Origin of the sequence: Providencia sp. PROV269 (genome assembly GCF_028477785.1) — a bacterium.
Lineage (GTDB): Bacteria > Pseudomonadota > Gammaproteobacteria > Enterobacterales > Enterobacteriaceae > Providencia > Providencia rettgeri.
This window is the reverse complement of record NZ_JAMPLV010000002.1, coordinates 518426-576096: the sequence shown is the minus strand read 5'-3', so window position 1 is coordinate 576096 and position 57671 is coordinate 518426. Positions and strand designations below refer to the sequence as shown.

Below are 57671 nucleotides of genomic sequence, written 5' to 3'. Positions count from 1 at the left end.
TTTTTCTTACATGAACTTGCCAATACTGCCGGTAAAATTTCTCTTGAATACTATCGAGCAAATGAACTTAGTGTTATTGAAAACAAACTCAAAGCCAACTATCGCTTCGATCCAGTCACTCAAGCGGATAAGCTCGCAGAAAAAGCCATGCGAGAACTGATATCTAAACATTATCCAACGCATTCTATCATGGGTGAAGAATATGGAATAACGGGTACAGGTCCCATTCAATGGGCACTTGACCCCATCGATGGAACCCGCCCTTTCCTTTGTGGACTCCCTTTATGGGCAAACCTGATAGGCCTAACTGAGCATGGCAAAGCGGTCATGGGGATGATGAGCCAACCCTATATTGGTGAACGCTTTTGGGCAGACCAACACGGAAGCTGGACCAGTAGCTCTCACGGACAATATCGCTTATCTACTCGCAAACACGTCAAACTCGAACAAGCCATCTTGCATACCACATCACCTGAACCTATTGCCGCACGATCAGACATTCATTTTATGGCGCTTGAGAAACAAGTATTAATGACTCGCTATGGGGGAGAATGCTATGCAATGGCAATGCTAGCAGCGGGTAGAATCGATATTTGTGTCGAATTCGCACTGGAACCTTATGATATTGTTCCATTAATCCCTATTATAGAACGTGCTGGTGGCATAGTTACTACATTGGATGGCAGCCGAGCTGAAGCAGGTGGTGCCGTTGTAGCAACGGGTTGCCCATATCTTCATGAACAAATTCTGACTATCTTAAATACAGGTAGTTAATTTTATCTTTTTAAGAAGCCCTATAAAATGCAATCTACTCAACAAGTTAATAGCCATGTTTCCTTAATACCCGCTAAAAGGGAGCAAATTTCTACTCGAATTATTTTTTTTATTGCTGGTTTTGTTACCGCGGCCTGGGCAGCCATTGTTCCTTATGTCAAACTTAACACAGGAGCAAATGATGCCACCCTTGGCATGCTATTATTATGTTTCGGTGGAGGGGCACTTATTGCTATGCCGGTGACCGGAGCATTAGCGGCCAAGTATGGCTGCCGCCGCTTAATGGTTTTTTCCACTATCGCCTTTTGTTTGTTGTTCCCCATTTTATCTTCTTTATCGCAAGTTAACTTTATCATCGTTGCCTTATTATTTTTTGGAATTTTCATTGGCTTAACAGATTGCGCGATGAACATTCAAGCTGTTATTGTTGAAAAGTCATCCGACAAGCCAATTATGTCTGGTTTTCACGGTTTTTATAGTGTCGGGGGTATAGCAGGTGCAGGTATCATGAGTTTGATCTTGCTACTTGGCGTTTCCGCGACAATGGCATCAATGATTATTTCAATTGTTGCGGTGGTTCTATTAGCGGCTTGCTATAACGGTTTAATCCCCTACGCTAACGCCCCAACTGGCCCCCTTATCGCTATCCCGAAAGGCATTGTTTTAGTTATTGGGATTGTCTGTTTTGCCGTTTTTCTTGCTGAAGGCGCAGTTCTTGACTGGGGAGCTGTATTTCTAATTGAACACCATGGATTAAAAGAAACTTTAGGCGGTTTAGGTTTTGCGGCTTTCGCCACAACCATGACTATTGGCCGATTACTGGGCGACAAAATTGTTATGCGAGTTGGTTCTGCTCGTATCGTATTTTTAGGTGCTTTGCTCGCTTGCCTTGGTTTTGTTATTGCTGTTTTATCTCCTCATCTCATATTTGCCATCATAGGTTTTGCATTAGTCGGTGCGGGTTCATCTAATATAGTACCGGTGATGTTTTCTGCTGTAGGGAAGCAAAAAACGATGCCAGAGGCTCTTGCCGTACCTGCAATTTCAACTTTAGGCTATTTAGGTATTTTGGCTGGACCTGCAGCTATTGGTTTTGTTGCTTTTCAATTGTCCTTGGCAACTGCATTATTATTAATTTCTGCATTATTAGTTATTATTGCTTTTGTAACTCGTTTTATCCGTGTGTAATTTTTTGAATCTCTTAAGGCTACTGCATTGTAGCCTTACACTCCGTTTTCTCTCATCAATTGTTCATATCTGATAAAAATGGGAACAATCGTGCTCTATTTATAGATTTCATATATATAATTATTCATTAAACTATTAAAATTCCATCTGATTTTTCTGCTAGTGACTTCCATATATACTGAGGCTAAATGAACCCTACTCATAAAAAAAAAAGATTATCATTATTGGTGTTGGCGCGGCTGCGCTTATGTAATCGCTTAATGTTGAATTACCTGTTAGCTCCTCTCCCTCTATCATTGCGCACATCAATGATTCTATCGAACAAACATTGGTTCAACATATCATTTCAACACCACAAATGGAGCTACAACCAGCAGGTTCAGGTAAAATACTCTGTGCTGAAGATTATATTAGCGAAAAGCCCGAGCACAGTGCAGTGGCTATCGCACAAAACGCCCTTACAACGATTAAAAATTCATTTATAGGTAGTAACACGTTAAATCTTGAAAACGCTTTCATAGGAATGCGACCTATGCCTAAAGATGAGATGCCAATTGTCGGAAAAGTTGCTGATTTTGAAGGTTTATATATTATCAGTATGCACGCTGCGATTACGCTAGCGCCTTTGATATGCCAATTGGCTCAAGATGAAATCTTGCATGGAATAGAACAAGCCGCATTAGGCCCATATCGATTAACTCGTTTTGTATCAGGTAACTGACAAATGAATATTCCGTTGTACTATTTAAGACATTATCAATCGATTGAAAAAACATTTTGGACATCTATTTGTGAACATAGTATCCAGATTGCACAACACACAATTTGCTATTTAACGCCCCTTAATTCGCCGGCGTTTAACTTCATTTATTTGCAGCCTGACTCGACCAGTCACGCCTTTATGCAGGCTCACAACCTGTTTGTTTCACAGAAGAAAAACCATACTTTAGTGATCCCCGAAGAGATGCTCCAACAGGTGGTAACTGAGGCTGAGTCACTAGGTTACAAACGTGACAGCGTCACTACCGCAATGGCGTTGACCTTAGCAAAACAAAATGAGGTTGAACTGCCTGATAACCAAGTCGATATCGTCTTAGCGAATCACGATTTGTCTTTGTGGGCTAAGCCACTTGTTTCCGCATTTTATCTATCTGAAGAGCACGACCAGGTTATTAAAGAATATGTGCGTTATCATGAGGATGCTTTGCAACAAGGCGCACCACAATTTCACCTTGTGTTGCTCGTCAACGGAGAGCCAGCGACCTCAATGACCGTAACAATTGAAGAAACGTTAGCCCGTTTTGATGATATTGGTACTGAGCCAAGCCATCAAGGTAATGGCTATGCATCACAACTCATTGATTATGCTTTAGCATTTTGCCGCCAGCAAGGTGTAGAGCACTGTTTCCTTGATGCTTCAGAAGCAGGATTTGACCTGTATAAAAAATTTGGTTTTGTGCCATTATTTCGCTACATCAATTATGTCTGGTGCAAATAATTTAAAGCAATAGTGTTATTTGTAGAGGCATCTAATCTGGGATCATTGTTCATACAATGGTTCCAAATTCAGTCATTTCCAGATCAACCCTAGTGACAAAATTGTCTGATGTTTACATATGAAAATTAATATTATTGGCACTAGTGGCAGCGGTAAAAGTACCCTTTGCCAGCAACTTTCTTTGTTATTAAATGTCCCTTCTATTGAGTTAGATAGCTTATATTGGCTAGCAAATTGGCAAGGTTCTTCGGATGATGAGCTTAACCAGAAACTCGCCGCTACATTAGATAAAGCGGTATCTGGATGGATTCTTGATGGCAACTATACACGGACTCAACCCATTAAATGGAAAGAAGTCGACATGGTGGTTTGGTTGGATTACTCCTTGCCTCGAACCCTTTATCAGTCGATTACGCGCACATTAGCGCGCATTCGTTCTGGACAAGAGCTGTGGGAAAATACAGGCAATAAAGAACGTTGGAAAAATGCCTTTTTCAGTCGCGATTCGATAATTTTGTGGCTGCTAAAGACTTACTATCCAAATAAGAAAAGAAACCTAAGTCATATGGTAAATTTCAATTTACGCCATATTCAGTTTGTTCGGCTCACCTCACCAAAAGAAACAAACTTATTTTTACAACAGATGAAGGCTCAAGTTCAGAGTAAATAAACATCTCGGTAGTCATAAAAACTACCGAGATAGTATTATCTCAGCGATTAAAGCTCATTACATGCCGTTTTCAACATCGCCGTTTGTTGAAATTTTTCAATTCCTAACTCAATTAAGCGGCTAATTAATTGCTGATAGGTCATACCGCCTTGCTGCCATAGTTTAGGGTACATACTGATATTCGTAAAACCAGGCAATGTGTTGATTTCATTGATAACAACGTCATTATTTTCTGTTAAGAAAACATCCACACGGGACATTCCATAGCAATTTAATGCGCGGTATGCGGATAAGGCAATCTCACGAATTTTATCACTCACCGCCTCATCTAATTGTGCAGGAGCAACGACAGATGCGCCATTCTCATCAATATATTTGGTATGGTATGCATAAAAACTATCGTGCAACACGATTTCACCACAAGGACTGGCAAGAGGCGCTTCATTACCTAATACTGCGCACTCAATTTCACGCCCTTTTACTGCGCTTTCAATAAGGACTTTCGTATCAAATAAAAAGGCAAAATCCAGTGCCGAGTCAAATTCTGATTCAGTGCTGACTTTGCTGATCCCAACAGATGAACCTTGATTTGCCGGCTTAATAAATAACGGTAAACCTAATTGTGCCACAGTGGCTTCATATTTCGTTGTTGCGCGTTCATTTTTAAACACCGTAATAAACGGGGCGATATTTAAGCCTGCGTCTCTAAGTAATCTTTTGGTAACGTCTTTATCCATACAGGCCGACGAACCTAAAACCCCCGGCCCGACAAACGGTAAATTCGCCATACGCAATAAGCCTTGCAGTGAACCGTCTTCACCTAAGTTACCGTGAACAATAGGGAAAATAACATCAATTTGCGGCAATGGCTTCGTATCTTCAAGCGAAATAAATTGTTCTCGCGTTTTTCCCGGAACAAGTGCAATGCTACGTTTTGGTGTATTCAAGGCAATACGAGACGGGTCATCACCATGCAATAAATAATCAGATTCGTTATATTCATGCCATTGCCCTTCTTTATTGATTCCCAAAAGGCATACATCAAATTTATTGCGATCTAATCCATTGATAATATTTTTAGCGGACTGTAGCGAAACTTCATGTTCTGTTGATCGACCACCAAAAATAACACCTACTCGTATCTTGCTCATTATTTGCTCCGACATAAAACACCAAACCTAGCAGAGAAATATAGCACGCAAAGAAATGGTTATGACATAAATTATTTATTTTTCATTAGGGTTCGCTGGCTTTATAATCAAACCTTCTTTTTTTGATAGGTAATTATCTTCCGTCAATCAGGGTTTCAATACTGATATTCACCTGCTCTATTAGCCACTGGGTAAAAATAGCTGCTGCACTGCCCTTTTCAATAGGTTTCGATGACAATAAATAATACGCAGAACTATCTTCAATGAAACCATATGGTGCGGCTAATTGCTTTGATTGTACTTCATCCGCAACCATCAAAAATGATGCAAGCGCTGCTCCTTGCCCCGCCAATGCAGCTTGAATGCACAAGTAAAAGTGCTCATATGTAATAGTTTTACTATTTGGAAGAGTAACTTTTTTTATATTCTGCCAAGTTGTCCATGCATTGGGTCTAGATGTCGTCGACAGTTGTGGTATATGAGCAAAGTTTTTCTTAAGATCAAGTCCAGGCCGAACCACAACCCCCATGCGTTCTGAACAAACTTTTACTGCAAAAAGATTGTCATTCCATTTAAAATCATTACGCCTCAATGCTAAATCAACGTTCGCTTTTGTAAAATCAATAACACCACCTGCGGCAACTAGATGTACCGTAATATGATGATATTGTTGATAAAAATGCGTAAGTCGAGGAATTAACCACTTCATTGCAATTGTTGGTTCACAAGACAAGCTAACAACATTAGGAAACGTGCTACTTTTTATCTTTTCAACACCGTCTTTAAGCTGTTCAAATATCGAACTAGTTGTTTGTAACAATATTTGCCCGTTAGCCGTTAAAAAAACAGCTCGGTTCCTTCGTTCGAATAACTCAACACCAAGATATTCTTCTAATAAACGAATTTGTCGGCTAATCGCACTATGAGTCACATTTAGCTCTTTTGCTGCCTTCACAAAACTGCCTGCTTTCGCAGCAGTATCAAAAAAACGTAATGATGTTAACGGTGGTAGTTTCATATATATAGGTAACAAAAACTGACAGATTTGCGTCAGGATAAATCGCTTTTTAGTTTTATTCAATCCATTGATAATAAAAACAATAAATAAACAAATTATTTCAAAGTAAATACATTTTTAGTCTGTTTCTATTACCTTTCAGGAAATTAATATGAATGAAGTTATTGCAGTTGCGACCATCACCATTTTAGCCGTAATTAGTCCAGGGCCTGACTTCGCTATGGTAACTCGCAATAGTTATACCTATGGCATTAAAACAGGCTTATTGTGTGCGCTAGGTATCGCTATTGGGGTACAGGTTCATGTGTTCTATACCGTTTTTGGTATCACGCTGGTCATCATGAATTCACCAACATTATTCTTAATAGTTAAACTTATTGGTGTAATTTACTTGGTGTATATCGGATTTAAATCATTAACAAATAAAGTAAAAATATCCTCAAATAACGCAGTATCAAGGCCATTATCTGCCTTAAACGCTTTTAAAAATGGTTTTTTGACGAATGCTTTAAACCCAAAAACCATGTTTTTTGTAGTTTCTGTGTACAGCCAAGTTATCAGTACACAGAACTCAATTTGGTTAAATTTAAGTTATGGCCTATTTATTTCTTTCGCTCATTGGCTTTGGTTTAGTCTAATTGCTATTTTCTTTGCGACACCCGTAGTACGAAACAAAATTCTTAACTACCAATTTATTATGGATAGAACAATTGGTGCACTACTCATTCTATTGGGACTATCTTTATTATTCTTTAATATAAATTAATCTTGTACTTACATTCCTACCCATGTCCACATTCATGATAACTATTTACCCTGCAACCGATAATATTCATTGACCACTTTCGCCAACTCAATCACGTCGGCTGGAATATTGAGTTTGGCGAGCGCCTCAAATGGCACCCATTCAAATGGTGCAAAAGGCGGTTGTGATGAAGGCAATAACTCACATAAATAAATCATATCAATATGCCAATGGTTACCTTTCTTTTTATCGACAATAAACTCTTTCAAGATAGCGATAGGCAACGGCAGTACTTGTGTATGGGATGAATCATGGATTTGTGATGCAAACGGGAAACCACAACTGACTACTTGGCACTCTAACCCAGTTTCCTCAAGAACTTCTCGAAAAACAGCATGCTGAGGTTCTTCATTCGCTTCGATGTGGCCACCTGGCGGTAACCAAAAACCAAGCTTTTGATGCTCGTGTAATAAAAATTCACCATACTCATTACGGATCATTGCTGTTGCCGTAAAATGTTTAACTTCCCCGTTCATCCTGTCACTGCCCTTTTTCTATTTTACTATTTCTACATTGTATTTTTATTTCGAGCCTAACACCTTGCGGCCTTCCAGTCATAAGGCATTAACTCTGCTAATGTCACCCGCGTGTTTTCATTGACTGCAACGACTGTTGACTGGTTTTTATCCGACAGCTGGCTTAGCAATTCCCGGCAGCGCCCACATGGCGGAACAATACAGCCTGAAGCATCAACAGCGACAATAGCTTTAATGACTGATTTACCATTTTTAAGCATATCCGCAACTGCAGCATGTTCCGCACAAAAGCCAAGTGAACAGGCAGAATCAATACTGATACCACTATAAATCTCGCCATCTTCTGTTTCTAATGCAGAAGCTACATAACCACTTTCTACATAACCATTAAAGGTTGCAGGTTTAGCATATTTCTTTGCTACTTCAATTAAGTGTTTTAACATTACTTCTCCGTTAACTATTCTATTGATATGTTCGTATTAGACGTTAACTAGATATAATAATATCAATTTTTTTGTGCTTTATTCTAAGTCCACCATATAAAGAATGACTGATTTTATTGTTTTCAACGCGCTTTCAAGCTCCTCATCAGAAACGGTACTAATGGCGACACGAATAGCTTGAGGAACGGCGACTGCTGTCGAGTAAGAGCTAGCACTACTCACAGCAATATGATGTTTAGCCAATTCGCTAATCACCGGCTCTGAACGGACGCCTTCAGGCAACGGTAGCCAAAGAAAATAACTGTTAGGATGGGCTATATAAGGGAGATCCGTGAAAATTCGCTCAGCGATTTTTTGTCTATTTCTCGCATCTTGCCTTTTGTTTCGCTCAATTTTGGCAACTTCCCCTTTTATTATCCAATCGCAAATAATTGCCGTGGTTAATGCTGGCGTATTCCACGTCGTTATACGTATCACTTTTTCGATGTTGGATATGTATTGTTGTGGCGCTAAAACGATACCAACACGCAAGCCTGTAGCAATATTTTTTGAAAATCCCGCGATATAAAACGTTCTTTCTGGTGCCAACACAGCTAATGGAATTGCCAGTGGTCGTTGCAAAAACGCATACGCGCCATCTTCAATCAGTAATAAATCATATTTTTTTGCTATTGTTACCAAAGCCTTACGTGCTGATAAAGGCATAACCCATCCCAAAGGGTTATGCACTGTAGGCATTGTATAATAACCACGAATTTTTCTTTGCAAGCACAGTTGCTCTAAAGCAGCTAAGTCAGGCCCCCCCTCTAATACCGGTATTGAAATTAATTCAATATGATATGTTTTAGCTAATGCTTTAAAGCCTGGGTAAGTAAGCGCATCGACAGCTATCGAATCTCCAGGGCTAAACATCCCTAAGATAATAGTCGCTAGGCCATGCTGTGCACCGCTTACAAAAGAAATAGTATCAGGTGACACGTTGGAAAAACCTTGTTGTGCTAGGTAATTAGCCGCAACAATTCGCTCATGATGACGGCCTGTATGTTGCTGATAATATAAGATCCCCTCCAAATCACCACCGATAGAAAGTTCCCTTAATGAGTCTCGTAATAACTTTGTTTGCTCTTTTGCAATTGGATAACTAAAATTTAAATCTAGCATTTCGGGTGTTACATCTTGTTCAATGCTCAATGCGGGTAGCAGATGAATATCCCTGACAAAAGTTCCTCTACCCGTTTCGCCACTCACTAAGCCTTTTTCAATAAGCTCACGATACACTCGTGACGCTGTCACCAATGAAATACCTTCCTGCTTAGCAAATGCTCGATGGGTCATCAATCGAGTTCCTGGCTTCAACTCCCCACGAGAAATCTGCCCTGCCATTTTATCGACGTATTTTTGGTAACGTGCCTGAGCCATGTGATTGTACCTATGACAATTTTTTGATTGTCATGATTATCTGCATTAATTTTCTCGAACTCAAGATATTTACCTATTCATTTAATGAGGAAATTATGGAACAAACAGTATCAACACAACCCTCTTCTACACGAGGTTGGTTGTATGGTTTTATTGGTGTCGTTATTTTCAGTGGCTCCTTACCAGCAACGAAAATGGCTATAGAAGGATTCAGTCCAGATTTTTTAACCGCTGCACGTGCTACTATTGCAGGAATTATTTCTATAATTATTTTCCTGTTTTTACGCCAAAAACTTCCTAGTAAAGCCACTTTTCTCCCTTTAGTCATTGTCTCTATGGGAGGAGTTATTGGTTTCCCTTTGTTAACCGCTTTGGCATTACAGTATGTAAGTTCCGCACACTCAATTGTATTCATAGGTTTACTGCCACTCGCAACCGCTTTTTTTGCCGTTTTGCGTGCCCACGAGCGCCCTCGCAAAATGTTTTGGTTGTTTTCAGTAATAGGAAGTTTATTTGTAATCGGCTTCGCATTATTTCAAGGTGGAGAAAGCAGCTTGCTTGGTGACCTCTATATGATAATCGCTATCTTGTTATGTGGCCTGAGTTATGCGGAAGGTGCCGTACTGTCAAAACACCTTGGTAGCTGGCAAGTGATTTGTTGGGCATTAGTTATCTCTTTGCCCATTATGTTAGTGCTGTGTATTACCTTATGGCCGGGAAATGTAATGGCAGTGCCGAGCAAGGCATGGGGAGGTTTACTGTATGTTTCATTATTTAGCATGCTCATTGGTTTCTTTTTTTGGTATAGAGGCTTAGCTGAAGGTGGTATTGCTGGTGTAGGGCAGTTACAGTTATTACAGCCATTTATTGGTTTGTTGTTGTCAGCATGGCTACTACACGAAACTGTAGATACATTAATGGTCATTTCAACTTGTGGTGTGATCTTTTGTGTTGCAGCATCCAAAAGATTTGCAGGGTGAGTTTCTTATTGAAAAACATGGGGCATTCGAAGCATTATTTTGCATGAGCTTCCAGACGTTTCAGGTGCTCAGTGGTGGTTAGGTGAAGTTCTCACGATCTCATCTGCTCGCGGGAGAAAAATTGGCACAAAACTGATTGAACAACTTTACCAGTATTACCATAGATTCAACATTGCCCCTTTGTATTTATATACGCCAGATATGCAAGCACTATATCGCCAAATGGGCTGGGAAGACGCTGAACAGCGGCTAGTGAATGGTGAGTGGGTAACCGTAATGAAACGTTAGTGGTAAAAAATAGCCAGCGCATGGGCCGGCTATTTCTGATAAAACTATTATGCGGTTAGTGCCAGTTTTGCTCCAAACATCAAGAATACAGCGCCAATACAGCTATTAGAAAATTTAGATAGTTTTTTATTATGTTTAACCATATTCGTTACAGCAACCGCGCCAAAAATCAATAGTGATAAATAAATCATGCTACAGACTTCTAAAATGGCGCCAAGAATAAAAAATGGCACACCTGCGCTTGGATAAGCTGGGTCAATGAATTGGATAAAAAATGAAACATAAAAAATGATCATTTTAGGGTTTAGTAAACTTAAAAAAACGGCTTTTTTATAGGTACCCTTGGTTTCTAAAATAATTGAATCAACATCACCTGTATTTTCTTTCTTATGTAACACGCTATATAAGGTTTTAATCCCTAAATAAAATAAATATGCTGCCCCTGCGTATTTTATAACACTAAAAAAGATAGGCGATGTTTTTACTAAAGACGCAACCCCTAAAAATGATAGAAAAATGAGCATAGCATCTCCTGTAAAGACACCTAATGCTGCTTTATAACCATTTTTCACACCATATTTCGCACTGCTAGTTAAAACAAATAAAGAATTAGGGCCTGGTACCAATGTAATAAAAATAACACCGATAAGATAAGTCCATAAGTTTGTAATACCGAGATTTTCAAGCATAGGAAACCCGCTAACTCAATAAAAGTTATAACAAAAAATTCACATCATTTCTTTATACTTATTATGATACAGACTTTATTCGCCCTATAAAAGATATCACTAATGAATAATGCAAATATAAAATATAATTTCAATAAATTAAAATAATCTGGTTTTATAGCAATGAAATAACATACCTAACAAGAACAATAAACCACGCAAACCAACTTAATCAGAAGCGGACTACAAACACCTAGCAATACAGTGATTAATACCGGTATTTGTTAATAACAAAGAATTTAACACCACAAAAACAAATGGAATAGTAATAGTGATTTGAGTGAGGTTTCACGTTATAACATAAATGTCGGTGCTATTTAAAAGTAACGTTGGATAAAAACTGTATAAAATTAAAACACCTCATTTAATAGCAAGCTAAGATTATTTTCTTTTAACATTTTATTAAAAAATATTGAGTTATTAATCATTATTATTTTAGGAATTCCATGGAAAGCGCTAACTATTTTCATCTAGAGGAACTCAACGGCCTTGAAATGATCAAAGCCCGTTATCATCAACAAAAATTTTCTCGCCATAGTCATGAAGGGTTTTGCATTGGTGTTATCGAAGAAGGCGCACAACAATTTTTCCGTACTGGCGAAAACCACTACGCGCCTAAAGGGGATATAATTTTAGTTAATGCCGATGAAATTCACACTGGCTCATCAGCAATGGAAAATGGCTGGTCTTATCAGGCTATTTACCCTACTCCAGAACTTTTTACCCAACTCACACTCGGTTTAACAACAGAGCACCAAGGGCTGGTACCCTGGTTTCCTATTGCAGTGATACAGGATGCAGGGCTTAGCGCCCAACTCCGCTTATTGTTTAATCTATTACCTCAATCAGGTAATACCCTTTTCAAGGAAACCTTGTTGTTATCCTCTTTAAGTTGGCTAACCTTACGTTACAACCGCACTAAAATTGAATTAACAGAAATAACACCCGCAAAGCAACGCATAGAACAAATTTGTGACTTGCTCATCAACACCTGCGAACAAGAACATTCATTAAGCCAATTAGCCGAAATATCAGGTTTTAGCCAATGGCACTTTCTACGACAGTTTAAATTGCATACAGGGATTACACCACACGCATTCTTAGTACAAGCCCGCTTACACAAGGCAAAAAAACTGTTATTAGCAGGAAATACGCCTGCAGAAGTCTCAAACCAATGCGGTTTTTCCGACCAAAGTCATTTCACTCGACATTTTAAACAGGCCCTTGGAGTTACCCCTGGGAATTTTATTCGGCATCGGATCGGTGAAAAGAGCAATTTTATTCTATCTACTAATATTTAATATCTTTAAAATCAATCAAATTATAAAAGTGTTCATAATTACAACAAGGTTAGTTTAAATGGCATCACAACAAAGTAACCAATGGCAAAAAGCGATGATGACAGGAGCTGTTCATACCGCTCCTCTTAATCTTGCTGTTATTCCATGGGGGGTATTAGCAGGTTCAATGGCGGTCGAAACAGGTCTCGATTTCTGGCAAAGTGTGGCGATGTCTGCAATGGTATTTGCAGGCGCAGCACAGTTAGTCACCCTTGGATTGCTAAATTCAGGTGCGGGCTATATCACGATTGTTATCTCTGTTTTTTTTATCACTTCTCAGCACTTACTTTATGGGCTGACATTACGCCCTCAAGTTAAAGACTTTACAACGCCCCAGCGCCTTAGTATCGGCTTTTTATTAACAGATGAATTATTTGCGATTAGCGCAGCTAAACGCCAAAGTTTAAGTTTTCCCTATCTCTTTGGTGCTGGGTTTAGTTTTTATATCGTTTGGTTAATCACCAGCCTTTGTGGGATTGCGATGGCCAATATTGTGGGCGATTTGAGCCGCTTACATCTCGATTTTTCTGTGGTTGCAACTTTGCTTGCAATCGTCGTTCCACTAACAAGAAAAATAAGTACGCTTTGTGGTGTTATTTTTTCACTCGTTGTCGCCATCGTACTTTCAATGTACTCCTTTAGTAGTGCTATTGTTATCGCTGGTGTGGGTGGGATGTTTGTATCGGTGGCCGTTTCACGTTTATTGAAGGAGGAAAAATGATTTGGCTTTTAATTATTACCTTAACAGCAGTTGTTTTTACTCTACGTTATATTTTCCTAATACCACAGTTACCAATACGTCTGCCCCTCGTGGTTCGTCAAGCACTAGGGTACTCAGCGCCTTGCTTGCTAACCGCAATTTGTGCCCCTGTTATCCTATTAGAAAACCATGATCTACGCTCCTTCCCAGATAATCCTTATTTATGGGGGGCGTTATTCTGTGTCATTGTTGCCTCAGTATTGAAAAATATGCTGTTAACTGTCGGTCTTACTTTAGTATTTTTCTATTCCCTTATTTATTTTATCGGTTAACTTAATATTCAAGATAAAGCATCGTTCAACGCTTTGCTTTATCTTGGTTAATCCCTCATAATATGCCCCTCTCAAAATACATTCCTTTTCAATTTCACCCTGTCATTGATTGTCATAGTGAATACTTTATTGGCCTTACTTACTCAATAAATAGCCAATTAACTTTTATAGATAATGGATAATACAATACCATGCTTAATAATTATGTTTTACGTAGTGTTCGCTATATGTTGGATCTAAGCGATGCCCAAATGGTTAAAATCGTAAAACTCGCAGATTTGGCTGTTACAAAAGAAGAAATGGTGACTTGGTTAAAAAAAGATAATGAGCCTGAATATGTTGAGTGCAATGACAATGTAATGGGGCATTTTCTGAATGGTTTAATCTATCACCGCCGCGGTAAAGATGAAAATCATCCCGCACCTGACGTTGATAGCCGCCTTAATAACAATATTATGCTCAAAAAATTACGCGTAGCTTTTGAATTAAAAGATACAGATATGATTGAAATCTATCAGCTTGTTGATTTTCGTGTATCCAAACCTGAGCTTAACGCTGTTTTTCGTAAACCAGGACATAAAAACTATCGCGAATGTGGGGACCAATTATTGCGTTACTTCCTAAAAGGCCTGACAATTCGTCTACGTGGTGATAAATAACTATTTCCTCTGTTTGTTTTTTGTTCATTAATTTTGCATTTTTCTGACATTTGTCTATAATGAAAATGACAAATGTCAGGAGGTTCAAATGAGAAACTATATCCCCACAACCCCACTTCAACCGACTGCTTCATCTTTTAAACCACTATGGCGCCATGTAGGGTTACCTGCCGAACGTGGTATTGAATTGACCCACTTCTTACGCCAAGGGCTGTCTGTCTCTGTTTTAGACAATATCCAAGAATGGTCAGGGATGAGTAAAACTGAATTATTACGGATATCCGGCATTAATGAACGCAATATTGCTCGTCGCAAAAATGCAGGCCAACCCCTCAATGCTGATGAAAGCGAACGAATTGCTCGTCTAGTACGCGTATTCGATGCGGCAGTGCGTTTATTTAATGGAGATAAACATGCAGCAGGTGATTGGCTTAATCACCCCGTTAAAGGGTTAGGCCATTTACGCCCTATTGAGCTTATTGCGACAGAAAGTGGAGCCATTGAGGTAATTGATTTGATTGGCCGCATTGAGCATGGTGTGTTTTCATGATTTTGTATCGATTGGTTAAATCCAGTTTTATTCACGATGCATGGTCTGGTCAAGGAGCCATGCTCTACGGTGGGCGTTGGAATCATAAAGGAACTCCCGCTGTTTATACTTCAACCAGTATTTCATTAGCCACCCTTGAAATACTCGTTCACATCAATCAAGACTTACTATTAAACCAGTTCAGTTTGCTATCCATCGATATCAATGACAGGTACGTGATGAAACTGTCGTTAGACCACCTTCCAACAGATTGGCAGCAAGACCCAGCGCCAACTTCTACCATGGATATTGGTACTACATGGCTAAATAACCAAGATAGCTTAGTATTATTAATTCCCTCTTGTATTATTCCCTACGAATACAATGCAATTATTAACCCGTTGCACCCGCAATTTCAAAAAGCCATACATACCGTTAAACCGCTGGATTTTAGTGTTGACCCACGCTTAGCATAGTTAAATATTTGCTAACAAATACTGTAAAAAAGTGTCTATCTTCGGTGATAATGCACTACGGCTCGCAAAAACCGCGCGCAGCTCTATTGGGGCTGGTGATACTCCATCGAATTCTATTTGCACTAATTTATTCTGTGTAATCTGTTCGGCACACGCTTCTAATGCCAGAATGGCATAACCAACGCCGTTCATTGCGGCAGCGTGAGCTAGAATGCCACTATTTACTCGATAATTACTGTTAATTATCACTTTTTGCTGTAAACCCTCTGAATCAATAAATATCCATGGTTGCCCCTGCAATGCACTCAAGCTTGAAATACACGGCATATTAGCTAAGTCCTTAAATAAACATGGTTTTCCTACTTGTTCAATTAATTGGGGAGCGGCAACTACAACACTTTGCCATGATTTGATTAAACGTGAGTGATAGCTACTGTCCTCAAGGTGACCGCGATGAAATGTGAGTAATAAATCAATATCATCACTAATAACATCTTGAGGCATTAATTGTGTATCACAGTGAATATTTAATTGTGGGTGTAATAATGCAAACTTCGCTAATAAATCCGCGAATAATAGACTACCAAATTCACTGGGGATAGTTAGTCGTAACGTTCCAGTAAGTTGTTGTGGATGACAAATTTGCACCACAACCTGCTCTAATTCACTAACTAACCTTTGGCTTTGCTCAAATAAAATATTTCCTGTTTCAGTTAGCCGCATTTGCCGGGTTGTACGTTCAATTAACTGGCTGTTAAGTTGTTGTTCCAACTGTTTAATATAACGGCTCACATTCGATGTTGGCATTGAAAGTAATTTTGCCGCATTGACAAAATTTCCTTGTGTCGCAACGGCAATAAATACTTTCAATAAATTCAGGTCAACAGCCATTTCTAATCCCTACAGTTCACTCTCTATTAATCTGAACTAATAGCATTAGCAGTATCCAAAATCCATTATTTTTTGATACCGCTCTGCCAGCAATACTTCCATGTCTAATTGAATTAACTCATTTAAATCAGTGAGTAATTGTTGTTTTAATTGTTCTGCAGCTAACTGATAGTCACGGTGAGCTCCACCCAAAGGCTCTGAAATAATGGTATCGATAATGCCTAGTTCTTTTAACCGTGGAGCAGTCATTCCCATCACTTCTGCTGCAATTTGTGCCTTTTGAGAGTCTTTCCATAAAATAGAAGCACAACCTTCCGGAGATATCGCTGCATAAGTACTGTATTCCAACATATTAATACGATCCCCCACACCAATGCCTAACGCACCACCAGAACAACCTTCACCTGTAATGACACAAATAATGGGCGTTTTTAAGCGCGACATTTCCATAATATTACGAGCAATGGCTTCTGCTTGTCCGCGCTCTTCAGCGCCAACGCCAGGATAAGCTCCCGCAGAATCAATAAATACCAATACAGGTAAGTGGAAACGTTCCGCCATTTTCATCAAACGGAGTGCTTTGCGGTAGCCTTCTGGCGACGGCATACCAAAATTACGCATAACTTTCTCTTTTGTTGTACGCCCTTTTTGTTGCCCCAGCACCATAACCGGCCTACCATCCAAACGAGCAAGCCCCCCCACCAGCGCCTTATCATCAGCAAAAGCACGGTCACCGGCTAATTCTTGAAATTCAGTAAATATTAATGAAATATAATCAAGAGGATAAGGCCTTAATGGATGCCTAGCTAATTGAACAATTTCCCATGCCCCAAGAGATGCAAATATCGTTTTCGTCAGCGAATGACTCTTTTTTTTCAAGAGCTGGATTTCTTCATCTAATTTAATTTCTGAAGGGTGCCCTTTCTGTTTGAAGGCAATAAGCGCCTCAATTTTATCATTAAGTTCAACAATGGGTTTCTCAAATGCAAGAAAATGGTTAGTCATATCGTTCCTAAAATGGTAACTGCAATCTTAGGAGTGTAACCAGAGAATCAATCCCATTCCATGCCTGAAAATAGGATTGATTATTACCAAAAGTGGGATAGTTATTTAGCGTTGATTTTTCTTCAATTGATTTAATTTTAAACTATTTTCCATGATTTTTTGAAAATTAGGGCATAAAAAGTGATTTTTTTCAGGGCAATTCTCAATGTGTAAAATACCTTTTTTTAATGCAGATAACCCCTGTATGGTTTGCTCAATCTCCTCGGCTTTTTCGAGTAAGCTCGCACGTTCAATATTAGGGCCATCCTTATGATTGAGCATGGTAGCAATTTCGTCGAGTGAAAATTTAGCTTCCTGCCCTAATGCAATTAAAGATAAGCGGGTCATAACATCTTTCCCATGATAAACCCGTTTTAACCCCTTGCGGCCTATCGGTTTAATCAAACCTCTTTCTTCATAATAACGTAAGGTTGATGCCGCTAAACCTGATAATTGGCTAACTTGAGAAATATCTAGTTCATCACGCATGAAATAATAACCCGCTCTAACATTCACAACTCAAGCTAATTGTTGCCGTAATAGTACCGTGATCGTGCCATTCATAAATATCTCACGGTCAACTACGTAACCCAATTTTTGAGCCACGCGTAAAGATGCTAAATTCCTCGGCTCAATAAAACAAATAGATTGCCGAAACTTATTTTCTTTTATTAGCCAAGACAATGCAGCCTGCATCGCTTCTGTTGCATAACCTTTTCCTTGATATTCAGGTGCAATGACCCAGCCCGCTTCCGGAATGCCTTTAACTTGCGGCTCGACCATACGATGAAAATCTGCAAACCCCAAATCACCAATATATTGGCCACTCACCTTTTCGCGGACAGCCCAATAACCAAAACCTAATAATGGCCATAAGCCACCATAAGCTAACATTCTCATCCATGACTCGCGCTCGCTAGATGGCATACCGCCAATGTAGCGAACCATCGACTCGGTCGCCCATAACTTCGCAAGTGTAGGAAAATCACTCACTTGGTGTTTATTTAATATTAATCTGTCTGTCTCAAGCTCAGGTATTACAGCCATTGATTGCATCTCCTTGCTATCTAAATGGGGGTTCATCAAACGTTCTTAATTTCCTTGAATGTAATTTATCCCCTTCTTGCCTCAATAAATCAATAGCACGAATACCTATTTGTAAGTGTTCAGAAATTGCACCTTCATAGAAACTGTTTGCTTGGCCCGGTAATTTAATCTCACCATGCAAAGGTTTATCCGAAACACATAAAAGCGTACCGTAGGGAACCCTGAAACGATAACCTTGTGCTGCGATTGTGGCACTTTCCATATCCACTGCAACAGCGCGACTTAAACTAAAGCGGCGAGCCGTTGCAAAAAAGCGTAATTCCCAGTTTCTATCATCTGTTGTAACAACGGTTCCTGTTCGTAGCCGTTGCTTTACCAACTCCCCAGGCATATTACTAACTTGTTTCGTTGCGTCATACAGCGCGCGTTGGACTTCTGCAATACTTGGAATAGGAATATCTGGCGGTAATACATCATCAAGAATATGGTCATCACGCAAATAAGCATGTGCCAAAACATAATCACCAATTTTTTGGCTTTCTCTTAATCCACCACAATGGCCTATCATCAACCAAGCATGTGGTCGTAAAACCGCTAAATGGTCGCAAATATTCTTTGCATTTGAAGGCCCAACACCGATATTCACTATAGTAATCCCTGCACCATCCCTAGCGATTAGATGATATGCAGGCATTTGAAATTTTTTCCATGTTAAATCAGAAGTGGCAATTTGCGGGTCTGCATTTTCAGCGGTTAAATAATTATGCCCTACACAAGATAATGCAATATAACGACTTTCAGGATCTCGTACCTGTTCACATGCCCAATTCACGAACTCATCAACATAACGGTTATAATTGGTGAACAAAATATACGGTTGAACATGCTCAGGTGGGGTTCCGGTATAATGTTTCAAACGTGCTAATGAAAAATCCACACGTAATGCATCAAAATGGGACAGTGGCATTTCATCCGTAGCAGAATACAAGCCATCGGTAATATCATCACTAATGTGAGATAAATCGGTTATAGGAAAATATGCAGCTAAATTACTGCTCATACTCCTATCCAACACTAAGTCTGACCCATCAATGACAAAAGGATAAGGAATTTCAATTTTTGAAGGGCGAACAGCAAAAGTAACATCATAATCCTGTTGCAAAATAGACAGCTGTTCAACTAAATAGGCACGGAATAAATCTGGCTGCGTCACCGTAATGGTGTAATCGCCTCGTTTAACAAAGCGAGCATAAGCACGTGTTTTTTCACAATGATCGATTTTTCCTTCCCATGTTACACATAGCTCGGGGTAAGCGAATAACCCATTTTCCCTTTCTGTAATATCTGGTATGCGGCCTTCTTTTACATAAATAGCGATAGCGTCCCTTAATGAATCTATCGCATTGCTATATAACAACGAAAGTTTATCCAAAACATCTTCAATAGATAAGTTTTCATATTTCTGGCATTTTTCCAAAGACACACACAACTCCTTATCATCAGATAAAATCATCTCCGATAACATAGAGTATCAGTGTGATAGTTGCAAAATATATCGAGACTAATGTGCTTATCCCACAATTAATATATTCATAATTAATGTACTACAAAGGATAAAACAATGGGTAATGTGAACACAGCAACCACGGTTTGTAAGGTTATTATGCCTGCCATTAACTGGCTATCTCCATTTAACTGGCGCGTTAAAATATAAGCGGTTGGTGCAGTGGGAATAGCAAAAAATAGCACTAATAGGGTTGTTTCAAGATTTGGCAACGAAAATAAACTCGCTACTGTTACCGCTAAAATAGGCATAAGAAGTAAGCGTAACAGTGTCGATGTCATGATGGGTTTAAATTCACTTCTCAACGTTGAGGTTTGTAATGCGGCCCCAATACAGATTAGGCCTAGTGGTAAACTAGCGGCTGCGAGTAATTTTAAAAATTGATCAGATCCAAACGGTAACCCCACAGGCGATATATTTAATAACACTCCCACAACACAAGAAATAATTAATGGATTTTTTATGATCGGCAATAAAATTTGCTTAACGGAGACTTTTTGCCCAGAAGATAATGAAAGTACAGCTATGACATTACAGCTTGGCACTAAAACAGCCATAATGACTGCAGCAATAGCAATGCCTTCTTTACCAAATAAATCTGCAACAATGGCCAGCCCTAAATAAGTATTAAAACGCGTAATTCCTTGGATATGAGCCCCAAATCGTGGGATAGGAATTTTGAATAAATATTTGCAACCAAGAACTAACGCAGAACTAATCGCTAAAACACATAGAATGGCGCTCGCTAAATAGGGTAATTTAGGGTTATCCAATGGTGCTATTGCTAAACTGTTGATTAATAATGCAGGGAATAAAATGTAATAGTTTAACTTTTCAGCACTCGGCCAAAAATCAGTGCCAACTATTGTCGAACGGCGTAATACAAATCCCATTGCAATTAGAGAAAATAATGGCCATAAAACTAATAAAATCTTATCCATGAGAACGTAATCTGTTTTATTTGAGTATTAGCTAAGTATATTAATTAGTCTATCGTTAAGTTTTTGTGATGGATAGGTAAAAAAAGCTCTATTTCAATATTTGGCCTTTTCTCTAATTTATTGTTCCATCAACCAAGATTTAATCGATTATTTCTCGTTTATATTTAAATAAATATTTTTCCACACAAAAACTGAACCCTAAAATTATCTCACTTAGGCATATAAAAATCATTTGCTTACCACAACAATATTATGTATTTTTATTCACTATAAATGCATAATTAAAGAGGTTGGTATGTTTAAAAAATTAGTTTTTGCTGGCTGTATGTCATTGGCAGCCTTCGCCGGGAATGTTTACGCAAAAGAAAGCTATACGGTTGGTGCTGGTGGGACTTACCGTCCATTCGAATATGAAAATAGCCAAAAACAACTCGAAGGCTTTGATATTGATATCATTAAAGCCATCGCGGAAGCAGAAGGTTTTGACGTTAAACTTGTCAATACTCCTTGGGAAGGGATTTTTGCGACTTTATCGTCAGGTGATAGGGATATTTTAATTTCGGGGATTACAATTACCGATAAACGCAAAAATATGGTTGATTTTTCTAATCCCTATTTCCCTGCTGAGCAAGCGATCGTTATCAGCGAAACATCTGATGTAAAAGATTTAAATAGCTTAAAAGAGCTGAATGTAGGTGTCGTCAACTCCAGCACAGGTGACATTGTTGTTTCTGATGTAATCGGAAAAAACAGTACATCAATTAAACGTTTCGACAATACACCGCTTTTATTACAAGAGCTATTTGAAGATGGTATTGATGCAGCTGTTGGTGATGTTGGTGTGATTAAATATTACATAAAAACGCACCCAGAGAAAAAATTTAAACTGATCTACGATAACCACTTCGAAAAACAATATTTTGGTATTGCTGTCGCAAAAGGAAATAGCGAATTACAGCAAAAAATAAATAATGGCTTAGAAAAAATTATTGCAGACGGTACTTACAATAAAATTTATCAAAAATGGTTTGATGAAAACGTTCCTCAATTACCAAAACAATAATTAAATCTAACTTAAGGCCATCCTTAGATGGCTTTTTCATGTTATAAATCAGGGTGAAAATTAAGATGTCTGCGTTTCGTTGGGAAATAATTGAAGAATATGCTCCATTATTTGCTGAAGGCGCAATGATGACGATAAAAGCAACCATCATTTGCGTTATTTTAGGCTCATTATGGGGGTTAACTCTCGGCTTAGGAAGAACTGCCAAAGCTGAGCAAGGAATTTGGAAACCGATTTTACATTATTTTGTGCAGTGGCCTGTTCGCTTCTATGTCAGTGCTTTTCGTGGTACTCCGCTATTTGTTCAAATAATGGTTGTTCACTTTGCCTTAGTTCCACTATTTATTAACCCGCGTGATGGCCTATTTGTTACCTCAGGGATAATGTCTATTGATACGGCTAAAATGCTCCGCTCCGATTACGGTGCATTTTTATCTTGTGTCATTGCAATCACTTTAAACTCAGGGGCTTATGTTTCTGAAATTTTTCGTGCGGGCATTCAATCTATTGACAAAGGGCAGATGGAAGCCTCGCGTGCGCTTGGTATGAGTTGGGCAAAAACAATGCGTAAAGTGATCCTTCCACAAGCTTTTCGTCGTATCCTTCCCCCGCTTGGAAATAATGCCATCGCGATTGTTAAGGATTCCTCCCTTGCTTCCGCAATTGGCTTAGCTGATCTCGCCTATGCAGCGAGAACGGTATCCGGTGCTTATGCAACTTATTGGGAACCCTACTTAACGATATCTGTGATTTATTGGATGCTGACATTTATACTTGCTCAGCTGGTGCAATATATGGAAAGAAGGTTGGGCAGAAGTGATTTACGTTAATAATTTACAAAAGAAATTTGGCGATGCTCATGTACTTAGAGGTATTTCTTGCGAAGTTAAACCTCAAGAAGTGATTTGTGTCATAGGCCCTTCTGGCTCAGGCAAAAGTACCTTCTTACGGTGTTTAAACGCACTAGAACGCCCAGATGGCGGTGAAATACAAGTTAACGGTTTTAACGTTCATGACCCTAAAACCGATTTAAATAAAATGAGAGAAAATGTGGGGATGGTGTTTCAGCGTTTTAACTTATTCCCCCATATGACCGTGTTAGAAAATTTAATGATGGCACCAACCTTAGTAAAAGGAATAAAAAAGGAACTGGCACTTAAACAAGCTGAACAGCTCCTAACCAAAGTAGGGCTGTTAGATAAAATTGATGCATGGCCTGCCAGTTTATCCGGTGGGCAGCAGCAACGTGTTGCTATTGCCCGGGCCTTAGCAATGCAACCGTCCATTTTGTTATTTGATGAACCGACGTCTGCGCTTGACCCTGAATTAGTTGGGGAGGTACTTTCTGTGATGAAAACCCTAGCGAATGAAGGTATGACGATGGTTATCGTCACCCATGAAATGGGATTTGCACGTGAAGTTGCTGACCGCGTTATGTTTATTGACCAAGGCATAATTCAAGAAGAAGGCACACCAGAACAACTCTTTACTGCACCTAAAAACCCACGAACTGCGGAGTTTTTAAGTAAAGTACTTTAATTTTATTACCTGCTTAGTAGGCTAAGCAGGTTTTTCTGATATCCAAATCTTTTTATTATCGATAAGCTAAGAATATTATTCCTTAATAAAACTTAAGTTATGGATATCAAAAGCCTCTGTAAACAATACCGCTCAGGGAAAAAATTTAAATATATTTTCTTCTGGGGCCACCAAACCAAGCAAAGCCAAATTACAAAAAGCTGTTTCAGCCAGTGGTACCCTTCCCCATTTGTTATCAATAATCACCGTTTTGCTAGCGCAGAGCATTTTATGATGGCAGAAAAAGCACGCTTATTTGGTGATTTAGAAACATTGGATAAAATTATTCATGCACCAAATCCTGGTGCAGCTAAAGCATTTGGCCGTGAGGTTCGTGGGTTTAAACAAGATATATGGGATGAAAACCGTTTTACCATTGTTGTTGCGGCGAATATGGCCAAATTTTCTCAAAATAAAGAAATTAAGCAGTTTTTACTTGCCACAAACGAACGTGTTCTGGTTGAAGCTAGCCCCGTTGATAAAATTTGGGGAATAGGCCTTGCCGAAGATGCTGAAAATATTGAAAACCCATTAACATGGAAAGGGTTAAATCTGCTCGGTTTTGCATTAATGGATGTTAGAAGTCAGTTAGCCAATCTAACTGCCTAATTTTTGCTTATTTTCTGATAAAAACAAAAAACCCGTTGTGACTAAACAACGGGCCTATCGATAGGTTACTGAATATAGGATATGCTACTGCGTTTTATTACAAAGGCATTCTATATTCAATTACCCCTGGTTTTTCTGCTACCCAGTTATACAATTTTTGACCTCGTAAATTGGTTTCCTGTGTATGCCAATATAAGCGGCCACATTGTTTTTCTTGTGCTTGTGCATGTACAAATTCAATTAATTGTTTTCCCACATGTCGCCCGCGCATTTCTGGCGCCACATATAAATCTTCTAGGTAACAAAAATCATTTTCTGCCCATGTTGAACGGTGAAATAAATAATTCACAAAACCAACAACTTTTCCATCTTCAAGCGCTACCGCACAATACATCGGTTCATTATCATCAAAAAAACGCTCCCATGCTTTTAAGGTAATTTCTTCGCTTAAATCTACTTGATAAAATTTTTGATATTCCAGCCAGTACACTAACCATGCTGGATAATGTTCTGGAGCAACAAATTCTACGGTAACTGATAATGTTGTTTTACTCATAATAACCCTTTCATTTGTAGACATATTACATAATGGAGTTATAGTACATAGCAATCTGGCTCTGCATAAGAGACACTTTTGTTATTTATTTAGGAACCACTTAATGCGACGCCAACAACATGCGCAGTTCCCATTACTTTTACTTGAAGATGGACACATTAAGGAAAATGTTTATCACACAATACGTAACGCTATCTTAGATGGACGTATTGCTGCCGGTGTTAAACTGCCTTCTTCGAGAGCATTAGCTGAAATGATGTCTATCTCGCGAAATTCAGTTATTGCTGGGTTTGAACGATTAATTGATGAAGGGTATCTTTACTCTAAAAAAGGCTCAGGAACTTATGTGTCACCCCATATTCCTGATGAATTAGTTGGCACTATAAGTAGTACTAAACAGCGTGACCAATCTGGATACCCTGCATTAAATCTGAACCCTAGAGTTTCTACTTTAACAAATTTATGGGAAAACTCACGGCCGAATACCGATAAGAACTCAATGTTTAATATTGGTATTGGCTGTGTTGACCAATTTCCACATGAATTATGGGGTAGATTATTAGGCCGAGTTTGGCGTAAATCTAAACATACAATTACGCATTTTAATCACCCTGATGGGTATACCCCGCTTAAAAATTTATTAGTCGATTACGTTCGTTCTACTCGCGGAGTTCATTGTAAACAGCAACAAATTATTATTGTCAATGGAACACAGCAAGCTATTAACTTAGCTGCAAAAGTCTTATTACAACAAGGGGATAAAGTATGGTTAGATGACCCTGGCTATGATAGTGCGAGAGCTATTTTAACCGCAGCAGGTGCTGAGATTGCCGCTATTCCATCTGACAGAGAAGGAATGGATATTGTATACGGTGCAAAACATCATGAAACAGCAAAATTAATTTACACCACGCCTTCTCACCAGTTTCCTCTCGGCACCACTCTCAGCTTACCGAGACGTTTAGCATTATTGGATTGGGCACAACAAAATAATGCATGGGTTTTTGAAGATGACTATAACAGTGAATTTCGTTTTCTATCAAAACCTATTCAAGCCTTACAAGGCTTAGATAATCATCAACGTGTTATTTATGCAGGGACATTCTCTAAAATGATGTATCCCGGTTTTCGTTTAGGTTTTTTAATTGTGCCAGAAATTCTGAGTGAGGCATTCACCATGATGAAATATTATAGTGATAGCCACTGTAGTTATTTAGAGCAGGCAGCTTTAGCGCAATTTATCCAAGAAGGCCACTATGCACGCCACGTCAGAAAAATACGAAAGATATGTTACGACCGACAAAATACGTTTATCAATGCCATCAACCATTATCTCCCGCATATATTTGATGTACAAATGACAGACTCAGGCATTCATACCGTTTGTTGGGTTAAAGATGGTTATGATATTAACCTGATCCTTAACCAATGCCGTCTGTTAGGCTTTGGTGCACAACCGCTATCGCGTTACTGCATTCAGAGTGCTCACCAAAATGCGATTCTATTTGGCTACGCTGCTCATGGTGAAAACGAGATAATTAGCAACGTAAAACTACTTAGCGAACAATTGAGTAAAATATACCCTAGTTAAACAAAAATGATTTTCAGCTTTTATCCGATAGCTAGAAATTTTTCTAATCTTTATAACTGTACCTTAATAGCATTGTTTATATTGAGGTACTTTTATGACAAAAATAAATTATCCACATGAGTACGAAGTTGGCGATGTTGTCTTTACCAGTATTGGGAGCGAATTATTTCGCCAAATAGCCTCAGCATCTTTATGTTGGAGTAACCATGTTGGCATGATTGTCGGCCATAATGGCGAAGACTATTTGATTGCAGAAAGTCGTGTTCCGCTTTCAACAACCACAACCTTATCTCGCTTTATTTCCCGTTCATCTGGTAATCGTTACAGTGTACGTCGATTTGCTCATACACTAACCCATGAACAAAAATCAGCATTAGTCGCTGAAGTTCCTGCTCGCTTAAACAAATTTTACCACACCGGGTTTAATTACAATTCACCTAGGCAGTTTTGCTCTAAGTTTGTTTTTGATATTTACCAATCTGCGTTATCAATCCAAATTGGCGAAATTGAAACCTTTGAAGAATTATTAACTAAAAATCCGAGTGCAAAATTAAATTTCTGGAAACTTTGGTTTATTGGTCATATCCCATGGAAACGCACTACAGTGACGCCCGCAAGCCTATGGAATCACCCTGAACTATCACTCGTATATCGTAGTCATGAGGATATTCATTAATAACCAATATGGATTTAAATACGTAAAAAGCACTCGATAGAGTGCCTTTAAATACAACAGCCTGAGTCTGCAATGATACTTATTTTTTCTTATTCATCGTTGATTTTAAATCAGCAAATGGGTTATAGGTTGCTGCTTCAACATCATTTTGCGCATCTTCCCCTGCAACAACATTAGTGCCATACATCTCAGCCTCTGTGTACTTCGAATGCTCATGATCATGGCAAAATAGGCATAATAGTTCCCAATTGCTGCCATCTTCGGGGTTATTAGTATGATCATGGTCGATATGGTGAACGGTTAATTCACGCAAATTTGAATACACAAACTCGCGGGTACAGCGCCCACAAACCCATGGATAAATCTTAAGTGCTTTTTCACGATAGCCACTTTCCAATCGCGCATAGTTTTTAGGGATCAAAGCCATTGCCAATATTCCTATTGAAGATCGTAATTTTGAAATAATACGCCTAATATACCTCAAGTCAGAACAAAAAAAGAAACTCAATGCAACAAAAAACCCAGATATCATGAAGTCCCAATTTTATAGGGCACCTCATCAATTCTGGGTCCTTTTATCCGTTAATTTATACTTAGATTACTTATTCAACAATTCTCTGCGGATAATCTCAGCACCCGCACTTAATGCATTGAGTTTACCGGTTGCGACACGACGAGATAACGGCGCCATCCCACAGTTTGTTGATGGATAAAGTTTATCTGCATCCACAAATTGCAGTGCTTTACGTAGCGTATTGGCGACTTCTTCTGGTGTTTCGATAATATTACTGGCTACATCAATCGCCCCCACCATCACTTTTTTACCGCGAATAAGCTCAATCAAATCCATTGGAACATGGGAGTTATGGCATTCCAAAGAGATAATATCGATATTCGAGGTTTGTAGTTTTGGGAAAGCCTCTTCATATTGTCGCCACTCGGAGCCCAACGTCTTCTTCCAATCAGTATTAGCTTTGATGCCGTATCCATAACAGATATGAACCGCAGTTTCGCATTTCAGCCCTTCAATGGCTCTTTCTAACGCGGCTACGCCCCAATCATTCACTTCATCAAAGAATACATTAAAAGCTGGCTCGTCAAACTGAATGATATCAACGCCCGCCGCTTCAAGCTCTTTTGCCTCTTGGTTCAAAATCTTAGCAAATTCCCACGCCAATTTTTCACGACTTTTGTAATGATTATCATACAGGGTATCAATCATCGTCATTGGTCCAGGAAGCGCCCATTTTATCGGCTGGTTCGTTAGCTTACGTAAAAATTTAGCATCTTCGACAAAAACAGGCTTTTGACGTTCAACCGCGCCAACCACCGTTGGCACACTTGCATCATAACGATCGCGAATTTTAACCACTTCACGCTTTGCAAAATCAACACCGCTGAGATGCTCAATAAATGTCGTCACAAAGTGCTGACGTGTTTGCTCACCGTCACTAACAATATCAATTCCAGCACGCAGTTGATCTTCAAGGGATAAGCGCAGTGCGTCTTGTTTTCCCTCAATGAGCTCTTCATTTTGCAACTTCCAAGGAGACCAAAGCGTCTCAGGTTCAGCAAGCCAAGAAGGTTTTGGTAAGCTACCCGCGGTAGATGTTGGTAATAATGTTTTCATAATAATTGACCTTAAATATTTATAATTAATCAAAGCGCGTAGTTAGCAGACCATTGCTCTAGAATATGCCTATAGGGTTCAATAAAGTGTTCTTCCGTATATTTCCCTTGCTCAATAGCCAATCGGCTACGTTCTTCGCGGTCATAAACAATTTTTGTTAATGAATAATCTTGGTTCGTCAAACTCGGTTGATAGCATGGTCCCGCAACGGAGTTCGCATTGTAAATCTCCGGACGATAAATTTTCTGGAATGTTTCCATCGTGCTAATCGTGCTAATTAATTCAATATTGCTGTAATCGCTCAGCAAATCTCCCGTAAAATAAAATGCCAGCGGTGCAACACTGTTTTGAGGCATAAAATAACGAACCTGTAATCCCATCTTTTTAAAATATTGATCCGTTAATGAAGCCCCATTTTGCTGATATTCAATACCTAGTACAGGGTGTTGATTACCCGTACGATGATAAATATCTTTATTTGAGACACTTAAACAAATGACTGGCGCCTTACTAAAATGGGTTTTGTATTCGCTAGAATTAACAAAATATTTAAAGATATTCCCATGTAAGTCACCAAAATTTTCTGGAATACTAAAGTTTGCTTGGTCTTTATTGTGGTCTAACAATAAAACACTAAAATCATAATCACGCACATAAGATGAAAAGTTATTTCCAACTATGCCCTCAGTACGTTTGCCTGTTTTGTGATCAACAATATTGGTTTTCAATATTTCAATCACAGGAAAGGTATTACTATTCCCTTCAACACTCATCTCAACAGAAATAATTTCAAGTTCGATAGAGTAACGGTCACTTTTAGGGTTATCCCAGTAAGCTAATGTATTGAAACGGTTGTTCATCATGATAAGCGTGTTACGCAAATTTTCTTGGCGATTTTTCCCTCTGGCTAAATTAGCAAAGTTAGTTGTAATACGTGTATTTTCAGAAGGATTATAATTTTCGTCAAAAAGACTACTTTTAATCGTAAATGTAAAATTTTTGTTCATCGTCTCGTCACACCCTAAATTCCAAGATGGAAACTCAATTGACTTCTTGATTTTCTAGAAGTTTTAGTTGTCCATTCATCAATCTTTATGTTGTAAATACGTTAATTTGTTTGCGTTGTCTAATTTATGCCAGAGCTGTTGATTGAGTGAAAGCGACTTAATTTCATTTCAAACATGAACGATTTTCATGATCATTTATTTCACTTATTTTAATTATGTGACAGAGAACTAAGAAATATTATTTTTCATTATAATTCATAGCATTAAGTGTATTATATGGACAATTTCCTAGAGGGGATGAATACTCGACACGAAGACTTAAACATTGGTCAGTGAAATAAATTTATTTAGTACATATAGAAAAATCGACAAAACACTCACGCCCTCATTGGTAAAAGATATTGTGGATGGTATCAACCGCAAAGGCGCACAACTCGTCACGCAAGGCCGTTTATTGGGCTTCCAGTGCTGGTATGACCCATCGGATAACCCTAAAGAAAATTTACGCGATGGTAAGGCGCACATTCGCTACAAGTACACCCCCGTACCGCCACTGGAAAACCTGACATTAACGCAAGAATTCACTAACGAGTATTTCGCTGTTTTTGACCAACTGGGCTAAGGAATTTGAATTATGGGTATGCCTAAAAAACTCTTTTTGTTTGACCTATACATTGATGGCCAAACCTACCTTGGACAAGTAGAAGAAGTCACCCCGCCAAAGCTGTCATTAAAAACGGAGGATTATCAGGGTGCCGGTATGGTGGGCTCCGTTGCTGTCATGATGGGCTTTGATTCTGGCGCATTAGATATGGATGCCTCTATGGGTGGCCTAATGTCGGAATTATTAGAAAGTTGGGGCGCGACGATTGACGGTAAGCAATTCCGCTTTGCTGGCTCTTACTACGATGATCCAACCGGTGAATCCGTTCCGTGTGAAATTCAAACTCGCGGGCGTTTCACTGAATTGGATTTCGGCAGTGCGAAAGCCGGCGATAACACAAACAACCATGAGCATAGCCATGATATAGAACTTTATAATGAGTGACATAGCTCAATCAATGATAAATTTTTCTGATAATATCAAAAATTCAATCCTATTGTTATGTTTCGTTTACTCTATTTGTGCTAATCTACGCGGCAAAAATTAAGAGTGAATTGTTAAAAAGCTAGTTATGATCCAGAAAATACAAAATGTAATTTTAAGCAAAATAATGCTGAAGTTTATCGCATTATTTTTTCTCTTTTCTATATTACACAAGGTAATGGGCTATCCATTCAAGCCGCTGTATATATTTTTCATAAGCATTGGTTTGCTTTATGTGAAAAATAGTATCTACCGTTTTATTGTTTTATTTTTCACTATTTTAGCTGCTATTTATTTACCTGTCGGGTTGATCTATGGCTCCCCTACATATAATACAGTTGCTTCCTTTTATTATACCGACATACAAGAATCACGAGAATTTATATCAAATATAGATAATAAATATTTTATTTATTCTATCTTAATACTCGCTTTTGGAACTTTAGTTAGCTTTATTAAAGCCAATTCGATGAATTATCATAAAAAGACAATACTAAGTATCGTAATGGTGGTTTTTTTCTTCACTCCCTCAAAATATGCTTTAAGTGGTAAATATGAGAGAGCGGCTAATTCAGGAACACCAGAAACTCGTTTTTTTACAGAGCTCATTTATTCTATTTATTCCTTAATCAATGAGGTTGAATTATATACAAGTGATGACACTTTTAAAATCACTGACGTTAATAACCAATATGATACTTACGTTATTGTTATTGGTGAAAGTGTCCGAAAAGATTTTATGCAAGAATACGGTTTTAAAATACAGAACACACCATTTATGAGCTCCATCAATGGGACTTTTTTTACTAACTACACTTCTGCAGCGAGTTCGACACAACCTTCTTTAACGCATAGCTTATCCTTATATCCTGAAATCGGTAATAACATCATGACATTAGCTAACAAAGCAGGTTTTGATACTTACTGGTTATCTAATCAAGGATTTGTGGGTGAATATGACGGCTCAGTTGCCGCTATTGGACGAAGAGCAAACAATATTTTTTTTATTAAAAGAAGAAGTTCAGATGATAAATCAGTCTCTCCAGACGATGCATTGTTACCAGAATTTAAATTGGCTTTGAAGTCCCAAGTACCTAAAAAACTTATTGTTGTTCATCTTATGGGAAGTCATACGCCATTTTGTACCAGAACAGAGGAGCAGTTTGATCATTTTTATCAGAATAAAAAATTCTCTTGTTATGTCCAGAGTATAAAAAATACAGATAAATTGTTATCAGAAATATATTCTGACTTAAGTAAAACTAAATCAAAATGGTCAATGATGTATTTTTCTGATCATGCGTTATCTTTAACATATGACAAAAATGAATTGGCACATAGTGATAAGTACAAGCAGAACTATGAAGTGCCTTTTTTCATCACATCTTATAATTCTAAGCATAAAGAAATAATAAACAGCCGTCGTAGTGGGCTAAGTTTTATGTCTTTATTTTCTCAGTGGACCGGAATAGAAGAAAGTAATATTGAAAGTAATTGTGATATGTTGTCTAAAAATGATTGCCCTAACCAAAATATCATAATTGATTTTAATAGAAATCATCGCATGTTTGATGATTTACCCGATGATTATTCCAAATAAGAATAAAATGGGATGCCTTCACTCATAAGGCATCCTTAAAATATGACGGATAAACTAGCCAAATAATATCCGACGCAGTTGAAATCTCTACTCGATTTAATATTACTCGATATCTTTTCCAGGCGCTTAATTGTAATTTCTCACTTTCTAAAGCAATCCCTAAATCTAATGTATCTTATAATGGAGTTATGATCTTATCTGCATGATTGATCAATTTAACTTTACATTTATTAGCTATGTAAACTTCTTTTTCTTTCAATTCAGTCGCTCCAAGTTCTTTCCATTCTGGGAATCGGTTAAAGTTTTGTATAACTTTGAAACCTAATTTTTCGGTTTTTGTAAACTCATCATAAGTAGACTGGAACACCCAAACGCCTTTTAAGTCACTTTCAATCTCAGCACTAAATCATACGGATAGTTTGCGTGCGACCTGAGCCCTCGGCCAATAATGGTTTATAAGTTTCAGGGCAATTCGCCACGACCACCAATAACCCCGATTTATCAAACAAACCAATTTCCCTCATCCACCAACCGCCCTCATTTTCGGGGAGCACTTGTTCCGCAATAACTTGGTTAACGGCTCAGATTCTAAGTCCAATGTACGTGCAATCGTTTCCCGCTGCTCTACTAGCATAGCAGCGATTAACGCGGCTTTTCGCTCGGCGAATAGCACCTCATAATCTAATAACTCGACCACATCCGATGCGGGTAACAAACTCAAATCGTTACCTATCATGGATATGAAAGTGGAAAAACTAAAATATCATTGGAGTCTGCAATGAAATTCTTTAAGCGCTCCCGATTTAGAAAATACCGAGATTGGTTCATGTTCGATGAGGTGAATCCCGAAACTGGCCAAATCGCACCGGCTTTAGCCCACACTAGGCACGAAAATTCAGGCTCACCCCACTCAGACAAGAAAACTAGTTAACAATTTTTCGCAACCCATTTTATGATGAATGGCGGTAGTATTATTACTTTGCAGAGGATCTTAGGGCACTCAACATTACAGCAACCCCTGACCTACGCACACTTTGCACCGGACTTTCTTCAAGATGCGATTACATACAACCCATTAAAAGGAGGAACAGAGTTAGCTTAATAGGTTGTTCGTTTTAGGATGATTTTGAGGACGAAAAGCAATACAAATTTAACTTTTGCATATCCACAAATTGTCCACACTTGAACACTTTTAGGCACTTTTGAGCCTTTTTTGTACAGATTATGCACAAAAAAAAGGCACTCGCCCCCGAGTGCCTTTTGACTACAACTCACTGAATATAAAGTAAATTACACCTATTCAGCGGTTCTGGTACTTGTGCGGATTAGGTAATCAAAGGCGCTAAGTGCGGCTTTTGCTCCTTCTCCGGCTGAAATAATAATTTGCTTATAAGGGACTGTAGTACAATCGCCTGCAGCGAAAATACCTTTAATACTGGTCTCATTACGAGCGTCAATTTCAATTTCGCCCATACGGTTTCTGGCGACCGTATCACCTAACCAATTGGTATTTGGCAATAAACCAATTTGTACGAATGCGCCAGCCACTTCCAATAAATGTACGCTATCATCGGTACGGTCTTTATACTCAAGTCCGGTCATTTTACTGCCATCGCCTTTTACTTCTAAGGTTTGTGCATTGACGATAATATCGACATTTTTCAGACTACGTACTTTTTGCTGTAATACTGAGTCTGCTTTCAATTCTGGTGCAAACTCCAGTACGGTCACATGTTCAACCACACCCGCTAAGTCGATAGCCGCTTCAATACCCGAGTTACCGCCACCAATAACAGCAACACGTTTACCTTTAAATAATGGGCCATCACAATGCGGACAGAATGTTACGCCTTTAGTGCGATATTCTTGTTCCCCCGGAACACCCATATTTCTCCAGCGCGCACCCGTTGAAATAATGATACTGCGTGATTTTAAGATACCACCTGATGCTGTTTCGATTTGGTGTAATCCACCTTCTTCTGCAGCTGGGATCAGTTTTGCAACTGATTGACCATCAATAACATCAACATCATAGTTGTCCACGTGGTTCTTTAATGCACCTGCAAAAATGGCACCTTCCGTTTTGATAACTGAAATATAGTTTTCAATATCAACCGTATCCATGACTTGGCCACCAAAACGCTCACCAATCACACCAGTGCGGATCCCTTTACGAGCCGTATAAATTGCCGCTGAAGCCCCTGCTGGACCACTACCAATAACAAGCACTTCAAAAGGTTCGCGCTCTGTTAGTGATTTTGCTGCACGCGCATCCGCATTGGTATCGACTTTGCTAACAATCTCGCTTAATGTCATACGCCCTTGACCAAACTCTTTTCCATTCAGGAAAACCGCAGGAACGCCCATTACATTACGTTCATCAATTTCATTTTGGAAAAGTGCACCATCAATAGCGGTATGACTAATATTTGGATTTAAAACTGCCATCAAGTTCAGTGCCTGAACAACATCTGGGCAGTTATGGCAAGATAAAGAATAATAAGTCTCAAAATGAAACTCGCCTTCAAGACCTTTAACCTGCTCTAATAACTCTTGTGCTTCTTTCGATGGATGACCACCGATTTGCAATAAAGCCAGCACAAGAGACGTAAATTCATGTCCCAGAGGCGAGCCGGCAAAACGCAAACCACTATCTGTACCTGGGTTAGTAATTAAAAAAGAAGGTGTTCTTACTGCACTATTTCGTTCTTCACGTACAGTGACTTTATCAGACAACGACGCAATTTGTTCTAACAGCTGTTTGATTTCATTTGATTTTTGGCTGTCATCTATATTAGCAACTAATTCAACGGGCTTAGTTAAACGTTCTAAGTAGGCTTTCAATTGTGCCTGTAAATTATTGTCGAGCATGTAATCCCCTTTAATTTTTATCATAAAATCGGGTACATATACCCGTCATGATCCAAGTTGCAGGCCTAGACACCTGCAACCTGAATTATTCAGTATTAATCAATTAAGCTAGATTAATTAGATTTTGCCGACTAAGTCCAAAGATGGGGACAGCGTTGCATCACCTTCTTTCCATTTAGCTGGGCAAACTTCACCTGGGTGGCTAGCAACATATTGCGCTGCTTTTACTTTACGCAGTAAATCTGAAGCGTCACGGCCAATGCCTTCTGCTGTAACTTCAATCGCTTGGATGATACCTTGTGGGTCAACAACGAAAGTACCGCGGTCTGCTAAGCCTTCATCTTCACGCATGTTTTCGAAGTTACGTGTTAATGCGCCTGTTGGGTCACCAATCATTGCATATTTGATTTTACCGATAGTTTCTGAACTTGCATGCCATGCTTTATGGGTAAAATGTGTGTCAGTAGAAACAGAGAAAATTTCAACACCTAATTTTTGGAATTCTTCATAATGGTCAGCAATGTCACCCAATTCTGTTGGGCAAACAAAGGTGAAGTCAGCTGGATAAAAGAAGAAAACACTCCATTTACCTGCAACATCTTTCTCAGAAACTTCGATGAATTCACCGTTTTTAAATGCTTGGTTAGTAAATGGTTTGATTTGAGTATTAATTAATGACATATGATGTTCTCCTGTTTGGTTGCCTATTAAGTTACTGTTTTACAGCAGCTTAATCCAATCATTACCTACTATCGATTTGATAGGTACAGCCTAATCATATTTTAAAAATTAATAGGTGAGACATTAAAACGCTTCCTGTTCTGTTCAGCAAGCGTTTTATTTATAAGGTCTATTTTATGTTCAGTGAGTTAAGCCATGGTGGCAATCGTTTTGCGAAAACGAATGAGTGCGAGGGAAAAGAATACAGCGCCAATCACAACGAGCACTGCAAATTGAGGCCAAACAATTTGGAAACCTGCTCCGCGATATAAAATCGCCTGAGCTAGACTAACAAAGTGTGTGGTCGGCATGGTTAACATAATATCTTGAACGAGCTGGGGCATGCTTTCTCGTGCTGTCATCCCGCCAGAAAGCATGTTTAATGGCAACAGTACTAAAATCATCAACAAACCAAACTGAGGCATAGATCGTGCAATTGTCCCCATAAAAATACCAATTGATGTTGTCGCAAATAAACTCAAGGCAACTCCACACATAAACAATAAGATAGACCCTTCTATGGGGACTTGTAGCAATGTTTTTACCACTAAAATTAAGGAAACACCGGATGCAATCAATACCACCAGCCCCATTGACCATATTTTTGACATCATAATTTCAAATGGTGTTAGTGGCATGACCATCAAGTGCTCAACGGTACCGTGCTCTCGCTCCCTGATAAGTGCTGCCCCCGTCAAAACGATCGATAGCATCGTAATATTATTAATAATTGCCATAACAGAACCGAACCATGACTGCGTCAAGTTAGGATTAAAGCGCATGCGCACTTCCAGATCGACAGGCAAACTCGCATTACTGCGGTATTTTGCTAAAAATTCGTTCACTTCACCTAAGGTAATGTTTTGAATATAACTATTCCCTAAGAAGGCTTGGCTCATTCGTGTTGCATCAATATTCACCTGAATTTCTGGATGCCGGCCGGCAAGCACATCACGTTGAAAATTAGGCGGAATATCTAATGCAAATGTATATGAGCCACGGTTTAACAAGCCATCAATTTGGTCTGGTGTGATATCTATGGGGGGTAAGAAATAAGGTGCGTAAAAGCTATTGATTATCCGGTTTGATAACTGTGACTTATCTTGGTCAGCAATCGCAATGGGAGCATTATGTAAAGAACCGGGTGTCACCGTTGCCGACGAATAAATCGATACCGTAAAAGCAAAGACAATCAAGGCTAGCATTGCTTTATCGCGGCCCAGACTGCGCAATTCTTTGATTCCTAAATTAAAAATATTCTGAATTTTACGTATCATCACTATGCCTCCTGCTTTTTCAGGAATAAAACACTTAGCCCAATAACCAGTGGTACGGTGATCAGTAATGGAATAAATGATGACTGTAAATCAAATAAATTTAACCCCTTAGAGAAGGTTCCTCGCGTGATAGTCAAAAAATGTGATGTTGGATAAACCATCCCAACCCAGCGGCCAATACCTTCCAATGATGAGACAGGGTCAATCATTCCTGAAAACTGAGTTGCTGGTATCAATGTGATGATAGAAGTACCAAAAATTGCTGCGATTTGGCTTTTCATAAAGCATGAAATTAGCAGCCCCATACCTGTTGCAATACTGATATACAGAAATGCTGCCAGCGTTAATGTCAGAAAACTACCTTTGAATTCAACACCAAATATATACACTGATAATATGCAAAGTAATACAAAGTTAAACATGCCTAATAGAATATAAGGGAGCTGTTTTCCAAGTAAAAATTCTAATTTGGTGATCGGGGTGACATAAAGATTGATAATCGAACCAAGTTCTTTTTCTCGAACAACACTTAACGCACTCAGCATGGCGGGTATCATCATTAATAATAATGGAATAACCGCGGGAACAATCGCCGGCAAACTGCGAACATCTGGGTTATAACGATATCGAGTTTCAATGTCGATAGCGGGCATACCAGCAACACCTACGGGTTGACGAGCAGCCATCGTACTTAGCCATGCTAAGTGCATTGCTTGTACATAGCCACGCACAGTTTCAGCACGGTTTGGCATGGCACCATCAATCCACACGCCAATTTTGACGTTATTACCACGAGCGATATCCCTAGCAAAATTAGGTGGAATTTCAATCGCAACAGTAACATCACCGCTACGCATTTTTGCCTCTAAGTCATCATAATCTTTAATTGGTGGTTGTTCGATAAAGTAACGTGAGCCTGCTAAGTTCAGAGTATATCCCTGACTTAGCCCTGTTTGGTCGCGATCGAGTACTGAAAAACGTAAATTTTCTACATCCATACTAATACCGTAACCCATGATAAACATAAGAATTACAGTTCCCAATAACGCCAATGTAGAACGGACAGGATCTCGACGCAATTCCATGCCTTCCCGGATGGAATAACTAAATAACCGACGTAAACTAAAGCGTTTTTTCAACGCTTCAGTCGCTTGTTCTTTCAGTTCAGGGTCAACATGGAACTCAGGCGCAGTTTCTTGCCCTTGCCCTGCATCACCTACCGCATCTTGCAAATAAGCAATAAAAGTTTCTTCTAACGTCGCTAATCCGCGTTTTTTGGTTAAGTTTGCAGGCGTATCACAATCAAGTACCTTTCCTGCATGCATTAATGAAATCCGGTCACAGCGTTCGGCTTCATTCATAAAGTGAGTTGAGATAAAAATTGTGACGCCGTCACGCCTTGATAAATCGACCATTAAATTCCAGAACATATCTCTGGCAACAGGGTCCACTCCTGACGTTGGCTCATCGAGGATTAACATTTCAGGTTCATGAATAACAGCGACAGCTAAAGATAACCGTTGACGAATTCCTAAAGGCAAATCATCAGGCATAGTACCCCTGACTTCCTCGAGTTCAAATCGTTGACACATATCATCAATGCGTTGTGCGATTTTTTCTTCTGGAATATGAAAGAGTTTTGCATGCAGTTCAAGGTTTTGCTCAACACTGAGTTCACTATATAACGAGAAAGCTTGCGACATATAACCGACGCGTTTGCGTGTTTCGATATCCTTCGGATCAATTTCTTGACCAAATAGCCATGCCTGCCCTTCACTGGCTTGAAGTAGGCCTGTCAGCATTTTCATGGTAGTGGATTTACCACAACCATTGGAGCCTAAGAAGCCAAAGATTTCCCCTTTAGGGATTTTAAAATTAACGTGGTCAACGGCGACGAAGTTACCAAAACGCATGGTTAAGTCTTGCGCTTCAATGGCAATAACATTGTCTTTTGATGTATCACGTGGCGGGATAACCACTTTTTTGTGTCCACTACGCTTTTCTTCTGGTAGTAATTGAATAAACGCAGCTTCAAGGTCATCACATTGCGTCTGTGCTTTTAATTCAGATGCATGGCCAGTGGCAAGCACCTTGCCATCATCCATTGCCACTAACCAATCAAAACGTTCGGCTTCTTCCATGTAAGCTGTTGCGACCAAAACACTCATATTGGTTTGTCGCAAACGAATACGATCGATTAAATCCCAAAATTGTGCACGAGATAACGGGTCAACCCCAGTGGTAGGTTCATCTAAAATTAATAAATCGGGATCATGAATTAACGCACAGCATAATCCCAACTTTTGTTTCATGCCTCCTGATAATTTGCCAGCAGGACGGTCTTTAAAGGGTGCAAGCCCTGTACTTTCAAGTAAATCTTGAATGCGATATTCACGCTCAGCTTTTGATTGGCCAAATAAACGCCCAAAAAAATCGACGTTTTCATAAACAGATAATGTATGGTAGAGATTCTTCCCTAAACCTTGTGGCATATAAGCGATGCGAGGGCAAACAGCTCGGCGGTGTTCAATGTCATTCATATCACCATCAAGTACCGTTATTTGGCCTTCTTGAATCACTCTTGCCCCCGCGATCAGAGAAATCAAGCTTGATTTTCCTACACCATCTGGACCAATCAACCCAACCATTTTTCTTGCTGGGATGGAAAGTACAATGTCATCCAACGCACAATTATCACCATAATGCTGGCTGACATGCTGTATATCGATAATCACATCATCCATCAGTCTATTGGTCATTGTGGTAATCTCACCTCAAGTTCAGCAGGCCAAGATTCATTCGGATCCAAACGTACATACGCTTTACCAGGTAAACCTGTTTTGACATATTCTAAGTGTTGCTCTAATAACTCAGGGGAAATACGCGCACGTACTCTGAACATCAATTTTAAGCGTTCATTTTGTGTTTCTACGGTTTTGGGTGTGAATTGTGCAACACTTGCCACGAACGTGGTTTTTGCTGGGATCACGATGTTTGGTGCAGCATCAAGGATAATGTGAACATCACTGCCTAAGGCAACTTTACCTGCATCTTCAGTCGGTAAGAAAAAGGTCATATACACATCACTTAAATCGACCATATTCAAGACCCGCCCACCAGCGCCAAGTACCTCTCCAGGCTCAGCGACACGGTATTGAATACGCCCGTTTCTTGGTGCTTTTAGAATACTGTCATCTAAGTCCGCAATAATGCGACGTTCCGTTGCTGTCGCTGCATCAACACGGTTTTTCGCTTGGACAATACCGGCGCTTGCAGAATCAATCGCTGATGTCGCGGCGGCAACTTGCGCTTTTGACGCCTCCAGTGCTGCGCGAGCACCTTGCATCTGCGCTGTATCGTCATCGACTTGTTGTTGAGAAACAGCGTTGGTTCTTACCAAAGCTCTAGAGCGATTTAATCGTTTCTGTGCGGCGTCTAATTCCGCTTCACGTTGGCGAACAACCGCTTGAGCGGCAACTTTTTCACTTTTTCGTTGGGCTAAAGCAGATTCGGCTGTTGTCACTGCACTAATCGCTTGGCGTAACTGGGCTTGTACTTCATGAAGCTGCTCTTGGAGCGCTCGTGTATCCATACGAGCAAGTTCTTGCCCTTCTTTAACAAAATCGCCTTCTTTTACATTAATCGTTTCAATGCGCCCTGCAGTCTTAGTCGCAATATCAATTTCCGTTGCTTCTATACGGCCATTACTTTGTGCAAATCCAGCAGGTAGCCCACCTGAATTAACATTCCAGTAATAAAAACCACCCGCAACAATAATTATTATTAAAATGATGTAAAAAGATATTTTTTGCTTATTTATTTTCATACCATCCCTTTCCATTAAATGAGAAAACAAGGAACAACAATTATTTTGATTATTAACCTGGTAAATATTAATAAAACGATATAACTGTCCTATATGCTAAATAAATACAACTAAGACAAAAGTAATAATTTTTTATTTTTTAACTATGTTAGTACGTGTAAACACAGTTATTAAATTAGCTATCTATCTAATTTAATAACATTTTATCAGCATTTAAGTTAAGTGAAGTTGCCTTGTGTCACAAAAAGGTAGAATAGACAGATAAAAACAATAATAAGGCATTAATTGTATACATTTAATTCAATATATAAAAAATAAAGCCAGTCAATTAGTTTACTGGCTTTATTAATAACATTTGATTTGAATAAATATTAGCAAGCAAATTCAGCTATCGTTTTTTCGTCCATGCGGTAACGAACCCACTCATCCTGTGGTTGCGCACCTATACTTTTATAGAAATCAATCGCTGGCTGATTCCAATCAAGAACGCTCCATTCCAGACGCTGGCATTTTCGATCTACGGCCAATTTTGCAATATGTTTCAATAGTTTTTTTCCGGCTCCTGCCCCTCTATAATTAGGGGATACATATAAATCCTCTAAATAAATGCCACTATTACCTAACCATGTTGAATAACTTGTAAAGAATACGGCATACCCTGCTGGCTGCCCATCGACATAACAAATCAATGCTTCAGTGCTTGAATTTTCATCGAATAAGGAATTTTCGATATCAGCAACTGTAGCTTTCACTTCATGACGTGCTTTTTCGTAATCCGCAAGTTCAATGATCATATCTAATATCAAAGCGGCATCTTGGTGGGTTGCTGACTTTATTTCTACGTTCATGTGGGGCTCTCTTAGCTTTTGAATCCTAATTTTAAACGCTACCAACGAAGAACCCAATTCACAGCAGTATTATTCATTTCTTCGTGCATGATATAAGTATCATTTATATCTGTGGATATACTTAATTTAACAATAATAATCAAACAACGCATTTCTGGACATTGTTTGCCAAAGACTATGTTTGCTATGATTATCTCATGGATTAACTTAACAAATATTAAGGAGGCTAATCTATGCTGTTGTGTGATCTTATTGAATACTCACACTTCTTTGGTAATCGCCAGAGCTCAGGCTTTCACAGTTTTATACTGCGATAACCCTGCCTGAGCGAAGCCACTAAAGAAAATCTTCCCTCAGCTTACTGGGTTGTCGTGACGACTATGCCCTGGCATTTTTATGCCTAAAATTTGAGTAAGCTATGAGCACTTTATTAACTGTAAAATCACTAAATTACGATACTTCAACCTCGACTTTATTGAATGATATCTCTTTTACCGTTCAACAAGGCGACCGTATTGGTTTAATTGGCCATAACGGAAGCGGAAAAAGTACATTATTGAAGCTAATAACCCAGCAATTGTCCCCTAATAATGGCAGTATTACTTATGCGAACCACTGTGTTACTGCTTATATTGAACAACATTTACCCGATGATATTGCTTCCTTAACACTCCTTGATGCACTGGTTCAAAAATTACCTGAACAAGACAAAGTCACTGAACGCTGGCGGGCTGAAGTTTTATTATCAGAATTAGGTTTTACACCTGAACAGTGGGAACAAAAAGCTTATGCCATCAGTGGAGGGCAACATACTCGTTTGCTTCTAGGTCGTGCTTTAATTGAGCAGCCCGATTTACTACTACTTGATGAACCAAGTAATCATTTAGATTTACCCACACTTATTTGGTTAGGTAATTTCTTACAGTCATGGAAAGGCAGTTTCGTACTCGTGTCTCATGACCAGTCATTATTAGATAAGGTGAGTAACTGCACTTGGATTTTACGAGATAAATCACTGCATTTTTATCGGTTACCTTGCAGTGCAGCACGGCAAGCATTGAGTGAAAAAGACATTACTGATGCACGTCGTAATCAAGCCGAGCAAAAAGAAATTGACCGTATTGCATCAAGTGCCAAGCGCTTAGCTATTTGGGGGCATGTGTATGACAATGAAGCCTTATCACGCAAAGCCAAGCAGATGGAAAAACATATTGATCGGCTTAAAGATGCCCAAACTGAGTTAACTGAAGGCTATCAATGGAAGCTTGCTTTAAATGGCAAAGCGATTCCTGCAGATAGAGTTTTGGAGTTGGAAAACACTGTTGTTTCAACACCGAATGGAAATCAGTTGTTTAAAACGGCATTTCATCAAGTGAAAAGTGGTGACCGTATCGCCATCATGGGCGCTAATGGCTGTGGTAAATCGACACTATTACGTCTACTTTGGCAATGTTATCAACAAGATTTGCGTTATAGCTCGCAATTGAAGTTTCACCCAGCAATCAGTGCTGGTTATTATGACCAACAATTAGAGCAGCTAAATGATAATGATAGCCTACTAGAGGCACTACGTCATTTTGCACCTTTAACCGATGAACAACGAAAAATGGCCTTGATTGGCGCTGGTTTTGCTTATTCACGCCATCAACAGAAAGTAGTAACACTGAGTGGTGGAGAACGCGCTAGGTTATTGTTTATTGGTTTAAGTTTAGCTCAGTACGAGTTGATTTTATTGGACGAACCTACCAATCACCTTGATCTAGAAGGCAAGGAAGCGCTTTGTGAACAAATTAGCTTATTTTCTGGAGCATTATTGGTTGTAAGCCATGATAGATGGCTCATTGAAAATAGCTGCCAACGCTTCTGGTTTATCGATGATAATCGGCTAGAGGAATACCTTAATGTTGATGATATTTATCATAAAATCGAGCTGCAATCCCAGTCATTATTAACGCCTACACTTGGGAGAGATGTCTCTGTTAAATCGGCGATTAAAATTCCTTGTGAGGAAGATGCGCATGAAGATGAGCTACTAGAAACATTACTGATATTAGAGCAAAAGTTACTTGCGGATCAAAAACGCAAACTAAGCCACCAAAAGCCACAGTTACAACAACAGTGGATAAATGAAATAGCCCAAATACACGCTAAATTGGGCTTATAACCGATACCCCCTGATGACGCTAAGTGATCAGGGGGCCTTCTCAATAAGTCGTATACTGATATAGGATGATAGTTACAGTTTACAAAATAATTATATGTACCCTAAAATTTACCTTATTGACGAAATAATAGAAAATTGAGTACTGTTATTCATCAATAATGAAAATAATTGCATTTATTCTTTATGCCTTTCGTATGAATAAAGATTTTGTAAACTATCCAAATTATTATTTTATTTTTTGTTTTTTAGCTCGCTTAAAATATGACGTTGGGACATTGGGGCAAACAACCTCTTTAAATTTAACATCTTTATTCGTATTCACAGGCGGTTCATTTTCAGAAGTAACCGGGTCGTTGCTCTGTGGTATTTTGCTTGTTTCTTTCATATATAAATGCTCTTTTGCTTGTATAATATCATTCGTTTTAGCCATTTGATTTTCCCTCTGCCACTAACACCGCATTAACTTGCTCAATTCGTTCCACTGCGCGGTTAATGATCTCAACGACTCTTGTTGTCTCTTCTTTTGTCAACTGTTGTATCACGATTTGGTGTCTCAACAATGACTTAAATTTATCTACAGCACATTCAATTTCATTAGCAAATTGATTACCTGCTTTTAATTCCTGTGCATATTTTAATTTTAGTTGAACTTCTGCCAATATTTCAGCTTTGAGTAATAAAAAACAGCGACCTTCTGGAGTAATCACATAACACTTGCGCCCTTTTCCATTATCTTTACCCGCTGAAATAAACCCTAACTCTTCTAATAACGTTAGAGTCGGATAAATTACACCCGGACTTGGACAATAAAAACCTGCCGTTTCTTCTGCAATTTTTTTTATTAACTCATAACCATAATTAATTCCCCCCGTCAGTAAATGTAGGATATAAATCCTTAACTGTTTAGGGTTAAACATACGACTGACACTTTTACCGTTACACAAACACGGGTCTAGTTGTTGTTCACTGGCCATTAAAATTCTCAGGGTTATTTACTCTAAAACCGATATATCTAACATAATAGTTACTTTTACAGAAAATGCCAGCTTTAGATATATCTGTTTTTGTGCATAACGTGCTAATGATAATCATTCTTATATGGATTATACCGACTAAATGTCGATACAACAGTAAAAAATGTGCGGTAAATTGTCTAACTGAGTAAATTATGCCGTAAATTTGAGAAAGGCTTTAAGGAAAGGAACAAGCCAGCTATCAAAAGACAGCTGGCAAGTAAACGGTTTATTAGCCAATATTAGGTAATATGTTGAAAACAATCCCTAACTGAACACCAATAACTATAATGCCACAAATAAATACCAATGATAGACCTAATCCACCACCCAATACTTGATATTTCTGTGGGTTCAATGCCCTTGATTTAAATGCCATTGCACTAGGTAGTAATAAAGCTAGTATTGAAAGTGCAATTGCGGCATACCCTAATGCCATCACAAACCCTTTAGGATAAAATAAAGCAAAAACTAGCGGTGGTCCAAAGGTTAGTAAACCTGTTTGTAGACGCCCTGAAGCATTATCTTGACGTTTAAATAAGTCTGCTAAAAAGTCAAATAACCCTAAAGCAACCCCAAGGAAAGATGTCGCTAGAGCCAAGCTCATGAACATTTGTGCAATTAACTCTGTTTTTCCTGATTGAGCCACATCCTTAATTGCATCTAATAGTCCATTAAGCCCTGCGTTTTCAGCTAAAATACCAACGAACGTGGTTGTACCAATACTCCCTAAGGTTGCGATTTGCCATAAAATATAAGCAATCAATGGGATAGCACTTCCGATGATAAAAATAACCCGCAGTTTTTTGACATCCCCTCCCATGTATTTAACGATACTTGGGACGCTACCATGAAAACCAAATGAGGTAAAAAATACCGGTATCGCAGATAAAATGAGAACTTTTTCAGTTGGCGCAGCCAATAAATTTTGTTGCTCAACATGCGGTATCATTAATGCCAATATAATGACTAGGAAAACAATTTTTGCAGCAAATAAAATACGGTTGATAAAATCTACGGATGAAGTCCCGAAACATACAACGCCACCGCCAATGACGGTAAATACAACAATTCCCATCCAATCGGCCATTTCAATGGCAAAACTACTTTTTAAATTTGAAGTAATGATTTCCCCTGCACCACTGACATAAGCCGCTGTCAGTGCATACATAAGGAACATCATACTGAAACCCGTAATAAATTTGCCACTAGACCCTAAATACCGCTGCGCAACACTACCAATCCCCGTTTCGTGGGATTCATGTTGATAAACCTCGACCAAAAGCAATGCTGTGTAACACATCAATGCCCATAACACTAATAACATAGCCAAGCTAACTAAAAACCCATTACCCGCAGCCGCGATAGGCATAGCTAACATACCTGCGCCAATCGTAGTACCTGCAACAATAAATACACTACCAAGTGTGCGATTTTTCATATTGAGATCCTAACAATCAATTAAATATTAATTTTATAATTGGAATGATTTGACTTATTTTCTTCATTAATGAGTTGTTGCAGTTTATCTTCAAAGATATTTTTTAACTCCGCCCAATAGGTTTCAAAATGTGCCCTATCACGCAAGCAATGCGTCATGATCGCTGCCCGTAGTACATAAATTGACCGCACTTTATGCCATTCGTTATCAGAGAACTGTGCATCTCGACATAAATTCAATGGATTATCACCATATTCGTCATAAGTTAGCGAAGTTGATGAGGTGAGAAAATCATTAGAATAACTCCGACCAGCTGCATAAGAGCATAATTCATATAGCCGCTTATTGAGCTGATTTTGCTTTTCTAAAGAGGTGTTTCCGATTTCACGAAACATAAAGTTAATCATATGAAAATCAGGCGTAGGCATCGCTATAATTGAAAATTGACGCTCATCAATAATGAAAGGCTCACATTGATTAATTTTGTCAATCATCCAATTAGCTGTGATGATCCCTGCGGCAATCACTTTTCCATACCCTAAAACATTTAATGGGACTAAGCGGTGTGCAGCCCATACCGCTGCGGCGGTTGCGCCCGCTTTTGATCCTTCCATGATGGAAGAGCCAAGTAATACATTTTGCGTTTTTTCTGCTTTACGCTGTTTTTCTTGCACTTCTTCAAATACATAAGCGGCATGGTAAGAAACCAAATCTACAATCCGCTTATCTTTCATACAAATTGCCCCCGCCGCATACGGAATAAACCCCACTTTATGAGGGTCAACGGTAATAGAATCAGCTTGGCTTAATGCTTTAAAACTTTCATACACATCGCGTTTTGGCCACACCATATTTTCAGGGAAAATTCCTTCACTATGATACCGTTGGATTAAATTCTCATACTCCATAAATTGATTTTCTTCATCACGAAACATCGCACAAGCGTATCCCGCATAAGCAGCATCGATATGCACATAAAAAGAAACACCAAAACGTTGCTCACATTCACGTCGTAGCTCAATGACTTCTTTGACATTGTCAATTGCGCCAGTTTCTGTGGTTCCCATAACGGCAACGACTGCTAAAATAGGTTCTTCTTGCTCAATCAATGCAAATACGGTTTCACGCATTTTACACACATCCGTTCGATAACTTGCATCAACGGGTAGTTGCACAATATTCTGTTGGCCTAAACCAAGAATATCCATCGCTTTCATCCATGAATAGTGTTTAGACTGAGGAACCAATAACTTACCGAGTTTTCCTTGCTCTATTCCAACGCCACGACAGGTCAGATCACGAATTTCTTCAAAAATTTGCTGTTTCTTTAATTCGTCAATTAAATCTAGAACTGTAGGCACTGAAAGATTGAGCAACTCTTTTTCGGTTTTCCCCTTTAGTAGGTATTGGGATTTTGGATGCTGCATAATCGCCAACGGTAGTGTTTTAATATTTCTAGCTACCCATAATCCTTCATAGTTAGCTACTGTCCCACCTGATGTAATATGCCCCCAAGCATGTTGTACGTCATAACCAAACATGGCACATAAATCTAATCCGGCCTCTATTTCTAAAACGGTTGTCGTCGGAGAAGATTCTTGTGCACAATTATTAGGGTTGTACATCATCGCCATAACATAAGCTAAATTAGAAATCATCAGCGTATCTGCATTCATATGGCCCATATAACGTGGAGAGAACCATGGAACTGATGTTGTTTTTAATTTTGAAGAGAGTTGATTAAGAATACCTTCTGTACGATATAACGTATCTCGGTATTCAGGGGCATAGCGGTCAACGGTAGAGATAAGATCAGGGTCTTCTGGATGATAGCTAGAGCGCCAATGCATGTGTTCACTCACTGAATATTCCATCATTTCTTTGAAAAAGACAGCATTTTCAGATTTAGGGCCTAAAAACAATGCATCTACATTCATCTTTGCATTTTTAAAATTATTCATCATTACTACACCTTCAAACTGCAATTAGCAGCCGCTAGTTGCATTTAAGTCACTTAACTTAATATCATTGGAAAGTGCATAACGGGCTGTGTTTATATAAAAGATATCAATATATTAATGATATACATTTAAAAATATCATTTAAGGATTACTTATTGATAAACAAACCGTTAATGGCCAACTTGTTTATAGATATAATCTATTTTTATTAAATTATTAACAAACCAATTGGAATTTCATTCTAATTTGTGGACGAGCACAAAAAATCAAAATTTAGTTAACTGTAAAGAGATATTTACGCTAAAAAGACTTGATTATGTAAATTATTTGTTATAAATGGACTGGTTTTTACTATTATAAATATATCGTAATACAACAATAAAAACCAGAATGAAAAATTCTATTTAATTGTTTATTAGGACTATTTTACCAACAAGATCACCTGATTCCATATATTCATGAGCTTCTTTTACTTGGTCTAAAGGATAGCATTTGTTAATAACAGGTTTAATTTCACCTTTTTGTAACATCCCCCAAACTTGTTCTTTGAGCTCTTGTGCGATCAAAACTTTTTCTTCAATAGTTCGAGAACGCATTGTTGATCCCGTATGAGTTAATCTTTTTACCATTAAAGGCATCATATTTAACTCTTTAGGGTTACCTTTCATCATCCCAATCTGGATAATGCGCCCAAACTTAGCAGCAACTTGATAATTTTTTGCAACATAATCGCCACCGATAATATCCACGACCATATCTACACCTCGAGAGGAGGTATAATTGAGCGTAGCCTCAACAAAATCATCTTTTCTATAGTTAACAGCACAATCTGCACCTAACGATTTTGCAACTTCAGCCTTATCCTCAGAACCAACAGTGGTAATCACTGTTGCACCAAACGCTTTCGCTAACATAATCGCCACACTACCAATACCCGATGTTCCCCCGTGAATAAGTACTGTTTCGTCTTTTTTTAACTTGCCGATTTGAAAAACGTTTGCCCAAACAGTAAAAAAGTTTTCAGGTATTGCCGCCCCCTCGATAAAAGATAAATTCCCTAACGGTAAGGCGATGTGCTTATGCACTAGACAATATTCCGCATAACCGCCCCCAGCAACCAGCCCACAAACTTTATCACCTAGCTGCCATTCCGCTACATCATCCGCCTTGCCTACAATAGTTCCTGCAATTTCAAGCCCCATAATCGGTGAAGCACCAGCCGGTGGAGGATAAGATCCCTTACGCTGAAAAATATCAGGACGATTAACGCCCGCAGCTTCCACCTTAACAAGTAAATACCCTGCAGAAATTCTAGGTAACGGTTTATCAATTAATCGCAGCTTTTCTGACCCACCAGGTTCTATAATGTCAACAACTGTCATCGAAGTGGGTAAAGACTGTTGAGTAAGTGTCATTATAATCTCCTTATTGAGGTTAATTTGAAAAATTGATATTCATAAATTTATTTTCGTGTTAAATTAATGCTAATTAGTTTAATATTTCGTGCTCAAGCACTATAATTTTAAGTATTAATTACAATGGTGATATCTGTCATCTTTTTATCGTTTAGAGGGTGAAATTTAATCTATATCAAATTTTATATTTAGTAATCTTCTTTAATTTAGCATTAATATCTAAATTCACTAATTTCTTCCATGTTCTCTGATTGGCTTTTTTGTTTATTAAGTCGATTCTGTCATACATTACTACTTACCAGTTGCATTATCTTATGTTAAAATTGACTCATATCAATAATTTTAACTTGATTGAGCCTTAAATATGATCCCAGAAAAAAGAGTTGTTCGTCGCATCCAGTCTGGTGGTTGTGCTATTCATTGCCAGGACTGCAGTATTAGCCAACTTTGCATTCCTTTTACGCTGAATGAACATGAACTGGATCAACTTGATAATATCATCGAACGCAAGAAACCAATTCAAAAAGGCCAAGCTTTGTTTAAAGCAGGCGATGAGTTGCGTTCATTATATGCCATCCGCTCTGGTACAATAAAAAGCTATACAATAACCGAAGAAGGCGATGAGCAAATTACCGGTTTTCATTTAGCTGGAGACCTTGTTGGTTTTGACGCCATCATTCATACACAGCACCCAAGTTTTGCACAAGCACTTGAAACATCAATGGTTTGTGAAATACCTTTTGAAACATTAGATGATTTATCAGGCAAAATGCCTAATTTACGTCAGCAAATTATGCGTTTAATGAGCGGTGAAATTAAAGGTGACCAAGAAATGATCCTTTTATTATCTAAGAAAAATGCGGAAGAACGTTTAGCTGCATTTATTCTTAACCTCTCACACCGCTTTGCAGAACGCGGTTTTTCACCAAGAGAATTTAGATTGACCATGACTCGTGGAGATATTGGTAACTATCTTGGATTAACTGTTGAAACCATCAGCCGTTTATTAGGCCGCTTTCAAAAAAGTGGCATGCTGAGTGTTAAAGGTAAGTATATCACCATCGAAGATATGGCTAAACTGACTGATATTGCTGGTAAAGTTTCCGCAATTACATGCTAATATCCCTAAACGGATCACGTTATCAGTGATCCGTTTTCATTTTTTTCCCTAGATTTCTTGCCTATTTAATCTCAATATCATAGTTTATCTATATGGAAATATCCGTGTATCGAGAGGATTTCAATATGGCAAACTATAAAAATCTGCTAGTTGCAATTGACCCAAATCAGGATGATCAACCTGCATTAAGACGTGCTGTCTACATCGTGCAGCGTAATGGTGGACGGATAAAAGCGTTTTTGCCTATCTACGACCTTTCCTATGACATGACAACATTACTGTCCCCTGAAGAGCGTAATGCCATGCGTAAAGGTGTAATAAGCCAAAAAGCAGCGTGGATCAAACAACAAGCTCATTTCTATCTTGAAGCAGGCATTGATATTGAAATTAAAGTTATTTGGCACAACAAGCCATATGAGGCCATTATTCAGGAAGTTATCAGTGGTGAACATGACTTATTACTGAAAATGGCACATCAAACCGATAATTTCGAGTCAATTATTTTTACCCCGTTAGACTGGCATTTACTCCGAAAATGCCCTGCTCCTGTCTGGATGGTGAAAGATAAAGTATGGCCAGACCACGGTTCCGTGGTTGTTGCCGTTAATTTATCAAATGAGGAATCTTATCACGATGACCTCAATATTAAATTGGTCGAAAAAACAAAAGACTTAGCAACACGCATTATTAAAGAACAGGAAATTCATTTAGTAAGCGCATATCCTGTTGCGCCAATGAATATTGCCATAGAGTTGCCCGATTTCGACCCGAGCTTATATAACAACGCACTACGTGGCCAACATTTAATTGCGATGAAAGAGCTACGGCAAAAATTTGGGATTGATGAAAAGTACACCCATGTCCGTGAAGGCCTACCTGAAAAAATTATTCCTGACATGTGTGAAGAATTACATGCGGGGGTTGTGGTGCTGGGTATTTTAGGCCGTACAGGGATTTCAGCGGCCTTTTTGGGGAATACCGCAGAGCATGTCATCGATAAGCTAAAATGTGATTTATTAGCGATTAAACCTGACGGCTTTGTCTGCCCTATCACCCCTGCTGATGAAGATTAATTAATCATTTAAAAATTGCTCCCCCTAATTCACTAACTAGGGGAGCAATTCAATCCTGATTCTGTTTATGTTGGCTGGAATTAAGTACTGGCCAAACCTGCATAGCATTAAAAATAACTTGATTCAGCCTCTCAAGTTCAATTCCGTCACACGCTTGGATGGTAAAACCATCAATTACCGTGATATAAAAATCAACGATAGCTTCAATCGGTGCATCTGGTGCAACATCGCCATCAGCAATACCTTTGCGCATACGCTCTAGTAGAATCTCTTGATAGCTCTTACGTTTTTCTTGAACGTTTAATTGCACATCTTCGATTTGCTTCGCCCCATTCATTGCCGCAGTAATCAACATACAACCTGCGGGTTTGTTTGGCTGAATTAGCCTTTTGGCGCTTTCGTACATCAGTAATTCAATCGCAATTTTCGCCGTTTTAGCTTGCTTTACGATAGACAAAATAGGGCAAGCTTCATTCATCAAATAATAATCAATACATTGATTAAACAACGATGCTTTATCACCAAAAGCACAGTAAAGACTAGGTGCGGTGATACCTAGCTCATGAGTTAAATCGCTAATTGAGGTTGCAACATAGCCATTTCGCCAAAAAAGTAACATGGCTTTAGCTAATGCATCTTGTTGGTCAAAGCCTTTAGGCCGCCCGCGTTTTATTTGATTCATCTTCTCACTTCACTCGCAGTCAACTCACGATGCCATAACTATTTTATAGTGGTCACTACAAAAATAATTGACAGCGCCTAAATTTGCATAAAGAATAGCACTATAATTTTATAGCGGTCACTATAAAATTATTTTTTTGTAAATAACTCAATTTTCATGGAAAGCAAATGACAACAACTCATTTTTCTTCGCACAATGGTAACTGGCTTTCACTATTATCTGCAACTTTTGCTTGCTTCATTATTGTTACTGGTGAATTTTTAGCGATTAGCGTCCTGAATAATATCGCTTATGATTTCCAAATATCAACAGGTACTGCAGGACTTACCGTGACAGTCACATCTATCGCAGGTATGGTATCCTCCCTATTTGTTCCCATTTATGCAAAAAATATCGATAGACGCCAAGTATTACTTTTCTTAGTTGCTCTCATGATATTAGCCAACGCAATTACGGCTTTCGCTTCTAATTTTAGTTTAGTTTTATTAGGTCGTTTCGCATTAGGAATTGCATTAGGGGGTTTTTGGGGTGTTGCTGCTGGCTTAGTCGTACGTTTAGCACCTAAAAACATGTCAATTACCACATCCGTAACAATATTTTTTTCGGCAGTCACATTAGTTACCGTACTCGGCGTACCTCTAGGCGCTTGGCTATCTGATAACTATGGTTGGAGAACACCTTATATTGCATTAGTCATTGCGGGCGCTATCGCATTTTTAATGCAGTATTTTTCTTTACCATCATTAAAGCCGTCCTCGTCTATGCAATGGAAAGAGTTATTATTGATGCCCTCGCACCCTATTGCACGTAAAGGGTTAGTTATATTCACACTGATTTTTTTAGCACATTTCTCTGCCTATAATTATTTTACGGTATTCTTTAAACAAACCGCAGGCTTTATCGAAGGGCAAATTTCAGCATTATTACTCTTTTTTGGAGTGGCTAGCGTCGTTGGCAATATACTGGCAGGTTATGTCGGAAAACATAATGTTCGTTATAATTTTGCGATTAGTGCACTTTTATTGGCCTTAGCTTTTCTCGCATTATCTGTTTTAGATTTTAATTGGGCAACCAGTATCATATTTGTTTTTTCATGGGGAGTTGCTGCGGGTATGGTTCCTGCAACAATCAACATGTGGATGCACGTTCATGTTCCAGAATTAACCGAAAAAGGTTCAGCTTTGATTACCTTTATGTTTTTAATTTTAATTACTATTGGTAGCTTAGTGGGAGGATATGTCATGGATAATTTCAATGGCGGAGTTCTCATGATGAGCATGCTCATAATATCAACACTAGCGTTTTTATTAGTGTTTACCTTTGCTCGAGGGCTAACCAATTGCGCTCGATTTTGCCTCAAATGATGCGTTTATAAGACTGCATCACATAAACTGATTTAACTCTCAAATATCAAGAAGGGGTGACTGAAATTAACCAATCCCCCCTTCTTATTTACTTTGCTAATTTTTTTGAAATGAATTAATAACTCATTAAATTACAATGCACGTAAGATTGCATCAACGCTATCTTTCGCATCACCAAACAACATCTGCGTATTTTCTTTGAAGAATAATGGGTTTTGTACCCCAGCATAGCCAGTATTCATTGAACGTTTAAATACAATGACATTGCTTGCTTTCCAAACTTCAAGAACTGGCATACCTGCAATTGGGCTGTTTGGATCTTCTTGAGCCGCTGGGTTAACCGTATCGTTAGCACCAATAACAAGAACGGTATCGGTATCAGAGAAATCATCATTAATTTCATCCATTTCCAATACGATATCATAAGGTACTTTAGCTTCGGCTAATAATACGTTCATATGGCCAGGTAAACGCCCAGCTACAGGGTGAATACCAAAACGCACATTAATACCACGTTCACGTAGTTTAGTGGTGATATCCGCAACAGGGTATTGTGCTTGTGCAACCGCCATACCATAGCCTGGAGTGATAATTACCGATGTTGAATTTTTCAACATTTCAGCGACTTCTTCTGCCGTGCTTTCACGGTACTCACCCATTTCTTCTTCTGTGCCTGTTGAAGAGCCATCTGTACCGAAGCCTCCTGCAATAACACTGATAAACGAACGGTTCATCGCCTTACACATAATATAGGACAGAATCGCACCTGAAGAACCGACCAATGCCCCTGTGACGATCAACAAGTCATTGCTTAACATGAAACCTGCCGCTGCAGCAGCCCAACCTGAATAAGAATTCAGCATTGAAACAACCACAGGCATATCCGCTCCACCAATTGATGCCACTAAATGCCAGCCAAAAGCTAAAGCAATCGCAGTCATGATTAGCATCAAGAAGACTTGTAAGCCCACACTTTCTGTTTTAACGAAAATCACTAACAGAATGAATGAAACAACTAACGCCGCTAAATTCAGTTTATGGCGATTAGGTAACATCATCGGTTTTGATGACATTTTTCCTGATAATTTACCATAAGCGACCACTGAGCCAGTGAAGGTAACCGCACCAATGAAGATCCCTAAGAAAACTTCTGTTAAATGAATGTTTTCCATCACAACATCAGCGTGCCCTTCACTTGCGATAAAGCTGTTGAAACCAACCAGCACTGCTGCTAAACCGACAAAACTATGTAAAATAGCCACCAGCTCAGGCATTTCTGTCATTTCAACTTTTTTCGCTAAGCGAATACCAATCACTGCACCAATAACCATCGCAACGATCATCCAGCCCACATTAGCACTGTGAGGACCTAAAATCGTGGCTACCAATGCAATAGCCATCCCGATGATGCCGTAAGTATTCCCTCGTTGGGAGCTTTCATGACGGGATAGCCCAGCAAGGCTGAAAATAAATAGGATAGCAGCAACTATATAAGCTGCTGTCACAATTCCACTCGACAACATAAGTTACCCCTTACCCTTTACGAAACATTTTTAACATGCGTTGGGTTACAGTGAACCCACCAAAAATATTGATACTGGCGATCAATATGGCGATAAAGGATAAGAAGCTTACCCAGCCACCGTTTCCAATCTGGAGCAAGGCGCCCACGACGATGATCCCTGAAATAGCATTAGTGACTGACATTAACGGTGTATGCAATGCATGAGTGACATTCCACACCACGTAATAACCGACCACACAAGCTAATGCGAATACCGTAAAGTGCGATAAAAACTCTTTTGGCGCTGAATTAGCGAACCAACCAAACAAGATGATGGCTAATGCCATCAAGCCATATTTCAGCGTCGGTGACATCTTTTTCTCAGGCGCTTTAACTTTTTCAACCGATTGCGGTTTCGCCTGCGGTTGAGCAGATACCTGAATTGGGGGGGCAGGCCAGGTGATTTCACCTTGCTTAATCACTGTGACACCGCGAATAACCAGATCGTCAAAATCAATGTTGATTTCACCGTCTTTTTCTTTGCATAGCAGTTTCATCAAGTTAACAAGGTTTGTTCCATATAACTGTGATGATTGAGTTGGCAAACGGCTTGGTAAATCAGTGTAGCCAATGATTTTTACGCCATTGTCAGTCACAACCAACTTATCTGCTTGAGTTAATTCACAGTTTCCCCCAGTTTGCGCCGCTAAGTCGACAACCACACTCCCCGGTTTCATTGATTCAACCATTTCCTTGGTAATCAATTTAGGAGCGGGTTTACCTGGGATCAGTGCCGTAGTCACAATGATATCGACTTCTTTCGCCTGGGCAGCGAACAATTCCATCTCAGCTTTAATAAATGCTTCTGACATCACTTTGGCATAGCCATCGCCACTACCAGCCTCTTCTTTGAAATCTAGCTCAAGGAATTCAGCTCCCATACTCTGAACTTGCTCTTTCACCTCAGGGCGAGTGTCAAAAGCGCGAACAATAGCGCCTAAGCTACCTGCTGCACCAATTGCAGCAAGACCAGCAACCCCAGCACCGATGATCATGACTTTCGCTGGAGGCACTTTACCTGCTGCCGTAATTTGCCCCGTAAAAAAACGGCCAAATTCATGAGCAGCTTCAACAATTGCACGGTAGCCTGCAATGTTTGCCATTGAACTCAGCGCATCAAGTGACTGGGCACGTGAAATACGTGGCACGGCATCCATCGCCATCACGTTAATTTTCCGAGCTTTTAACGCTTCCATTAGCTCAGCATTTTGTGCCGGCCAAATGAAACTCACCAGTGTTGCCCCTTCTTTTAACAGAGGAATTTCATCATCCAGTGGCGCGTTGACTTTAAAAACGATATCCGCAGCAAATGCAGTATCACGATCAACGATTTCTGCCCCCGCTTGTTCGTATGCTACATCATCAAAACTGGCTAAATGACCCGCATTTTGTTCTACACAGACAGAAAAACCTAACTTAAGAAGTTGAGTCACTGTTGATGGTGTAGCTGCAACACGCGCTTCATTGGCAAGTCTTTCTCTTGGTATACCAATACGCATAATGTTCCCTTTTTAATGCCTAACGTAATGTTGTTAATAGAGTGTTTGCTAAAATAATGACTATCATCACAGAGAAAAGTCTTATTTTGTGCATAAACAGATTTTTAATGTTCTAATAACCTACTGAAAATAAGCTTCTTGATCCATAATTGATCTCGATTCTTAGACAGTAAATGGAATTCGCAGTGAAAATCTTAGTTTTAGGTCAATAAAATACTGGATACTTTAAAAAATCTGGTAAATTTAACTAGTCAATAATTATTTATTTCTCATAAAAAGAAAATCATGAGACAACGGGTTCCGTTACGTGTAATAATCACGTACATGTGATACAACTAAGATTCAGCATGTTTATAATAAATTGCGCAAGGCGGAAGGATTTTGTATGAAGCTGAAAACTACGGTCATCGCAGCCGCGGTGTTATCATTAACTAGTATAACTGCTACTCAGGCGGCTGTTGAATTGACGCCAAAA

Annotated in this window: 57 protein-coding genes and 7 pseudogenes (2 of these 64 running past the window's edge); 30 read left to right on the top strand and 34 right to left on the bottom strand. The window is 38.9% G+C overall.

Annotated features, from left to right (window positions below):
- From PR683_RS04100 to PR683_RS04080, 5 genes are all read left to right on the top strand, one after another.
- On the top strand, window positions 1–774 hold the 3' portion of the coding sequence (locus tag PR683_RS04100; RefSeq protein WP_272581683.1) for an inositol monophosphatase family protein. It extends 27 nt beyond the left edge of the window; only the last 774 of its 801 coding nucleotides appear in the window; the start codon falls outside the window, past its left edge; the stop codon is at window positions 772–774.
- 27 nt (window positions 775–801) lie between these two features.
- Window positions 802–1962, top strand: coding sequence for an MFS transporter (locus PR683_RS04095; RefSeq protein WP_196718393.1), 1161 nt, complete (start codon window positions 802–804; stop codon window positions 1960–1962).
- Between the two features lie 328 nt (window positions 1963–2290).
- On the top strand, window positions 2291–2683 hold the full coding sequence (locus PR683_RS04090) for a hypothetical protein (protein WP_272571225.1): 393 nt from the start codon (window positions 2291–2293) through the stop codon (window positions 2681–2683).
- A gap of 3 nt (window positions 2684–2686) precedes the next feature.
- Window positions 2687–3460, top strand: coding sequence for a GNAT family N-acetyltransferase (locus tag PR683_RS04085; RefSeq protein WP_272571226.1), 774 nt, complete (start codon window positions 2687–2689; stop codon window positions 3458–3460).
- Window positions 3461–3578: 118 nt separating this feature from the next.
- Entirely contained in the window at window positions 3579–4130 is a 552-nt protein-coding gene (locus PR683_RS04080; RefSeq protein WP_109912206.1) for an adenylate kinase, read from the top strand.
- Between the two features lie 47 nt (window positions 4131–4177).
- Here the strand turns inward: PR683_RS04080 and ddlA are convergent, their stop codons facing one another.
- Together ddlA and PR683_RS04070 are read right to left on the bottom strand one after the other, a co-directional pair.
- Entirely contained in the window at window positions 4178–5281 is a 1104-nt protein-coding gene (ddlA, locus tag PR683_RS04075; protein ID WP_117161928.1) for a D-alanine--D-alanine ligase, read from the bottom strand.
- 133 nt (window positions 5282–5414) lie between these two features.
- The gene (locus tag PR683_RS04070; protein WP_272581682.1) at window positions 5415–6299 is read right to left on the bottom strand and encodes a LysR family transcriptional regulator; all 885 of its coding nucleotides are present in this window, start codon (window positions 6297–6299) and stop codon (window positions 5415–5417) included.
- 151 nt (window positions 6300–6450) lie between these two features.
- On the opposite strand from PR683_RS04070, the gene PR683_RS04065 reads away from it, so the two are divergent.
- Window positions 6451–7065, top strand: coding sequence for a LysE family translocator (locus PR683_RS04065; RefSeq protein WP_109912203.1), 615 nt, complete (start codon window positions 6451–6453; stop codon window positions 7063–7065).
- A gap of 41 nt (window positions 7066–7106) precedes the next feature.
- On the opposite strand, the gene PR683_RS04060 is transcribed toward PR683_RS04065, so the two are convergent.
- The 3 genes from PR683_RS04060 to PR683_RS04050 all read right to left on the bottom strand — a co-directional run bounded on the left by PR683_RS04060 (window position 7107) and on the right by PR683_RS04050 (window position 9442).
- Window positions 7107–7580, bottom strand: coding sequence for an NUDIX hydrolase (locus PR683_RS04060; RefSeq protein WP_272581681.1), 474 nt, complete (start codon window positions 7578–7580; stop codon window positions 7107–7109).
- Window positions 7581–7636: 56 nt separating this feature from the next.
- Complete coding sequence (locus tag PR683_RS04055) at window positions 7637–8023, bottom strand: cytidine deaminase family protein (RefSeq protein ID WP_117161930.1); 387 nt, start codon at window positions 8021–8023, stop codon at window positions 7637–7639.
- A gap of 78 nt (window positions 8024–8101) precedes the next feature.
- Window positions 8102–9442, bottom strand: a complete 1341-nt coding sequence (locus PR683_RS04050; protein ID WP_272571230.1) for an aminotransferase-like domain-containing protein — start codon at window positions 9440–9442, stop codon at window positions 8102–8104.
- 95 nt (window positions 9443–9537) lie between these two features.
- Here PR683_RS04050 and PR683_RS04045 point away from each other — a divergent pair, with 95 nt between their 5' ends.
- Window positions 9538–10422: a DMT family transporter gene (locus PR683_RS04045; protein WP_117161932.1), complete on the top strand. Its 885-nt coding sequence runs from the start codon at window positions 9538–9540 to the stop codon at window positions 10420–10422.
- Between the two features lie 39 nt (window positions 10423–10461).
- Window positions 10462–10710 (top strand): GNAT family N-acetyltransferase, encoded by a 249-nt coding sequence (locus PR683_RS04040; protein ID WP_181937003.1) that lies wholly within the window; start codon window positions 10462–10464, stop codon window positions 10708–10710.
- 47 nt (window positions 10711–10757) lie between these two features.
- On the opposite strand, the gene leuE is transcribed toward PR683_RS04040, so the two are convergent.
- The gene (leuE, locus tag PR683_RS04035; protein WP_272571232.1) at window positions 10758–11399 is read right to left on the bottom strand and encodes a leucine efflux protein LeuE; all 642 of its coding nucleotides are present in this window, start codon (window positions 11397–11399) and stop codon (window positions 10758–10760) included.
- A gap of 485 nt (window positions 11400–11884) precedes the next feature.
- Here leuE and PR683_RS04030 point away from each other — a divergent pair, with 485 nt between their 5' ends.
- From PR683_RS04030 to PR683_RS04005, 6 genes are all read left to right on the top strand, one after another.
- Window positions 11885–12739: a helix-turn-helix transcriptional regulator gene (locus PR683_RS04030; RefSeq protein ID WP_004910830.1), complete on the top strand. Its 855-nt coding sequence runs from the start codon at window positions 11885–11887 to the stop codon at window positions 12737–12739.
- Between the two features lie 58 nt (window positions 12740–12797).
- Window positions 12798–13499, top strand: coding sequence for an AzlC family ABC transporter permease (locus PR683_RS04025; protein ID WP_004910829.1), 702 nt, complete (start codon window positions 12798–12800; stop codon window positions 13497–13499).
- A complete protein-coding gene (locus tag PR683_RS04020) occupies window positions 13496–13810 on the top strand; it encodes an AzlD domain-containing protein (protein ID WP_004910828.1) in 315 nt (104 codons plus the stop codon). The genes PR683_RS04025 and PR683_RS04020 overlap by 4 nt, the downstream gene beginning before the upstream one ends.
- 191 nt (window positions 13811–14001) lie before the next feature.
- Window positions 14002–14469, top strand: a complete 468-nt coding sequence (locus tag PR683_RS04015; RefSeq protein WP_109912201.1) for a DUF1456 family protein — start codon at window positions 14002–14004, stop codon at window positions 14467–14469.
- An 88-nt stretch (window positions 14470–14557) separates the two neighbouring features.
- Window positions 14558–15019, top strand: a complete 462-nt coding sequence (parS, locus tag PR683_RS04010; RefSeq protein WP_004910826.1) for a type II RES/Xre toxin-antitoxin system antitoxin — start codon at window positions 14558–14560, stop codon at window positions 15017–15019.
- Window positions 15016–15474 carry an RES family NAD+ phosphorylase gene (locus PR683_RS04005; RefSeq protein WP_004910825.1) on the top strand — a complete coding sequence of 153 codons (459 nt, stop codon included), beginning with the start codon at window positions 15016–15018 and terminating at the stop codon, window positions 15472–15474. Before parS ends, PR683_RS04005 begins: the two co-directional genes overlap by 4 nt.
- Here PR683_RS04005 and PR683_RS04000 read toward each other — a convergent pair whose 3' ends face one another.
- From PR683_RS04000 to PR683_RS03975, 6 genes are all read right to left on the bottom strand, one after another.
- Window positions 15475–16365, bottom strand: coding sequence for a LysR family transcriptional regulator (locus tag PR683_RS04000; protein WP_272571233.1), 891 nt, complete (start codon window positions 16363–16365; stop codon window positions 15475–15477). It lies immediately after the preceding gene.
- 45 nt (window positions 16366–16410) lie between these two features.
- Window positions 16411–17370, bottom strand: a complete 960-nt coding sequence (accA, locus tag PR683_RS03995; RefSeq protein WP_109912198.1) for an acetyl-CoA carboxylase carboxyl transferase subunit alpha — start codon at window positions 17368–17370, stop codon at window positions 16411–16413.
- Between the two features lie 105 nt (window positions 17371–17475).
- Entirely contained in the window at window positions 17476–17898 is a 423-nt protein-coding gene (locus tag PR683_RS03990; protein ID WP_272571234.1) for a helix-turn-helix domain-containing protein, read from the bottom strand.
- A 30-nt stretch (window positions 17899–17928) separates the two neighbouring features.
- Entirely contained in the window at window positions 17929–18456 is a 528-nt protein-coding gene (locus PR683_RS03985; RefSeq protein WP_272571235.1) for a GNAT family N-acetyltransferase, read from the bottom strand.
- 16 nt (window positions 18457–18472) lie between these two features.
- The gene (locus PR683_RS03980; protein WP_375372754.1) at window positions 18473–19933 is read right to left on the bottom strand and encodes an AMP nucleosidase; all 1461 of its coding nucleotides are present in this window, start codon (window positions 19931–19933) and stop codon (window positions 18473–18475) included.
- Window positions 19934–20052: 119 nt separating this feature from the next.
- Entirely contained in the window at window positions 20053–20961 is a 909-nt protein-coding gene (locus tag PR683_RS03975) for an AEC family transporter (RefSeq protein WP_117161938.1), read from the bottom strand.
- Between the two features lie 295 nt (window positions 20962–21256).
- Here PR683_RS03975 and PR683_RS03970 point away from each other — a divergent pair, with 295 nt between their 5' ends.
- The 4 genes from PR683_RS03970 to PR683_RS03955 all read left to right on the top strand — a co-directional run bounded on the left by PR683_RS03970 (window position 21257) and on the right by PR683_RS03955 (window position 24211).
- A complete protein-coding gene (locus tag PR683_RS03970; protein WP_109912195.1) occupies window positions 21257–22024 on the top strand; it encodes a basic amino acid ABC transporter substrate-binding protein in 768 nt (255 codons plus the stop codon).
- A 65-nt stretch (window positions 22025–22089) separates the two neighbouring features.
- Complete coding sequence (locus PR683_RS03965) at window positions 22090–22854, top strand: amino acid ABC transporter permease (RefSeq protein WP_004910811.1); 765 nt, start codon at window positions 22090–22092, stop codon at window positions 22852–22854.
- The gene (locus PR683_RS03960; RefSeq protein WP_109912194.1) at window positions 22841–23563 is read left to right on the top strand and encodes an amino acid ABC transporter ATP-binding protein; all 723 of its coding nucleotides are present in this window, start codon (window positions 22841–22843) and stop codon (window positions 23561–23563) included. Before PR683_RS03965 ends, PR683_RS03960 begins: the two co-directional genes overlap by 14 nt.
- A 99-nt stretch (window positions 23564–23662) precedes the next feature.
- Window positions 23663–24211, top strand: a complete 549-nt coding sequence (locus PR683_RS03955) for an NADAR family protein (RefSeq protein WP_109912193.1) — start codon at window positions 23663–23665, stop codon at window positions 24209–24211.
- Between the two features lie 97 nt (window positions 24212–24308).
- Here PR683_RS03955 and PR683_RS03950 read toward each other — a convergent pair whose 3' ends face one another.
- Window positions 24309–24767, bottom strand: a complete 459-nt coding sequence (locus PR683_RS03950; protein ID WP_226537844.1) for a GNAT family N-acetyltransferase — start codon at window positions 24765–24767, stop codon at window positions 24309–24311.
- Window positions 24768–24870: 103 nt separating this feature from the next.
- On the opposite strand from PR683_RS03950, the gene pdxR reads away from it, so the two are divergent.
- Window positions 24871–26358 carry a MocR-like pyridoxine biosynthesis transcription factor PdxR gene (gene pdxR, locus PR683_RS03945; RefSeq protein ID WP_196723390.1) on the top strand — a complete coding sequence of 496 codons (1488 nt, stop codon included), beginning with the start codon at window positions 24871–24873 and terminating at the stop codon, window positions 26356–26358.
- A gap of 94 nt (window positions 26359–26452) precedes the next feature.
- On the top strand, window positions 26453–27034 hold the full coding sequence (locus PR683_RS03940) for a YebB family permuted papain-like enzyme (RefSeq protein ID WP_123381956.1): 582 nt from the start codon (window positions 26453–26455) through the stop codon (window positions 27032–27034).
- 79 nt (window positions 27035–27113) lie between these two features.
- Here PR683_RS03940 and yajD read toward each other — a convergent pair whose 3' ends face one another.
- From yajD to PR683_RS03925, 3 genes are all read right to left on the bottom strand, one after another.
- A complete protein-coding gene (yajD, locus tag PR683_RS03935; RefSeq protein ID WP_272581680.1) occupies window positions 27114–27461 on the bottom strand; it encodes an HNH nuclease YajD in 348 nt (115 codons plus the stop codon).
- Window positions 27462–27632: 171 nt separating this feature from the next.
- Entirely contained in the window at window positions 27633–28664 is a 1032-nt protein-coding gene (locus PR683_RS03930) for a methionine synthase (protein ID WP_109912189.1), read from the bottom strand.
- Between the two features lie 29 nt (window positions 28665–28693).
- A complete protein-coding gene (locus PR683_RS03925; protein WP_272571236.1) occupies window positions 28694–29671 on the bottom strand; it encodes a DUF1852 domain-containing protein in 978 nt (325 codons plus the stop codon).
- A 364-nt stretch (window positions 29672–30035) separates the two neighbouring features.
- On the opposite strand from PR683_RS03925, the pseudogene PR683_RS03920 reads away from it, so the two are divergent.
- The 3 genes and pseudogenes from PR683_RS03920 to PR683_RS03910 form a co-directional block, all read left to right on the top strand.
- Window positions 30036–30293: pseudogene (locus PR683_RS03920) on the top strand (phage tail sheath C-terminal domain-containing protein); the annotation flags it as partial.
- A gap of 12 nt (window positions 30294–30305) precedes the next feature.
- Window positions 30306–30704: pseudogene (locus PR683_RS03915) on the top strand (phage major tail tube protein); the annotation flags it as partial.
- A gap of 142 nt (window positions 30705–30846) precedes the next feature.
- Window positions 30847–32358, top strand: coding sequence for a phosphoethanolamine transferase (locus PR683_RS03910; RefSeq protein WP_272581679.1), 1512 nt, complete (start codon window positions 30847–30849; stop codon window positions 32356–32358).
- 22 nt (window positions 32359–32380) lie between these two features.
- On the opposite strand, the pseudogene PR683_RS20380 reads toward PR683_RS03910, so the two are convergent.
- The 4 genes and pseudogenes from PR683_RS20380 to PR683_RS03895 all read right to left on the bottom strand — a co-directional run.
- Window positions 32381–32521: pseudogene (locus PR683_RS20380) on the bottom strand (tail fiber assembly protein); the annotation flags it as partial.
- A 12-nt stretch (window positions 32522–32533) separates the two neighbouring features.
- On the bottom strand, window positions 32534–32725 hold the full coding sequence (locus PR683_RS03905; RefSeq protein WP_004910797.1) for a hypothetical protein: 192 nt from the start codon (window positions 32723–32725) through the stop codon (window positions 32534–32536).
- 37 nt (window positions 32726–32762) lie between these two features.
- Window positions 32763–32933 (bottom strand): annotated as a pseudogene (locus tag PR683_RS03900) (phage tail protein); the annotation flags it as partial.
- Window positions 32918–33094 (bottom strand): annotated as a pseudogene (locus tag PR683_RS03895) (baseplate assembly protein); the annotation flags it as partial. The pseudogenes PR683_RS03900 and PR683_RS03895, both read right to left, overlap by 16 nt.
- Here PR683_RS03895 and PR683_RS03890 point away from each other — a divergent pair.
- Together PR683_RS03890 and PR683_RS03885 are read left to right on the top strand one after the other, a co-directional pair.
- Window positions 33086–33289, top strand: a pseudogene (locus tag PR683_RS03890) (XRE family transcriptional regulator); the annotation flags it as partial. The pseudogenes PR683_RS03895 and PR683_RS03890 sit on opposite strands and share 9 nt — an antisense overlap.
- Window positions 33290–33295: 6 nt before the next feature.
- Window positions 33296–33460, top strand: a pseudogene (locus tag PR683_RS03885) (phage integrase); the annotation flags it as partial.
- 194 nt (window positions 33461–33654) lie between these two features.
- Here PR683_RS03885 and ahpF read toward each other — a convergent pair.
- The 6 genes from ahpF to PR683_RS03855 all read right to left on the bottom strand — a co-directional run bounded on the left by ahpF (window position 33655) and on the right by PR683_RS03855 (window position 41900).
- On the bottom strand, window positions 33655–35229 hold the full coding sequence (gene ahpF, locus PR683_RS03880) for an alkyl hydroperoxide reductase subunit F (RefSeq protein ID WP_109912186.1): 1575 nt from the start codon (window positions 35227–35229) through the stop codon (window positions 33655–33657).
- Window positions 35230–35346: 117 nt separating this feature from the next.
- Entirely contained in the window at window positions 35347–35910 is a 564-nt protein-coding gene (ahpC, locus tag PR683_RS03875) for an alkyl hydroperoxide reductase subunit C (RefSeq protein ID WP_004910793.1), read from the bottom strand.
- A gap of 188 nt (window positions 35911–36098) precedes the next feature.
- Window positions 36099–37223, bottom strand: coding sequence for an ABC transporter permease (locus PR683_RS03870; RefSeq protein WP_164529349.1), 1125 nt, complete (start codon window positions 37221–37223; stop codon window positions 36099–36101).
- A 5-nt stretch (window positions 37224–37228) separates the two neighbouring features.
- Window positions 37229–39985: a ribosome-associated ATPase/putative transporter RbbA gene (gene rbbA, locus PR683_RS03865; protein ID WP_267750900.1), complete on the bottom strand. Its 2757-nt coding sequence runs from the start codon at window positions 39983–39985 to the stop codon at window positions 37229–37231.
- Complete coding sequence (locus tag PR683_RS03860) at window positions 39982–41052, bottom strand: HlyD family secretion protein (protein WP_004910790.1); 1071 nt, start codon at window positions 41050–41052, stop codon at window positions 39982–39984. The genes rbbA and PR683_RS03860 overlap by 4 nt, the downstream gene beginning before the upstream one ends.
- 371 nt (window positions 41053–41423) lie before the next feature.
- Window positions 41424–41900, bottom strand: a complete 477-nt coding sequence (locus PR683_RS03855; RefSeq protein WP_110731917.1) for a GNAT family N-acetyltransferase — start codon at window positions 41898–41900, stop codon at window positions 41424–41426.
- A gap of 418 nt (window positions 41901–42318) precedes the next feature.
- On the opposite strand from PR683_RS03855, the gene PR683_RS03850 reads away from it, so the two are divergent.
- Window positions 42319–44064 (top strand): ABC-F family ATP-binding cassette domain-containing protein, encoded by a 1746-nt coding sequence (locus PR683_RS03850; protein WP_272581678.1) that lies wholly within the window; start codon window positions 42319–42321, stop codon window positions 44062–44064.
- Between the two features lie 226 nt (window positions 44065–44290).
- Here PR683_RS03850 and PR683_RS03845 read toward each other — a convergent pair whose 3' ends face one another.
- The 5 genes from PR683_RS03845 to PR683_RS03825 form a co-directional block, all read right to left on the bottom strand.
- Window positions 44291–44494, bottom strand: a complete 204-nt coding sequence (locus tag PR683_RS03845; protein ID WP_004910787.1) for a hypothetical protein — start codon at window positions 44492–44494, stop codon at window positions 44291–44293.
- Window positions 44487–45038: a PadR family transcriptional regulator gene (locus PR683_RS03840; RefSeq protein ID WP_004910786.1), complete on the bottom strand. Its 552-nt coding sequence runs from the start codon at window positions 45036–45038 to the stop codon at window positions 44487–44489. The genes PR683_RS03845 and PR683_RS03840 overlap by 8 nt, the downstream gene beginning before the upstream one ends.
- A gap of 271 nt (window positions 45039–45309) precedes the next feature.
- Window positions 45310–46518 carry a tyrosine transporter TyrP gene (gene tyrP / locus PR683_RS03835; protein WP_004910783.1) on the bottom strand — a complete coding sequence of 403 codons (1209 nt, stop codon included), beginning with the start codon at window positions 46516–46518 and terminating at the stop codon, window positions 45310–45312.
- A gap of 20 nt (window positions 46519–46538) precedes the next feature.
- Window positions 46539–48479, bottom strand: coding sequence for a pyridoxal phosphate-dependent decarboxylase family protein (locus PR683_RS03830; protein WP_198634963.1), 1941 nt, complete (start codon window positions 48477–48479; stop codon window positions 46539–46541).
- Window positions 48480–48883: 404 nt separating this feature from the next.
- Window positions 48884–49894 (bottom strand): NAD(P)H-quinone oxidoreductase, encoded by a 1011-nt coding sequence (locus PR683_RS03825; RefSeq protein WP_272581677.1) that lies wholly within the window; start codon window positions 49892–49894, stop codon window positions 48884–48886.
- A 364-nt stretch (window positions 49895–50258) separates the two neighbouring features.
- Between PR683_RS03825 and PR683_RS03820 the strand changes: the two genes are divergently transcribed.
- Together PR683_RS03820 and uspE are read left to right on the top strand one after the other, a co-directional pair.
- Window positions 50259–51014, top strand: a complete 756-nt coding sequence (locus tag PR683_RS03820; RefSeq protein WP_004254821.1) for an FNR family transcription factor — start codon at window positions 50259–50261, stop codon at window positions 51012–51014.
- Between the two features lie 125 nt (window positions 51015–51139).
- Complete coding sequence (gene uspE, locus PR683_RS03815; protein WP_004910778.1) at window positions 51140–52087, top strand: universal stress protein UspE; 948 nt, start codon at window positions 51140–51142, stop codon at window positions 52085–52087.
- A 49-nt stretch (window positions 52088–52136) separates the two neighbouring features.
- Here uspE and PR683_RS03810 read toward each other — a convergent pair whose 3' ends face one another.
- A complete protein-coding gene (locus PR683_RS03810; protein WP_109912182.1) occupies window positions 52137–52769 on the bottom strand; it encodes a TetR/AcrR family transcriptional regulator in 633 nt (210 codons plus the stop codon).
- 167 nt (window positions 52770–52936) lie between these two features.
- On the opposite strand from PR683_RS03810, the gene PR683_RS03805 reads away from it, so the two are divergent.
- Entirely contained in the window at window positions 52937–54133 is a 1197-nt protein-coding gene (locus PR683_RS03805) for an MFS transporter (protein ID WP_004910773.1), read from the top strand.
- A 131-nt stretch (window positions 54134–54264) separates the two neighbouring features.
- Here the strand turns inward: PR683_RS03805 and pntB are convergent, their stop codons facing one another.
- Window positions 54265–55653, bottom strand: coding sequence for a Re/Si-specific NAD(P)(+) transhydrogenase subunit beta (pntB, locus tag PR683_RS03800; protein ID WP_004910772.1), 1389 nt, complete (start codon window positions 55651–55653; stop codon window positions 54265–54267).
- Between the two features lie 13 nt (window positions 55654–55666).
- Window positions 55667–57196 carry a Re/Si-specific NAD(P)(+) transhydrogenase subunit alpha gene (pntA, locus tag PR683_RS03795; protein ID WP_209101478.1) on the bottom strand — a complete coding sequence of 510 codons (1530 nt, stop codon included), beginning with the start codon at window positions 57194–57196 and terminating at the stop codon, window positions 55667–55669.
- 385 nt (window positions 57197–57581) lie between these two features.
- On the opposite strand from pntA, the gene ydgH reads away from it, so the two are divergent.
- Window positions 57582–57671 carry the 5' portion of a DUF1471 family protein YdgH gene (ydgH, locus tag PR683_RS03790; RefSeq protein ID WP_109912180.1) on the top strand. 861 nt of this gene lie beyond the right edge of the window, so 90 of the gene's 951 nt are visible here — the first part of the coding sequence; its start codon is at window positions 57582–57584; its stop codon lies beyond the right edge, outside the window.

What these genes read in the sequence shown, in the direction of transcription:
- leuE (WP_272571232.1), bottom strand. Translation starts at nt 11,399, where the DNA reads ATGCTTGAAAATCTCGGTATTACAAACTTATGGACTTATCTTATCGGT.
- PR683_RS03810 (WP_109912182.1), bottom strand. Translation starts at nt 52,769, where the DNA reads ATGAATCAAATAAAACGCGGGCGGCCTAAAGGCTTTGACCAACAAGAT.
- PR683_RS03840 (WP_004910786.1), bottom strand. Translation starts at nt 45,038, where the DNA reads ATGGCCAGTGAACAACAACTAGACCCGTGTTTGTGTAACGGTAAAAGT.
- PR683_RS04095 (WP_196718393.1), top strand. Translation starts at nt 802, where the DNA reads ATGCAATCTACTCAACAAGTTAATAGCCATGTTTCCTTAATACCCGCT.
- uspE (WP_004910778.1), top strand. Translation starts at nt 51,140, where the DNA reads ATGGCAAACTATAAAAATCTGCTAGTTGCAATTGACCCAAATCAGGAT.
- pntA (WP_209101478.1), bottom strand. Translation starts at nt 57,196, where the DNA reads ATGCGTATTGGTATACCAAGAGAAAGACTTGCCAATGAAGCGCGTGTT.
- tyrP (WP_004910783.1), bottom strand. Translation starts at nt 46,518, where the DNA reads ATGAAAAATCGCACACTTGGTAGTGTATTTATTGTTGCAGGTACTACG.
- PR683_RS04030 (WP_004910830.1), top strand. Translation starts at nt 11,885, where the DNA reads ATGGAAAGCGCTAACTATTTTCATCTAGAGGAACTCAACGGCCTTGAA.
- parS (WP_004910826.1), top strand. Translation starts at nt 14,558, where the DNA reads ATGAGAAACTATATCCCCACAACCCCACTTCAACCGACTGCTTCATCT.
- PR683_RS03985 (WP_272571235.1), bottom strand. Translation starts at nt 18,456, where the DNA reads ATGGCTGTAATACCTGAGCTTGAGACAGACAGATTAATATTAAATAAA.
- PR683_RS03940 (WP_123381956.1), top strand. Translation starts at nt 26,453, where the DNA reads ATGACAAAAATAAATTATCCACATGAGTACGAAGTTGGCGATGTTGTC.
- PR683_RS03955 (WP_109912193.1), top strand. Translation starts at nt 23,663, where the DNA reads ATGGATATCAAAAGCCTCTGTAAACAATACCGCTCAGGGAAAAAATTT.
- PR683_RS03925 (WP_272571236.1), bottom strand. Translation starts at nt 29,671, where the DNA reads ATGAACAAAAATTTTACATTTACGATTAAAAGTAGTCTTTTTGACGAA.
- PR683_RS03965 (WP_004910811.1), top strand. Translation starts at nt 22,090, where the DNA reads ATGTCTGCGTTTCGTTGGGAAATAATTGAAGAATATGCTCCATTATTT.
- PR683_RS04045 (WP_117161932.1), top strand. Translation starts at nt 9,538, where the DNA reads ATGGAACAAACAGTATCAACACAACCCTCTTCTACACGAGGTTGGTTG.
- PR683_RS04000 (WP_272571233.1), bottom strand. Translation starts at nt 16,365, where the DNA reads ATGGCTGTTGACCTGAATTTATTGAAAGTATTTATTGCCGTTGCGACA.
- PR683_RS03910 (WP_272581679.1), top strand. Translation starts at nt 30,847, where the DNA reads ATGATCCAGAAAATACAAAATGTAATTTTAAGCAAAATAATGCTGAAG.
- PR683_RS03855 (WP_110731917.1), bottom strand. Translation starts at nt 41,900, where the DNA reads ATGAACGTAGAAATAAAGTCAGCAACCCACCAAGATGCCGCTTTGATA.
- rbbA (WP_267750900.1), bottom strand. Translation starts at nt 39,985, where the DNA reads ATGACCAATAGACTGATGGATGATGTGATTATCGATATACAGCATGTC.
- PR683_RS03860 (WP_004910790.1), bottom strand. Translation starts at nt 41,052, where the DNA reads ATGAAAATAAATAAGCAAAAAATATCTTTTTACATCATTTTAATAATA.
- PR683_RS03975 (WP_117161938.1), bottom strand. Translation starts at nt 20,961, where the DNA reads ATGGATAAGATTTTATTAGTTTTATGGCCATTATTTTCTCTAATTGCA.
- pdxR (WP_196723390.1), top strand. Translation starts at nt 24,871, where the DNA reads ATGCGACGCCAACAACATGCGCAGTTCCCATTACTTTTACTTGAAGAT.
- PR683_RS04005 (WP_004910825.1), top strand. Translation starts at nt 15,016, where the DNA reads ATGATTTTGTATCGATTGGTTAAATCCAGTTTTATTCACGATGCATGG.
- PR683_RS03850 (WP_272581678.1), top strand. Translation starts at nt 42,319, where the DNA reads ATGAGCACTTTATTAACTGTAAAATCACTAAATTACGATACTTCAACC.
- PR683_RS03950 (WP_226537844.1), bottom strand. Translation starts at nt 24,767, where the DNA reads ATGAGTAAAACAACATTATCAGTTACCGTAGAATTTGTTGCTCCAGAA.
- yajD (WP_272581680.1), bottom strand. Translation starts at nt 27,461, where the DNA reads ATGGCTTTGATCCCTAAAAACTATGCGCGATTGGAAAGTGGCTATCGT.
- PR683_RS03825 (WP_272581677.1), bottom strand. Translation starts at nt 49,894, where the DNA reads ATGACACTTACTCAACAGTCTTTACCCACTTCGATGACAGTTGTTGAC.
- PR683_RS04070 (WP_272581682.1), bottom strand. Translation starts at nt 6,299, where the DNA reads ATGAAACTACCACCGTTAACATCATTACGTTTTTTTGATACTGCTGCG.
- PR683_RS03830 (WP_198634963.1), bottom strand. Translation starts at nt 48,479, where the DNA reads ATGAATAATTTTAAAAATGCAAAGATGAATGTAGATGCATTGTTTTTA.
- PR683_RS04020 (WP_004910828.1), top strand. Translation starts at nt 13,496, where the DNA reads ATGATTTGGCTTTTAATTATTACCTTAACAGCAGTTGTTTTTACTCTA.
- PR683_RS04065 (WP_109912203.1), top strand. Translation starts at nt 6,451, where the DNA reads ATGAATGAAGTTATTGCAGTTGCGACCATCACCATTTTAGCCGTAATT.
- accA (WP_109912198.1), bottom strand. Translation starts at nt 17,370, where the DNA reads ATGACTAACCATTTTCTTGCATTTGAGAAACCCATTGTTGAACTTAAT.
- PR683_RS03845 (WP_004910787.1), bottom strand. Translation starts at nt 44,494, where the DNA reads ATGGCTAAAACGAATGATATTATACAAGCAAAAGAGCATTTATATATG.
- PR683_RS04015 (WP_109912201.1), top strand. Translation starts at nt 14,002, where the DNA reads ATGCTTAATAATTATGTTTTACGTAGTGTTCGCTATATGTTGGATCTA.
- PR683_RS03820 (WP_004254821.1), top strand. Translation starts at nt 50,259, where the DNA reads ATGATCCCAGAAAAAAGAGTTGTTCGTCGCATCCAGTCTGGTGGTTGT.
- PR683_RS03805 (WP_004910773.1), top strand. Translation starts at nt 52,937, where the DNA reads ATGACAACAACTCATTTTTCTTCGCACAATGGTAACTGGCTTTCACTA.
- PR683_RS04050 (WP_272571230.1), bottom strand. Translation starts at nt 9,442, where the DNA reads ATGGCTCAGGCACGTTACCAAAAATACGTCGATAAAATGGCAGGGCAG.
- PR683_RS03990 (WP_272571234.1), bottom strand. Translation starts at nt 17,898, where the DNA reads ATGCGTGATGAACTAGATATTTCTCAAGTTAGCCAATTATCAGGTTTA.
- PR683_RS03970 (WP_109912195.1), top strand. Translation starts at nt 21,257, where the DNA reads ATGTTTAAAAAATTAGTTTTTGCTGGCTGTATGTCATTGGCAGCCTTC.
- PR683_RS03930 (WP_109912189.1), bottom strand. Translation starts at nt 28,664, where the DNA reads ATGAAAACATTATTACCAACATCTACCGCGGGTAGCTTACCAAAACCT.
- PR683_RS04025 (WP_004910829.1), top strand. Translation starts at nt 12,798, where the DNA reads ATGGCATCACAACAAAGTAACCAATGGCAAAAAGCGATGATGACAGGA.
- PR683_RS04080 (WP_109912206.1), top strand. Translation starts at nt 3,579, where the DNA reads ATGAAAATTAATATTATTGGCACTAGTGGCAGCGGTAAAAGTACCCTT.
- PR683_RS04085 (WP_272571226.1), top strand. Translation starts at nt 2,687, where the DNA reads ATGAATATTCCGTTGTACTATTTAAGACATTATCAATCGATTGAAAAA.
- ahpF (WP_109912186.1), bottom strand. Translation starts at nt 35,229, where the DNA reads ATGCTCGACAATAATTTACAGGCACAATTGAAAGCCTACTTAGAACGT.
- ddlA (WP_117161928.1), bottom strand. Translation starts at nt 5,281, where the DNA reads ATGAGCAAGATACGAGTAGGTGTTATTTTTGGTGGTCGATCAACAGAA.
- PR683_RS04055 (WP_117161930.1), bottom strand. Translation starts at nt 8,023, where the DNA reads ATGTTAAAACACTTAATTGAAGTAGCAAAGAAATATGCTAAACCTGCA.
- PR683_RS04060 (WP_272581681.1), bottom strand. Translation starts at nt 7,580, where the DNA reads ATGAACGGGGAAGTTAAACATTTTACGGCAACAGCAATGATCCGTAAT.
- ahpC (WP_004910793.1), bottom strand. Translation starts at nt 35,910, where the DNA reads ATGTCATTAATTAATACTCAAATCAAACCATTTACTAACCAAGCATTT.